We start from the raw sequence: 56,283 nt of genomic DNA, 5'->3' as shown, positions 1-56,283 counted from the left end.
GGTGGTGCCGCTCTCGCGGCCCGGACGCAGCACGGGCACCACGCGCCGGTCGGCGCTGCGGTTCACTTCGAGCAACTGGGCCTGCAGGCGCGGCAGGTTGGGCACGCCGCCTTCGGCCGCCTCGCTCACGCGCTCCAGGATGTAGCCCTGCGCGTAGTAGCGCGCGCCGTTGACGCGGGCGCGCGCCACGCGGCCTTCGCTGACCACGAGCCTGATCACGCCCGTGTCGGCGCGCTGCTCGGGAATGTCGACGCTGGCCAGCGTGTAGCCGGCGCTGCGGTAGGCCTCCTGCAGGGCCTTGCGCGCCGCTTCCACGTCGTCGAAGCGGCGCTGCGGGCCCAGGTGCGGGTAGACGGCCTGCTCCACCACCGTGACGGGTAACACCGTGTTGCCCTCGATCACGAACTCCAGCACCGGGAAGCTGGGCTCGGCACTGGCGTGCGCGGCGCTCGCTGCGCCCAGGGTGGCGGCCAGCACACCGATGGCCTGCCAACGGCCACCCAGGCGGGCCGGTAGATTCGAGAGCTTGGCGAACAGGGTCTGCACAGCGCTTCCTGGTGGGGCCCCGCGCTGGGCTGCGGGTCTGAGGCGGAAGCTGCGGATTCTGGAAAGGGGTGATGACAGTACGCCGGCCGACCGGGTCCGTAGGAACCATGCGCAGGGCCTGGTCCCGCTGTCACGAGATTGACCCGGACGGGGTCTACAAGCAGGGTCCCAGCACTGCGGCGTCCTCGACATGAGCACCTTGGCCACCCCCTTGCCCACCGCCCTGGCCCTTGCGCGCAGCCTCGTGGCGCAGCAGCGCCATGCCGAAGCCGCAGACGCCTACCTGCGGGCGCTGCAGCTGGCGCCCGGCGCGGCGGCTCTGCACGTGGAGCTGGCGCAGTGCCTGCGCTCGGCCGGGCGCGGCGAAGAGGCCACGCAGCACTTCGAGCGCGCCGTGGCCCTGGAGCCCGAGCGGCCCCAGTGGCAACTGCTGGCGCTGCTGCACGTGGGCACCTTGCTCGACGAGAAGGGGCAGACCCACGAGGCCCTGGCCACCTTCGAGGAGGCCACCCGACGTTTCCCGGCCTCGGCCGACGCCTGGGCGGTGCTGGGCGTGGTGCAGTCGCACCTGCGCAGCCCGGCCGAGGCTCAGGTGAGCCTGGGGCGGGCGCTGCAGCTCGACCCCAGCCGCATCGACCTGATGGAGCGCCTGGCCCGCGTGCTGGTGGATCAGAAGCAGTTCGAGGATGCGGCCATCGTCTACGAGCACATGCTGCGCCAGGAGCCCGGCCGGCCTCTGCTGGCCAGCTGGCTGCTGCACCTGAAGTACCTCATGGGCGACTGGCTCAACATCGAGGCGCTGCAGGCCCGCGTGCAGGCGCGCCTGCAGGCCGGCGTGGCTGATGCCGAGCCTTTCGGCCTGCAGGGCTGGTGTGCCGACCCCGCACTGCTGCGCGCGGCGGCCCGGGCGCAGAACGCCCGCGCCCACCCGCCCCGCGGGCACCTGCTGCCACCACCGGCCCTGGGCCGCGGCACCAAGCTCAGGATCGGCTACCTGGCCGGCGAGTTCCGCGAGCAGGCGACCTCGGTGCTGCTGACCGAGGTGCTGGAGCGCCACGACGCCAAGCGCTTCGAGGTGCACGCCTTCGACAACGGCTGGGACGACGGCAGCGCGCGGCGCCGCCGCATCGAGGCGGCCTGCCGCGTGCACACCGTGCGCGGCCTCAGCGACCTGGAGGCGGCCCGCCTGGTGCGGGCGCAGGGCATCGACATCCTCGTCAACCTCAACGGCTTCTTCGGGCTGGCGCGCACCGGCGTCTTCTCGATGCGGGCGGCCCCCTTGCAGGTGAACTACCTCGGTTTCCCCGGCACGCTGGGGGCGCCGTACATCGACTACCTGATCGCCGACAGCACGGTGATCCCGGCCGCCGAGCGCGCGCACTACGACGAAGCCGTGGTCACGCTGCCCTACAGTTACCAGCCCAACGACAGCACCCGGCCGATCGCTGCCGAACCGGCAAGGCGGGCCGACGCCGGCCTGCCGGAGCAAGCCTTCGTCTTCTGCTGCCTGAACAACGCCTACAAGATCCTGCCGCCGGTCTTCGACGTTTGGATGCGTCTGCTGCTGCAGGTGCCAGGCAGCGTGCTGCTGCTCTATGGCGACAAGCCCGAGCTGCAAGCCAACCTGCGCCATGAGGCCGCGCAGCGAGGCGTGGCCCCCGAGCGGCTGTTCTTCGCACCGCCCTGGCGCAACGACCGGCATCTGCGTCGCCTGCAACTGTGCGATCTGTTCCTCGACACCTGGCCCTACAACGCCCACACCACCGGCAGCGATGCCCTGTGGGCCGGCCTGCCCGTGCTCACCTGCACGGGGCGCAGTTTTCCCAGCCGCGTGGGTGCCAGCCTTCTGCAGGCCGTGGGCCTGCCCGAACTCGTGACGCACGACCTGGAAAGCTACGAGGCCCAGGCCCTGCGCTTGGCCACCCAGCCCGCCCTGCTGCAAGCCCTGCGCACGAGTCTGCAGGCCCGTGTGCGCAGCAGCCCGCTGTACGACACGGCGCGCTACACGCGCGAACTGGAGGCCGCCTACAACACCATGGCGGCGCTGGCACGCTCAGGCCTGCCGCCCCAGGGCTTTGCGGTGCCCGCCAGCGTCTGAAAGGCACGTCACCCCAAAAAAGAAGGGCCCCGAACGGGGCCCTTCGCAATCCCGGCACCCGCAGCTGCGGGCGCCAAGGCGGGTCCAATCAGAAGTCGGCGCGGGCCGGACGGCAGTTGTCAATGACACCCGCGTCGTCGGTGCGGTTCCAGGGGTTGCCCGTGGTCTGGCCGGTGACCTTGTTCAGGCCGATCACACCCGCCTTGCCGGCGTCGGTGGTGGTATCGCCGAACGCCGGGTGCAGGGTCGGCACGGCAGCGAACAGCGCCTTGAAGGCGGCCTTGTAGGCGGCGTGGTCGCCGTCGATGGCGGGCGTGCGGCGCGTGTTCAGCGCGGCATCGCCGTACTGGCCGTAGGCGCCGCTCTTGACGTTGGCGTAGTTGCCCAGCAGACCGTTGATGCGCACGTGCTTCCAACCGGCGGCGCTGACGGCCTCGGTCGTCAGCGTGCCGATGGCGCCCTTGCCAAAGCTGTTGAAGCGGTTCAGGCAAGCCGCAACCTGACCCGAGCCGCTGTTGTTGACGATGAGGTTGTCGCCATTGCACAGGTTGTTGGCGGCGTTGTTGTCGACGGCTTCAGGACCGGCCAGGAAGGTCGGCAGACCGGCGTTGCAGCTCTTGCCCGCCGCGATGCCGTTGATGGTGCGCGCGATCACGGCCTCATACGTCTTCTGCGTGCCGGAGCTGTCAGCACGCCGAGCCACGTAGACGGTGTCATCACCCGCAACAGTGGCACCCGTCACCGCCGTCCACGTCTGGCCTTCTTGCGTGAACAGCGACGTGACCTGCGCCGAGCTCAGGCTCGGAATGTTGGCGGCATCGGTGGCGCCAACCGTCAGGCCTTGCGCGGCCTGCAGGGCCGTGTAGGCGGCGGTGGTGACCGGCAGGCCGAAGATCACGGTGGCCAGCGGCTCGATGATCAGGTTGTTGTAGGTGCCGGTGGCGGCACCGAAGAACTGCGGCTCCACGTCGCTGATGCCCAGCGGGGCGACCTGGGTGGTGGTCAGGGTGGTCGAGGCCTCGGTGCAGGCGATGGTGGTGGCCGCACCCGTGGCAGCGGCGCAGCTGGAGGCGATCTTCACCAGGTCCAGAAAGGGCAGCGGGGTGCTGTTGTTCACCGGGGCAACGCCGTTGCCGGAGCCGCCCACCGAGTGCTTGTGCACGGCCAACTGGGTGCGGCCGGCCAGGTTGCCGATGGCGTTGGCGCCGGTGGTGCGCGGCGTGCACAGCCACACGGCCTGGTTGCTGACGGTGTACTTGTGGATGGTGCCGGACTGGCACATGGCCAGCGTGGCGTTCTCCAGGCCCACGTCCATGGCGGTGGCGCCAGAGACGTAGATTTCCATGGCGTTGGCCGGGTTGTAGGTGCTGGCCGTCAGCGCGAACGCCGGGCTGGCGATGGCGGAGAGGGCGGCAACGCCCAGGGCGATCTTGTGCAGTTTCATGGTTCGGTCTCTCTCAGAGGGGTTGAGGTCGGAACAAGGCAGCGCTCCGCCAGGGGCAGCGGTGTTGACCGCTGCCCCGTGTGAGCGAGGGAGGTTCAGGTCAGGCCTGCAGAGCCGCAGCGCGGCGGCGGCGCACCATGCCGCCGATGGCGACCAGGCCAGCGCCCATCATCCACAGTGCCGGGGGCAGCGGGACGGGCGGCGCCGTGGTGGCAGCAGCCAGCGAGTAGATCAGGTCGCCGTTGGCCTGCAGGGTGATCGTTGCGAACTCACTGCTGTTGCCGAAGCGGGTGGTGGTGGCGAGGTTGCTGCTGCTACCGGTGAAGGCACTGCGCACCGTATAGAACAGCGACTGGCTGTCACCGACGGTGCCCAACGTATTCAGGTTCAAGCCACCGTTGGCGCCAGTGTCGGCCTGGGCAAAGATGTTCGTGCCGGTCTTGGACAGGCCACCTGGGTTGAAGAACGAAGCCAAGCCGCCCCAGTTGCCCGAAGCGACGAAGCTGTCCAGGTTGGCGTTCGTCCAGGTTTGCGCGTCGTTCTTCGACGACATGATCACGCGGCGCTGGCTCGTGGTGCTCGAGCTGGAGATCTGGTCGTAGGAGCCGACCATCCAACGCACGTCGCTGGCGGTCTGCGCCGAGAACCAGGTTGCGAAAGCGGCATCCGAGAAGTTCGACTGCACGCTGCCGTTGATCAGCAGGCCGGCGTCAGGCGTCTTGTCGCCCGTCACGCCGCCGTCGCCAGCCGTCGTGGTGATCGACGAGGGCAGGAAAGAATTGAGCAGGTAGCCCAGGTCGCGGATGTACCAGTCGCGGCTGACGGTGTTGAAGGCCAGCAGCGAGAAGCTGCCGTTGTTGACGGTCGAACCGCTGGTCAGGTCGGCGTGCGCAACGCCGGCCAGCGAGGCCAGGGCAGCGGCCACGGCCACCAGTTTCATTTTCAGTTTCATGGGATCTCTCTCCGTTGGGTTGAATCAGACCTTGTGCATGCCAGCCGGCCGCTTGCAGCACGCTGCAACGCGTCCGGCACCATCGGCCGCCCGGCAGACACCGGATCACGCTCGACTGCCGGTAGGCTAGGCAGGCCGTGTGTCGCGCAACCTCGCGCGAAACCTGCCTTCCGTAGCCCCAAACGGCCAGTTGCCTGAGCCGCTCGGGGCCGCCGTCGCCGGCGCCTCCGTCCACTGCAGCACCTTAGGTCCGCTCCGTGACATCGTTCCGGGTGCGAGGGCCCGGCGGATGAGGAGATCAGACTACGCAGCCCCCCAGCTTCGACTGCTCCCCCACGCTCGTGGGGGCAGCGGCGCGCACTCAACGCGGCAGCGCCTGCGCCTGCTCGGCCCAGGCCTGCTCCAGCGCCAACTGGAAGGCTGCGACGAAGCCTGCTTCATCCAACAACTCGCTGGCCTGCAGCTGCGCCCGCGCCTGCGCACGCCACGCGGCACGCGCAGCACCGTCGGCGGCCAGGGCTACCGCCCTGGAGACGAACGCGGCTTCGGTCTGGCAGACCCACTCACCTTGCCCGGCGGCGCGCAGCAGCGAGGCCCCCATGCGCGAAGGGTGCGTGCGCCCGCACAGGCTGATCACCGGCACGCCCATCCACAGGGCTTCACAGGTGGTGGTGGCCCCGTTGTACGGAAAGCTGTCCAGCGCGATGTCGACCTCGCCATACAACGCCAGGTGCTCGTCTCGCCGCGCGGTGCGGGGCCGCATCTGCAGCCGCTCGGCGCCGATGCCGCGCGCGGCGAAGAAGGCCTCGATGTCGGCGCGTGTGGCGGCATCGGCGGCCGAGGCGCCCTTGAGCAGCAGGGTCGATGCGGGCACCGCCTGCAGCACCTGCGCCCACAAGGCCAGGCTGCGGTCGCTGAGCTTGGCCACGTTGTTGAAGGAACCGAAGCGCACCCCCCGGCCCGAGGCGCCCGAGTCTGGCAGCACAGGCGGCGAAGCCGGCGGCCGGTAGCAGAACATCGAGCGCGGCAGCACCAGGGGCCGGTCGCTGCCGATGTCGGGTTGGTCGCCGGGGTCGATGACCGCGTCGCTCACGCGGCGGTGCATGCCCCTCACCCCGGAGACGGTGGGGTAGCCCAGGTAGCTCATCTGCAAAGGCGCTGCACCGGCGGCAAACACCGGCAGGCGCCCGCCCAGGGTGTGGCCCGAGAGGTCGATGAGCACGTCGATGCCGTCGTCGCGGATGCGCTGCACGAGCGCCGCATCGCCCAGGTGTTCGCACGCCACCCAGCGCCCCGCCCAGCCGCGCAGGGTCTCGGTGGTGTCGTCGCCCCAGCCGCGGTTGTAGTAGACGACGAGCTCGAAGCGGCTGCGGTCGTGGTGCTGCAGCAGCGGTGCCATGAAGAAGGCCACCGAGTGGTCGAAGAAATCGGCCGTGACCAGGCCCACGCGCAGGCGCGGCGCGGCCCCTGGGGCGGCGGCCTGCGGCCGGCGCGCCACCCGCGCGCCCGCGCGGGCCGGCCCCGACGCCAGTTCGGCCTGCAAGGCCGCGCCGGCGGCGGCATGCAGGGCCGCAAGCTCGTGCGGGTCTTCCAGCAGGTAGTTGGCCACCATCAGCGGCACCGAGTGCATGGCCCAGCGGCCGCCCGACAACGCAATGGCCTGCCGCCCCGCCGCCAGCGCCGCTTCGAGCCGGCGGCCCTGCTGGTGGCTGTGGCACAGCTGCAGCCAGCCGCTGGGCTCGGGTTCCTGCGCCAGCGCCTGCTCGGCCAGCGCAACGGCCTCGCCGGCCCGCCCCTCGCGCGTGAGCTGGTGCGCCAACGCCCGCAGCACGGCCGGCGGGCTGGGCCGCGGGCCCTGCGCCAGCCAGCGTTCATAGAGCTGCACGGCGGCCACGCCGAAGCCGGCCGCCGCGAGCTCGTGGCCCAGGTGCAGGCAGATGTCCACGCGTGCAGGGGCTGCGCCGAGCGCGCGGTTGAAGGCCTCGATGGCCTCGTCACGCCGGCGCGCGCGGCGCAGCAGGAGGCCGAGGTTGAAGTGCAGCTGGGCATCGCCCGGGGCCAGGGCCGCGGCCGCGCGTGCTTCCTCGATGTGCGCCGGGTCCGGGCCGATCTCGTCGCGCGCCACGGCATCGCCGCTGCGCTGCAGCGCCTGCTCGGCCTGCGCCGCCCTGGCATAGGCCAGGTTGGCCCGCGCAGCGGCCAGGCCGGGCTTCAGGGCCAGGGCGGCTTCGTGGCACGCGATGGCACCTTCGATGTCGCCCCCGTGCCGCAAGGCCACGCCCAGGCTGACGTGGGCCTCGGCCAGCGCGGGCTGCAGGCGCAGCGCCTGGCGGTAGGCGGCCACGGCCTCGGGCAGGTCGTGCAACAGCTTGTGCGCCCGCCCCAGCACCCACCAGGCCTGCGCGTCGCCCATGCGCAGCCGCGTGGCGCGCTGGGCGTGGGCCAGGGCCGGGGCCGCCTGGCCCAGCTGCACATGCGCCATGGCCAGCAGCAGGTGGGCCTCGAAGATCTCGGGCCCGTGCTGCAGCAGCGCATTGGCCAGCTCGCAGCCGCCAATCAGGTCGCCCAGTTCCATGCGCTGGCGCGCCGCGGCCAGCGCATGCCGCTGGGCGTGCACGGCGTCGTGCACCGGCCCCTGGCCTGCTGCCACGGCGTCCATCGCGGCCCTCAGCCCTGGGCCAGCAGCGCCCGCGCTTCCTCCACGCGGGGCAGCTTGGGCTCGCGGGCCAGCGCCTGGCGGATGAGTGCCCGGCCACGCTCGGTGTCGCCCGTCTTCACCAGGGCCTTGCCCAGGTGCAGCTGCATCAGCGGCGAAGGCGGCGAGGCCAGCGACACGGCCTTCTCCAGCAAGGGCCGCGCCTTGTCGTACTGGCCGAGCTGGTAGTGGATCCAGCCCAGGCTGTCCAGGTGCCCGGCATTGCGCGAGCCGGCAAAGCGCGAGGCCAGTTGCAGCGCCCGCTCGGTGCTCGCGCGGTCGCCCTTGAACTCGGCCAGCAGGTAGGCCAGGTTGTTGGCGATGCCGTCGTCTTCGGGGTGGCGTCGCGCCAGCACCTCGTAAGCCGCGATGGCCTCGTCGTGCCGCCCCGCCTGCGCCAGCGTTTCGGCCCGCAGCGTGGGCAGCACCCGTTCCTGCGGCAGCGCGCGCTCGCCGTCGGCCAGCACCTTCAAGGCCTCGTCAGTGCGGCCCTGTGCGCGCTGCACGCGCGCCAGGCCGAGATAGGCGTTGAGCTGGCCCGGCGTGGCGGCGAGCGCCTCGCGGTACACCCGCTCGGCGCCGGCCAGGTCGCCACGCAGGGCCAGCACTTCGCCACGCACCTGCAGATGAACGGCCCGGTTGTTGGGCTGTTGCTGGTCGCGCGCGGCGATGCGAGCCAGGGCTTCGTCGTAACGCTTCAGACCACCCAGCAGCGCCACGCCGGCCAGGAAGGGCGCTGGGTCGGCAGGCGCCACGGCCACGCCAGCGTCGTAGGCCTGCAGCGCGGCCGCGGTGCGGCCCTGCTGCGTCAGCAGGCGCCCCAGGCGCACGTGCGGATCGGCCTCCTGCGGAAAGGCCGCGCGGTAGCGCTCCAGCGTGGCCTGAGCGCCGGCGTAGTCGCGCCGGGCGGAGGCAAGCTGGGCCTGCAGCTGGTACAGAGAGGCGGCCTGCGGCATCAGGCGCAAGGCCTGCTCGAGCTCGTTGTGCGCCGCGTCGAGTTCACCGGCCTCGGCCATGGCGGTGGCCAGCAGGGCGCGCAGGGCGGGCTCGCGCGGGCGCTGCTTCACGCCCTCGGCCAGCGCATCGCGCGCCAGCGCCGGCTCGCCGGCGGCCTGGTGGGCCTGGGCCAGCAGTTGCACCACCTCCACCGCACCGGGCTGGTCGCGCAGGGCACCGCGCAGGTCGGCCACGGCGTCGCGCGCCCGGCCCTCGGCCAGGTGCATGCGGCCGCGCATGAGCAGCGCGGCGGCATCGCGCGGGTTGCTCTTGAGCACTTCTTCCAGCAGCCTGCGCGCCTCCGCCGGCTGCCCTTCGGCCAGGTGCAGGGCCGCGAGCTGGTTGCGCGCGGCCAGCAGGCTGGGGGTGTCGTCGGCCTTGTCCAGCACGGACTGCAGGGTTTGCTTGGCCTGGGCCAAGCGGCCGGTGCTGCGGTAGAGCTGGGCCAGGCCGAAGCGCACCGCCATGTCACGCGGCTTTTCGTCGATGGCGGCCAGGTAGGCCTTCTCCGCGGCCTCGTCGCCACGCACGGCGCGCACGAACTCCAGCAGCGCGAGGCGCCGCTTGCCATCGTCGGGCTGGGCCTGCACGGCTGCGCGCATGACGGACTCGGCCTTGTCGACCTCTTTGGCGACCAGGTGGTAACGGGCCCAGCTCAGCCACAGCTCATGATTGCGCGGCGCCGCTTCGGTAGCGCGGCGAAAGTAGGCCTCGGCCTTGCCAGCCAGCGCCGGGTTGCCCGGGCTGGCGGCCGCGGTCACCTGCACAGCAGCCTGGATCAGGTCCATGTCACGCGGGTGCTTCTGCAGCGCTGCATCCAGCACCTGCAAGGCTTCGGGCCAGCGCTGGGCGTTGGTGTGCAGGGCGGCCAGTGTCAGGCTGGCGTCGACGGGCGCCTGCGGGTCCTTCAGCACCTCTTCGGCCACCTTCTGCGCCTGGGCAGCCTGCCCGTGCGCCGCCAGCAGGGCAGCCTGCAGCGTGCGCGCGCGCGCATGCTGCGGCGCGGCAGCCAGCACCTCGTCAACGAGGGTCTGCGCGCGCGCGCGGTCGCCGGTAACCAGCAGCAGCCGCGCCATGCCGGCCTTGGCATCCACCATGCCGGGTTGCAGCTCCAGCGCCTTGGCGTACTGGCCATAGGCGCGCTGCACCTCGCGCTGGCCTTCGCTGATCTGCGCGGCCAGCAGGTGGGCGGGGGCGTTCTTGGGGTCGATCTGCAGCACGTTGCGCACCTCGACACCGGCCTTGTCCCAATCGGCCTGCTGCTGCAGTTCCGCCGCCTTGCGCAGGCCCGAGGCAATGCGGTCTTCGCGGCTGCTGCAGGCCCCCAGCACCAAGCAGACGGCCAGGGCCGTGATCAGGGGCTGGAGGCGGGGTCGGGCAAGGTCGCGCTTCATGGGGTCTCTCAATCGGGAACGTAGGTGCCAAGGCGGCCGTGGATCTCGGCCACGAATCCGAGCAGCCGCCGGTCGGCGACGGCGGGGTCTTCGCCGGGAGGCAGCGGGGTGACGACACGCACCAGCGCGCCATCGGAGCGATCGCGCGTGATGGCATCGGCCAGGATGTGCCACTTCACGGCGAACTCGCCGGTGAGGTGGCGCCCGCGCTGGCGGAACCAGTAGTAGACGAGCTGGCGCTGGTCGCCCTTCTGGATGAGCGTGCGGTTCACCACCAGCGTGCCGCCGGGCAATGCCAGCGCGTGCTCCCGAAGCTCAGACAGCGACCAGCCATCGCCAGGGATGCAGGTGCGCGGCGAATGGCTTGATTCGCCACCGCTCTGGCTGGCGTAGTAGGCGACATAGAAGTTCACCCAGGGTTCACCAGGGCGGGCGTAGTTCGCGAGGTGGTAGTCGGTGAGGGCCAGGGCAGCCAGCACGTCGGGCGCGATGCGGTCACTGCGCCCTTCCCAGCCCCCGGGCAGTTGCAGCGGGAAGTTGGCAAAGGTCTCGCGCGGGGGCACCTGCTGCGCGCGCTGGGGCTGCATCCAGGCGGCCGCAGCGCACAGCGACAGCAGCAGGAGGGCCGCCGCCAGGGAACGCGGAAAGCGCCGCGGCTGCAGCGTGCTGCCGGCGGGCATCGGGGCCGGCGCGTCGAGCAGCAGCAACTCGTTCAGCCGGGTCTTGCGCCCGCTCCAGCGCGCCAGCAAGCGCATCTCCACCACCAGAAGCGCGAGGCAGATGAGGAACATGAACCAGCCTTCGAGGTCATGCACCAGCCCCTCAGCCATCTCGCTGCCCCAGTTCTCCACCGTCACGCCGATAAGCCCGATGCGCAGGCTGTTGATCGCGATGGTGAGCGGCACGGTGGACACCACCAGCAGCACACGCTGCCACATCGGCGCCTGGAAGAAGCACGCGGCCAAGGTGCCCAGCACCAGCAAGGGGAAGAGGTAGCGCAGGCCGTTGCAGGCTTCCACCACCTGCAGCTTGTAGGCGCCCAGGTCGATGACGTTGCCCGCCAGGTGCACGCTGATGCCGAAGGCGCGGATCAGGGCCACGCCCAGTTCCGACGACAGCAACTGCAGCACGTGCGAGACCTCGCGCAGCACGAACTGCGGCAAGGGCACCATGAACAGCAGCATGGCCAGCGGCAGGGCCAGCAGGCGCAGCCCGCGCAGGCCCAGCGCGGCCAGCACCAAGCCGCAGAGCCCGACCACGAAACCGTACTGGCCGATCACGCGGATGGCACTCAGTTCGCCCACCGCCCCCATCGCCAGCCCGAGCACCAGCACGGCCAGGCCCCACCATGAGCCGTTCAGCGCATGGCCCCTCAACTGGTCGCTGCGCTGCCAGACCAGGAAGGCGCTGATGCAGGGCACGAACCAGCCATAGCTGTACTCCTCCACCTGCTGCCAGGTGGCCACCATGAACTCCAGCGCCCCGTGGTGCCACACCACCAGCAGTGCCAGGGCCAGCGCCCAGGCAAGCCAGTGCGGCGCCCCCCATTTCCAGGCAGATGCAGGCGGCGGGGCAGACAGGGTGGAGGACATGCGGGGCGAGGCCGGGCCGCGCAGCGGCCGAACAGGAGACGCGGCAAGCCGCTGGAACCCGCCACCTTAGGCAGGGCCTGTGACAAGGCCATGGCGCCACAGGCCCGTGCGGCGCAGCGCCGCGGAGCACGCGGCGCCGCGGCCGCCTGTCAAGCACCGGACACAGGCCGCCTTCAAGATCCGCATTCCGCTGCGCGACACCCACCGCCGCCCGGCCCCATGCCGCGTTCCCGTTACCGATGCACCGCCCCGCGCCCCCCTTGCCTGCCACCGACCCCTACCTCGTGCCGAGCACGAGCCTGCGCAGCCGCGCCGGGCGGGCGCTGTGGAGCGTGGTGTGGCTGATGCTCTTCAGAACCTCGCCGCGGCCCGCCTTCGCGTGGCGCGCCGCCTTGTTGCGGCTCTTCGGCGCGCAGCTCGGGCCGAACTGCCACATCTACCCGGCCGCTCGCGTCTGGGCGCCCTGGCTGCTGGTGTGCGAAGACGCGGTGTGCATCGCCGACGAAGCGGTGGTCTACAACCCGGCTGGAGTGCACCTGGGCTCGCACTGCGTGATCTCGCAGCAGGCCTACCTGTGCGGTGCGGGGCACGATGTCGATGACCCGGCCTTTCCGATGGTGAGCCGCCACATCGAGGTGGGCGCCTACGCCTGGGTGGCGGCGCGCGCCACCGTCTGCCCGGGCGTGCAGTTGGGCGAGGGCGCGGTGCTGGCGCTGGGGGCCGTGGCCACCCGGGCGCTGCAACCCTGGGGCGTGTATGCCGGGGTGCCGGCGCGCTGGCACAGACAACGCAAGCGGCCCCATGCAAGCTGAGCCGCTGGTCGCGAGGTCGGAGTACCTCTGGGTGGAAGGTGGCCCTGCCGCCATCCACGCGCACATGGCCCGGCCGGTGGTGATGGCGCTGGACCGCCATGGTGCCCACCGCGTGCTGGACCTGGGCTGTGGCAACGGCTGGCTGACGGCAGCGCTGGCGCGATGCGGCTTCGAGGCCACCGGTCTTGACCTCAGCCACAGTGGCATCCAGATCGCGCGCGCTGCGCACCCGGAAGTGCCGTTCCACCAGGGCGATGCGCTGCTGCCGCCGCCGGCGGCCTGGCAAGGCCGCTTCGATGCCGTGGTGGCGGTGGAGACCGTGGACCACGTGGCGCGGCCCGAGCAGTTGCTGGCCCACGCACTCCAGGTGCTGCGCCCGGGCGGGCTGCTGCTGCTGAGCGTGCCCTACCACGGCTACCTGAAGAACCTGGGCATCGCGCTGCTGGGCCGCACCGACCTGCGCCTGCAGGCCCTGCTGCACCACGGCCGGCTGAAGTTCTTCTCGCGCCAGACGCTCACCGCCCTGGCGGTACAGGCCGGTTTCACGCCGCTGGACCTGCAGCGGCTGGGCCGTGTGCCGCCGCTGGCGCGCTCGATGCTGCTGGTGGCGCGCCGCTGAGGGCGGTGCCGTCGGCTTCATGGCTGCGGCGACGCGTGTGCGTCCCGGGCCCCGGACGCGCTCAGCGCGGAGGCCCGCTGCGCGCCTCGTGCAACTTGGCGTCCACCAGCAGCCGGAACCACAGGCCCTGCAGGAAGGCAAAGTAGAGGCCTTCGCGGCCGTCGAGGAAGCCGAGCCGGAAGACGTAGCGGTAGACGAAGTAGGCCGCTGCGCGCAGCCCGCCGGGCATGCGGTAGTAGGCCGCCTTGAGCCAGCGTGTTCGCTGCCGAGCGTCCCCCAGCAGGCGCGGCTGCAGGCTGCCGCCGACGGCAGCGCTGGCGTGGCCCCCGAGCAGTTCGGCGGCCTCCAGGTCGCTCCACCGGTTGTGGCGCGCGGTCCAGTCGGTGAGGGTCAGCGCGTTCTTGTCGTGCATGCAGCCGGCCAGGCGCCGCGTGGGGTGCGGGCTGACGAAGTGCTGGTCGTAAAGGCGCTGTTCGCAAGCCCCCTGCCCGCTGCGGAAGAGGCGCAGGTGCCAGGGGTTCAACCCGCTGTGGCGCAGGCGCTTGCCCATGAAGTAGTCCACCCTGCGCAGCAGATAGGCCTGGTGGGTGGCCGCATCACCGGCCTGCAGCACCTGCAGGATGGCGGCCACGGCTTCGTCGTCCAGCACCTCGTCGGCATCCAGGTGCAGCTGCCAGCTGGAACTGGCGGCCACCTGCGCGATGGCCCAGTTGCGCTGCTCGGCATAGTTGCTGAAGGGGCGCTGCACCACCTCGGCCTCGGCGCCTACCTGCGCCAGCGTGGCGTCTTTCGAGTAGGAGTCGACGACGAAGGGCCGGGGGTCGATGCGGCGCGCCTGCGCCAGGGTCTCGGCGATGATGCCTTCGCAGTTGAAGGTGAGCACCACCACGCGGCAGCGCACGCGCGCCAGGTTCCTGTCTTCCGGCACCGTCATGCCTGCACCCCGCAATGCATGTGCCTCAGCACGCCGTGGCTGTAGGCCTCCCAGCTGAAGTCCTGCGCGCGTTGCGCGGCCTGGCGGCCCATGGCTGCGCACAGGGCAGGGTCGCGGTAGAGCAGTTCCAGCTTCTCCTGCACGGCAGCGGCGTCACGCTGCGGCACGATGAAGCCGTCGATGCCGTCGCGCACGATGCCGCCGGGCCCGTTGGCGGTGACGATGACCGGCAAGCCGCAGGCCATGGCTTCCAGCACCACGAGCGGCATGCCTTCCACCAGCGTGGGCAGCACGAAGACCTGCGCGCGGCGGTAACGCGCGGCCAGCGCCGGCCGCGTCTGGTGCGGCACATGCTCGAAGAGGTGGGCATAGGGCCGCAGCGGGGCCTCGCTGCCCACCGGGGCGCCCACCAGCGTGAGCGCGGTGTTCGCCCGCGCGAAGGCCGCGTAAGCCCGCAGCAGGTAGCTCAGCCCCTTGCGTTGGGTGAGTTGCCCGGCGTAGATGACTTCGAAACGATCCCCGGCCCCGCGCGAGGCTTCGGGCCCCGGGCCGGGGCAAAAGGTCTGCAGGTCGACGCCGTAGGGCACCACGCAGAGCTTGTGGGCCGGCACGCCCTGCGCCAGGAAGCTGCGGGCCGCGTACTCGGAGCCCAGCAGCACGCCATCGGCCAGCGCGATCTCCTCGTCCAGGCGCTCTTCGTGTCCGGGCCCCCAGTCGGCAAAGCCCGGCCAGGTGGCGGCGAAGTCGGGCTCCAGCGCCAGTTCCTCTTCGCGCACGCGGCGGCGCTCGCGGTGGTGGGCGACGGGGTAGTTGAGCAGGCGCCGTGCCGAACCCGGCCTCACGGCCTGGAAAGCTTCCAGCGCGAATCCCTCGTAGGCCACGATGCAGCCCGCCTCGCGCGCCAGCCGCCCGCCAGCACGCGAGACCGCGGCCCGCACCTGCATGTTCAGGCCGTTGGTCCAGGCGTGCCGCCAGCCCCCGGGCAGCCAGGTCTGGCGCCCGACCAGCGCGGCCGACCAGTCGCAGGCCACGCCAGCCTCGCGCGTGAGCGGCACCAGTGCCGGCTCTCCCAGGCGGCGCCGGCCCAGCGTGCCGGCATAGATCGAACGGCCCATGGGCAGGCGGCCGAGGGCCCGCTCCCAGGCGCGCTCCTTGTTCACGTAGGGCCGCACGAAGTGCCGCAGCAGCCCGCGGCGGGCCAGTGCACCAGCCAGCTGGTTGAGCTCGGGCGCGTTGAAGTTGACGACGACGGCGTCTGGAGGGCTGGAAGACATCAGGCGCCGCAGGCTAACGGCGGTTTGTGACGATGCCCCGACGGCGCGCCGCCGCCCGGCACGGCCGGCACTGACTCACGCCGGAAACATTGCCTGCCTACGCTTGAGGGCTTCCAGTGCCGCGGCGAGCGGTGTGCGCCGGCGCCAGACGCCGGCCGGGTGTGTGGCGATGAACATCTTGATGTGCTCGGTGCCTTTCAGGCCTTCGGTGGGTGGCATCGAGACCGTGACCGAACTGCTGGCCCGGGGCTTCCACGAGGCCGGCCACGGCCTGACCGTCGTGACGCAGACGGCTGCCGGCGCCGAGGCCGACGACTCGCCCTACGCCGTGCTGCGCCAGCCCGGCGCACGCGCCCTGTGGAGCGCCGTGGAGCGCAGCGACGTGGTGCTGCACAACAACGTCAGCCTGCGGCTCGCCTGGCCGCTGCTGGCGCTGCGGCGCCCCTGGGTGGTGGCCCACCACACCTGGTTGCCGCGCCAGGGGCCCGCTGCGCGGGCCGCCGGCTGGAAGCGCCTGGCGCTGCGCCATGCGCGCAACGTGGCCGTCAGCGGGGCGCTGGCCGCCGATCTCGGCCTGCCTTGCAACGTGCTGCCCAACCCCTATGACAGCACGCTGTTCCGCAGCGTGCCGGGCATCGCGCGCAACCGCGACATCGTCTGCGTCGGCCGCCTCGTCAGCGACAAGGGCTTCTCGGTGATGCTGCACGCCCTGGCGCTGATGCACGCCCACGGCCACCGCCACACGCTCACCATCGTCGGTGAAGGACCCGAAGGCGCTGCGCTGCAGGGCCTGGTGGCCGTGCTCGGGCTGCAGGGCCTGGTGCGCTTCACGGGGGCCCTGCGCGGCGAGGCGCTCGTGCAGGCGCTGCACCAGCACCGCGTGGCCGTGGTGCCTTCGGTGTGGGAAGAGCCCTTCGGCCTGGTCGCCCTGGAAGCCCAGGCCTGCGGCTGCGTGCCGGTGGTGGCGGCCAGCGGCGGCCTGCCCCAGGCCGCCGGCCCGGCGGGCGTGGTGTTCGCCAAGGGCGACCCCCTGGCGCTCGCCGCGCGCCTGGTGCCGGTGCTGCGCTCGGCGCCCGAGAGCGGCATCGCCCACGACCCGCGCGTGCGGCGCCACCTGCAGCAGCACCAACCCGCCGCGGTCGCGCAGGCCTACCTTCAGTTGCTGGAACAGCATGCGCAGCACCGCTCCGTGGCCCTGGCGCGCCAGGCCTGAGCCCGCACCGCGCGCGCTGGCGCGCGCCCGCCATGGCGCCCTGCAGCGGGTGGCCGTGGGCGCTGCCGAGCGCGGCCGGCGCCAGGTGGTCGCGCTGGTCTTCGCGATCTACCTGCTGGCCATCTTCGAAGGCGCGCTGCGCAAGTGGGCGCTGCCGCAATTCAGCCAGTACCTCTTCTTCGTACGCGACCCGCTGCTGCTGCTGGCCTACGCGCTGGCCTGGCAGCACGGCCTGTGGCCGCGCCGGCAGCCCCTGCTCACCGCGGCACTGTGGATGGCGGTGCTGGGGGTCGCGCTGGGGGCGGCGCAGGCCGCCAGCGGCCCACCCAGCGAGCTGCGCCTGCTGCTGGGTGTCTACGGCTGGCGCGCCTACTTCCTCTACCTGCCGCTCGCCTTCCTGGTGGGCCAGACCTTCCAGGCCCGGGACCTGCAGCGCTTCTATGCCCTGACGCTGTTTCTCGCCGTGCCCATCGGCCTGCTGGTGGCGGCACAGTTCTTCTCGCCGCCGGGCGCGGCCATCAACGTCGGCACCGCTGCCGACGAAGACCTGCAGTTCCGGGGCCTCACGGCCACGGCCGAGCGCACGCGGCCCATGGGTCCCTTCGCCTCCGGCGCCGGACAGCAGCAGTTCGCGGCCACCGCCTGCGCCATCGCATTGCTGGCCTTCCTCACCCCGCGCCGCCTGCCGCAGCCCCCCGTGTGGCTGCTGGCCGGCGGCGCCGCCGGCGTGCTCACGGCCCTGGCGCTCAGCGGCAGCCGGGGCACGGTGCTGCAGGCCGGGCTGTGCCTGGCTTTCGCGGTGCTGCTGGGCCTGCTGGGCCGCGGCGCGGCCCTCAAGACACGCGCACTGGTGTGGCCCCTGACACTGAGCCTGCTGTCGCTGGTGCTGTACCCGCTGGTCTTCCCTGAGGGCTTCGCCGCCTTCGTCGAACGCTGGACGGTGGCCGATGCCGCCGAGAGCCGCCACTTCGAGTGGGGCGTGTTCGGGCGCGCTGCCTACGGGCTTGTCGACTTCCTGCGCCTGCTCGGCGAGGTGCCGCTGCTCGGCTGGGGCCTGGGCTATGGCGGCAACGCCAGCATCACGCTGGACGCCGTGATCGATGGCGTGCGCCCGGGCCAGCTGGCCGAGACCGATTTCGCGCGCCACATGGTCGACATCGGCCCGCTGGCCGGCCTGGGCTACATCGCCTTCCGCCTGCTGCTGGCCGGCTGGCTGGCCGCGCAGGTGCTGCGCACGCTGAAGCTCAGCGACGACCCGGCGCCGATGCTGCTGTTCTCCTACGTCGGCTATGTGCTAGTGCTCGGGCAGATCACCGGGCAGGGCGCCATCAACGTCTACGGCTGGCTCTTCGCGGGCCTGCTGATGGCCGCCTGCCGGCAGGCCCCGCCCCGACATCCGCGGCCGGGCACGGGCCCCGGTCGGCTCACTCTCCAACGCGGGCCCAGACCCCCCAGAAAGCTGCATCGATGAACGACACCATCATGGTCACCGGCGGCGCCGGTTTCGTGGGCTCGCACCTGTGCGAACGCCTCGTGCAGGCGCAGCACGACGTGCTCTGCGTCGACAACCTCTACACCGGCAGCCGGCACAACGTGCAAGGCCTGATCGGCAGCCGCCACTTCGAGTTCATGCGCCACGACGTGACCTTTCCGCTGTACGTCGAAGTCGGGCAGATCTACAACCTGGCCTGCCCAGCCAGCCCGGTGCACTACCAGCACGACCCCGTGCAGACCACCAAGACCAGCGTGCACGGCGCCATCAACATGCTGGGCCTGGCCAAGCGCGTGAAGGCGCGCATCCTGCAAGCCAGCACGAGCGAGGTATACGGCGACCCGGCCGTGCACCCGCAGACCGAGGGCTACTGGGGCAACGTCAACCCCATCGGCCTGCGCGCCTGCTACGACGAAGGCAAGCGCTGCGCCGAGACCTTGTTCTTCGACTACCACCGCCAGCACGGCCTGGACATCAAGGTCGTGCGCATCTTCAACACCTACGGCCCGCGCATGCACCCCAACGACGGGCGCGTGGTCAGCAACTTCATCGTGCAGGCGCTGCGCGGCGAGCCCATCACCATCTTTGGCGACGGGCAGCAGACGCGCAGCTTCTGCTACGTCGACGACCTCGTCGAAGCCCTGATGCGCATGATGACGACCGAACGCGGCTTCACCGGCCCGGTGAACGTGGGCAACCCGGGTGAATACACGATGCTGGAGCTGGCCGAGAACGTGCTGGCGCTGACCCGCAGCCGCTCTGCGCTGGTGTTCAAGCCCCTGCCCCCTGACGATCCGCGCCAGCGCCGCCCCGACATCGAGCTGGCGCGCCAGGCGCTGGGCTGGCAGCCCACGGTCACGCTGCGCGACGGCCTGGTGCCGACCATCGAGCACTTCAGGCGGGTGCTGGCCGCATGAGCATCCGGCCGCAGCCGCCAGCGACCGTGTCGGCCAGCCCGGGCCTGGCCATGGGGCCGGGCCCCGCGCCGGCGGCCCTGCTGCGGGGCTTGCTGAACCAGCGCCGGCTGCGGCAGTTGCTGGGCTTTGCAGCGGCCCAGGGCGGCGTGCAGTTGCTGGGCTTCGTCGCGGGCCTGCTGCTGGTGCGCTGGATGGCGCCGGCCGACTACGGGCACTACACCGCCGCGGTGGCACTGCTGAGCCTGGTGTCGGTGATGCTGGACCTGGGCCTGTCCTCGGCCATGTTGTCGCTGGGCGGCCCCCACCATGCCGACCGTGCCGCGCTGGCGCGCCTGCAGCAAGCGGCGAGGCGCCTGCAGTGGCGCCTGTTCGGCCTGCTGCTGCTGCCCCTGGCCGCGCTGGGCGCGCTGCTGCTCGGCGACCCCGCGCTGTCCCTGCCCGCCACCGCCGCGCTGGTGGGCCTGTGCCTGCTGCTGGGGCTGGTCAACGCACGCAACGCGCTGGCCATCGCGCTGATGCGGCTGCAGGGGCAGGCCGCCCTGCAGCAGAAGCTGGAGTTCGCGGTGCACGCCGCGCGGGTGTGCTCGGTGGCCGGCGCCGGCGTGGGGGTCATCGACATCGGCATCGGCGCGCTGCTGATGGCGCTGCCCACGCTGCTGCTGGCAGCCGCGCTGCGCTGGGCGGCGCCGGCCTGGCGGCCGGACGCTGGCCCGGCCACTGCACACGCAGAGGCCGAAGCAGCCGAAGGTGCCGCAGCGGCCCAGGCCGAGGGCCATGCAGCCCGCCTGCAGGCACTGGTGGCAAGGCAGGCCCCCAACTCGGTGTACTACTGCCTCAGCGCCCAGCTGCCGGTGGCCCTGGTGGCCTGGCTGGGCCAGGCGCAGCAGGTGGCCGAGGTGGGCGCGCTCTCGCGCCTGGCCATGCTGTTCACGGTGCTGAGCAACGTGCTGGCGGCCCTGGTGGCCCCCTACTTCGCGCGCCCCCGCCTGGCCGGTGAACTGCGCACCGGCTTCGGGCTCGTGAATGCAGGCTTCGCGCTGCTGTGCGCTGCCCTGGGGACACTCGCGCTGCTGCTGCCGGGCCCGCTGCTGTGGGTGCTGGGCCCGCAGTACCTGCACCTGAAGGCCGAGACCCCGTGGATGGTGCTGTCGACCACGCTCTCGGTGTGGGCTGGCGCGGTCTACGCCATCGGCGCGGCGCGCGGCTGGATCGTGCCGGCGCTGCTGAACATCCCCCTCGGGCTGCTGGCCTTGCTGGCTGCGCTGCTGCTTTTCGACGCCGGCACCGCGGCCGGCGCCTTCCAGATCAACACGGCCGTGGCCGCGGCCTCGGTGCTGCTGCTGGTGGGCTACACCGCTTGGCGCCTGCTGGGCAACACGCGCCTGTGGGCGCCGGGAGTGCGGCAGTGAACGCAGCCGCGGACCCGGCCTGCCCCGCCTGCGGACAGCTGGGGGCGGCCGCCCTGGGCTCGGTGTCGGTGCCGACGCAGCATGCGGCCTACGCGCAGCGCGCGGCGCAAGAGCGCGTGGGTACCCGTGCCGACGCGGCAGGCCTGGCTTCGGACACGCTGGCCGCGCTGGCGCAGGCGCACCCCGCGCCGCTGGGGCGCTACACCATGCACCGCTGCCCGCACTGCGCGCTGGAATTCGCCGACCCGATGCTGGCGCCACCGCCAGCCTGGTACGGCACGCTCTACGAGGCGCTGCCGCTGTACCCGGCCGAGCGCTGGGAGTACGGCCAGGTGCTGCGGGCCTTGGGTCCGCCCGACACGGTGCTCGACCACGGCTGCGGCAGCGGGCACTTCCTGGGGCTGGCGGCCGGGCGCGTGCGCAGGGCCATCGGCATCGACTTCTCGCCCGCCGGCGTGGCGGCCGTGCAGCAGCGCGGCCTGGAGGCGCATGTCGCCACCGGGGGTGCGGCCGAGGGCGTCGCGCTGTCCGAGCCCGCCAGCCACATCACCGCCTTCCACGTGCTTGAACACCTGCCCCGGCCGGCCGCGCTCTTCGAGCTTGCACGGGCGCTGGGCACGCCCGCGGTGCAGCTGTGGGTGGCCGTGCCCAGCGACCGCCGGCCCGACCGCCTCTGCGGTGAGAGCGACGATCTGGACGCGCCACCGCACCACCTGACGCGCTGGACGCCGCGCGCGCTGCAGGCGCTGGGCGAGCGGCAAGGCTGGCAACTTCGCAGCCTGCACCACGAGCCGCTGCCCTGGCGCCAATGCGTGTGGGAGGTGGGGCGCCGCAACCGCGCCGTCGCCGCGCTGCTGGCGGCCAGCCCTTGGCCGCGGCCCTTGCGGCGCGGCCTGGCACGCCTGGCGGCGCTGGGCCTGTGGGCCTGGGGCCGCCATCCCATGGACCAGGCCAGCGGCTTTTCGATGCTGGCCCGCTACACCCTGAACCGCTGAGGACACCCCATGCGCAGCCTGGTCTGCACCCTGTTCGAAGGCAACTACCACCACGGCGTGGCGGCCCTGGCCAATTCGCTGCATCACGCCGGCTTCGAAGGCGACCTGATCGCGGGCTACCGCGGTGCGCTGCCGCGCTGGGCCGAGGCCGGCACGGCCAGGCCCTGGCCCGGCCCCTGGGGCGAGGCCCGCGTGCTGGAGGTGACGCCCCGTCTGCGGCTGGTGTTCGTGGCGCTGACGACCGAGCACCACCTCACCAACCACAAGCCCGCGTTCATGCTGCAGCTGCTGGACAGCGCGGCCGGGGCCGAGACCGATGCCCTGTTCTACCTCGACCCCGACATCGTGCTCGTGCGGCCCTGGTCCTTCTTCGAGCAATGGGTCAGCTGTGGCGTGGCGCTGTGCGAAGACCTGAATTCCCCGCTGCCCGAGAACCACCCGCGCCGCGTCGGCTGGCGGCGCTACTACGCATCGCACGGGCTGGCGCTGCGCTTCCGCGGGGCCGAGTATGTCAATGGCGGCTTCATCGGGCTGCGCCGCGAACAGCGCGAGTTCCTGCTGCACTGGGAAAGCGCGATGCAGCTGATGGCCCACGAGATCGGCTCGCTGGGGCTGGCGCTCACCGCCGACGCCAACTACCGCTCCACGGGCTTTGCCGGCTGCTTCGACCGCACCGACCAGGACGGGCTGAACGTGGCCATCGAGGCCTGCAGCCTGGCGGTCAGCGTCATCGGCCAGGAGGCCATGGCCCTGAAGCCCGGGCCCTGGCTGCTGCCCCACGCGCTGGGCGCCGCCAAACCCTGGCAGCGCGCCTACCTGCGGCAGGCACTGGGCGGTGTGCCGCCCCGGCCCGCCGACAAGGCCTTCTGGCAACACGCGGGGGGCCCGCTCGTCACCTTGCCGGCCTGGGTGCGCTGGACCAAGCCGGCCGAGCTGGCCCTGGCCGCCCTGCTCGGCCGCTGCTACCGCCGCGCGTGACTCGGACCTCAAGGGCACCACGATGATGACGACCGAACCTCACGAGCCCGCCGCAGAAGCCCTGCACCCCTCGGCGGCCCCAAGGACCTTTGCGCCCGGCATGGCGCCGGGCAGCACGGCAGCCGAAGCGCCCACGCCTTCGGCAGCGGCCTACGGCTGGCAATCCAGCCAGGCACCGCACGCCTGCCATTACGTCACCCCCAAGGTCTTGCAGCTGCTGCAAAGGCTGCGTGCGCGGCGTGTCGTCGATATCGGTGCCGGTAACGGCGCGCTGTGTGCCGCGCTGGTGCGTGCCGGCCACGAGGTGCTGGGTCTCGAACCCGACGCGCAGGGCGCGGCCTGGGCGCGGCGCACGGCACCTGGCGCCCAGATCGAAACCCTGGGCGTGGAGGCCGACGCCGCCCTGCTGCGCGAAAGCCACGGCAGCTTCGACGCCGTGGTGTCCACCGAGGTGATCGAGCACCTGCACGCGCCACACCGGCTGCCTGCGCTGGCCGCCGGCCTCTTGCCGCCGGGGGGCTGGCTGATCGTCTCCACGCCCTACCACGGCTACCTGAAGAACCTCGCTCTCTCTTTGGCCGGCCGCTGGGACCACCACCACACCGCGCTCTGGTATGGCGGGCACGTCAAGTTCTGGAGCCGCCACACCCTGGGGCTGCTGCTGCAGGACAACGGCTTCGAAGTGGTGGGCTTCCATGGCGTGGGCCGCCTGCCCTGGCTCTGGAAGAGCATGGTGCTGGTGGCACGCCGCACCAGTGCCGAGGTCGGCGCCGGGCACGCACGCGGCGCCTGAACGGCCATGCGCCTGGTCTTCCTGGCCCACCCTGCCTTCCTCGGCCTGCGCAGCCAGGATGCCTATGCGCGCATGCTGATGGACGGATGCGCCGCGCGCGGCCACCAGGTCGAGCTGCGCAGCGCCCAGCCGCGCTGCTGGCAGTGGCTGCGGCACACCGCCTGGGCCAAATGGGGCGGCTATGTGGACCAGTACCTGCTCTTTCCGCGGCAGTTGAAGCGGCAGCTGAAGGCCGACCCGCCCGACACGCTGTACGTCGTCTGCGACCAGGCCCTGGGGCCCTGGGTGCCCAGCGTGGCGCAGCGGCCGCACGTGGTGCATTGCCACGACCTGCTGGCCCTGGCCTCGGCGCTGGGCGAGGTGCCCGAGAACCCCACGCGGGCCAGCGGCCGGCTGTACCAGCGCTGCATCCGCCGCGGCTTTGCGCAGGCACGCCACTTCATCAGCATCTCGGCCCACACCCGCAGCGAACTGCACCGCCTCGGTCTGCGCGGGCGCGCCGCGAAGACCTCGGTCGTGGTGCTGAACGGCCTGAACCACCCTTACACGCCCCTGCCGCCGGCCGCGGCCGACGCGGTGCTGCAGGCCGCCGGCCTGGAGACGCCTGCCGCCGGGTGGCTGCTGCATGTGGGCGGTGGGCAGTGGTACAAGAACACGGCCGGCGTCGTGGCCTTGTATGGCCAGCTGGTGCGTCGCCTGGAGGCAGCGGGCGCGCCGGTTCCCCTGCTGCTGATGGTGAGCCCCACGCCCGGGGCCGCAGTGCGTCTGCAACTGCAGCAGTTGCCCGCGGCGGGGCAGGTGCGCTGGCTCCACCCGGTGGCGCCAGCGCTGCTGCACGCGCTGTACGCCCGTGCGCGGGCGCTGCTCTTTCCCAGCCTGGCCGAGGGCTACGGCTGGCCCGTGGCCGAAGCCCTGGCCTGCGGCTGCCCGGTCGTCTGCACGGGCGTCGCACCGCTGACGGAAGTGGGCGGCGACGCGCCGCTCTACCTGCCCCGCCTGCCCGGCCCGCAGGCCTTGGCGGCATGGGCAGCCGATGCGGCCACTGCAGTGGCGGGCCTGCTCAATGAAGCACCCGAAGCCGCAGCCCACCGGCGCGCACGCGGCCTGGCACGGGCCGCAGCGCTGCAAGCCGACAACGCCATCGACCGCTGCCTCGCGGTGTACGAAGAAGTGCTGCGGCTGGAGCAGCCGAAGTGCAGCCCGGGCGCCACCGTGGCGCCAGGGTCTCGCCTGCCAGTCTGATCCGCCCCGACGAGCACCGCATGATCCAAGACGACTCCCACCCTGCGCCCGCCCCCGGCCCTGCGCTGGCCCCGCACACGGCTGCACGCCGCGCGGCGCTGCTGCGCCTGGCCGCCTGGAGCAGCCTGGGGCTGGCCGGGCCCTTGTCTGCCTGCGGCGGGGGTGGCGGAAGTGGTGGCGCCTCGCCCGCGCCGGCGCCCGTGGCCCCGGCCCCACCGCCGCCCACACCGCCCGTGCCCCCGCCGGTGCAGCCACCGCCGCCCACCGTGCAGCGCCTGAAGGCCGCGCTGCTGCGGCCAGCCCTGCAGGCGGCCGCCAGCGGCTACACCGTGACCCAGGGGCCGGGCAACGATGCCAGCTCGGGATTCGGCAGCAACGCGCGTTTCCTGCCGGCCTTCAGCAACGGCAACACCGCCAGCCTGGCCGAGGTGGCCGAGGTCTGGGGGCACCGCCGCGACACCTGGACGGCGCCGGCACCGGGCGTGGCGCGCATCTCGGGCGTCAACGTCTTCCCGGTGCAGCGGCGCCACCCCGCCGCCACGCTGGCCAGCGAAGGGGTCTGCGCCCTGCACTTCCGGCTGCAGGGGCGCGCCTTCGAGGTGCTGATGGCCGGCATCGCGGTCAACCTGACAGTGGTGGTCGACGGCGCCCTGCTGACCGGCGGCTGGTTCGACCGCAGCTGGGGCCCCGCCGGCAGCGGCGCCAGCCTGAGTGCACCCAACGCCATGCTGCGCTTCGACTTTGGCAGCCGGGCGGCGCGCGAGGTCTCGGTGTACGCCCGCAGTTCGCAGGGGCCGTGCGCGCTCATCGTCGATGCGCAGGACAGCCTTCAGCCCTGGGACCGCAGCGCCGAAGCCGCCATGGGCGCCATGGCCGATTCCTACGGTGGCGCGCCCGGCCAGGTGTTCAGCACAGGCGGCCCGCTCTGGGAAGCCGCCGCGCGCCTGGGCATCGCGCACATCGACATCAACGCCATTGGCGGCACCGGCTACGCACCGAATTCGGTGCCGGGCCGCGGCAACCCGGGGGATGCCTTCGAGGCCCGCCTGGCCAGCTGCGTCCGCTCGGCGCCCGACCTGTTCATCACCGCGGGCGGCATCAACGACAACAACTCGCAGGCCCTCTTTCCCTACGCCACGGCCCAGGCCGCGCGCGACGGCTTCGAGGCTGCGGTGCGCAGCTACCACCGCGCGCTGCGCACGGCCTTGCCGCAGGCCGTGCTGGTGGGCATCGGACCCTGGGCGCCGCGCGAGTCGGTGCCGCCCGAAGCCACGGCGCTGGCCAAGGCCGAAGCCGTGCGCAACGCCCTGGCCGAGGTGGGCGGGCCCTGGATCTTCCTGGACAACCTGCGCGGCGGCTGGACCAGCAGCGCCGGAGCCGGCAGCGCAGGCAGCGGCCCCTGGCAGACGGGCACGGGCACCGTGGCGGCACCCACGGGCCGCGGCAACGGCGACCTCTACGTCAGTGCCGACGGTACCCATCCCACGGTGGCTGGTGTGGTGCACCTGGGCACGCAGATCGCCGAGGGCATCCGGGCGGGGCTGGCCTCGCTCTAGCGCGCGGGCGGCAGCAGCCGGACTGGCGGCATCAGGGCGCAGCGGCGCCCAGCAACAATGCGGCCAGCCGTTGCGCCTGGTGCTCAGCCTCGTGCGGGCGGTACCAGGCCAGGGCCTGAGCCGCCACCGATTGCCAATCAGCCGCCGTGGCCAGGCAGGGCGGACGCGGCGCTGGCGCCCTGTGCGCCCGCTGCTCGGACGCGTCCTGCAGCTTGACGTAATGGCGGCCGGCCTGCAGGCCATCGGCGTCATGGTCGTGACCCCGGGTGTTGAGCACGGGCACGCCGTGGGCCGCCAGGGCGGCGAAGACGCTGCTCTTGGCCAGCAGCGAGGCGGGGTAGTCGATCAGGCCCGCGTGCACACGCCGCAGCAGGTCGTGGAGTTCGGTGGCTTCCAGCCTGCCCAGGTAGGCCACCGGCAGCCCCGCCGGTGCCACGGCCGGCCCCCCCGGACCCACCTCGACCAAGCGTTCAACGCCATGGCGGCGCAAGGCGGCGCCCAGATCGGCCGTTGCACGCAGGGCGCGGGCGCGCGTGAGCGCGGCGCCGAAGACGACAGCCACGGGCTCGCGCGCCGGCACCGGGTCCAGTGCCGGCGGCGTTGCAGGCTCGCCGATGGCCGAGAACACCGGCAGCACATGCACCTGGCCGGCCAGGCGCTCGTGAGCCTGCAGCAGCCAGGCGGCATGGGTCTGCGCATTCGTGCAGACACCGTCGGACATGCGCGCCAGCTGCAGGCCCAGGCGGCTCTGCAGGCCCGACAGCCAGAAGGCCGAACTCCAGGGCGGCCCGTTGGCGTAGCTCTCGTGGAAGTAGCTGACCAGGCGCAAGCCGGCTTGCCAATGCTCGCGCAGGTCGCGCAGCTGCCGCAGCAGCGTCAGGGGCAGGCCACGGCGCTGGTAGCCGTAGCCGGAGTAGTGCAGCAGCACGGCGACCGGCGCACGTGCCAGACCCGCGGGCCGCAGGCTGGGTGGCAGGCCCTGCGCCGGGTCGAGAGCGTGGATGTCGCAGGCCAGGCCCCGGCGGCGCCAGCAGGCCTGCAGCACCTCGGCAAAGTCACGCACGCCACCCGGGCCCGCGGGCACCAGTTGCATCAACACGGGCGGGATCACGGCTGCCGCGAGGTGTAGCGCAGGCTGTTGGCCACCGCCGGGTCGAAGCTGAAGATGCGCGCGTTGCTGGCCTGCACCACGCCGCTGATCGAGCGCGCCGCGAAGCCGCCGGCCGCCGCCGTGGGCCCGGCCAGGGCGTTGGCGAACACCAGGTCCACCCCGAACTCGGCATTGCCCGGCAACTGCCCCACCCGCGTGGCCGACCGCATGGCGCTGTCGTAGACCACGAGCGTGGCGTCGCCGAACAGGCGGCTGCCGTAGTTCTCGGCGAAGAGGAAGCGGCTGCGCGATTCGCTGCGCCTGAAGTCGACACGCCCGGCGTCGGCCAGGCCCAGCGAGAAGCCGCCCGTGCCGGTGTAGAGCGCGGTGCCGCTCTCGTTGACCATCTGCACCGTGTAGACCGGGCTGCCGGTGTTCAGGCCCGTCACGCGCCACAGCAGGTGCACGTCGGCGCCGCCCGTGATGACGGTGGTGAACTGTGCAGACGGGTTGCCGCTGTCCAGCGTGGTGAAGGCATTGGGCACCGCCTTGGGCAGGCGCAGGGTCTGCACGGTGCTGCTGCCCAGCACCGTGGCGTAGAGCACGTCCTGCCCCATCGAAGCCAGCGTCACCTGGCCGCTGGCGGTGGCCAGCGTGGTGGCCGAGGGCGCAGAGCGCGAGACGCGCTGCAACGTCCAGTTAGGGCTGGCTTCGGTGCCCCCGTTGCGGAAGGCGAAGAAGTGGGTGGCGTCGTGCCCCACCCCCTGCCAGCCCGTGCTGGCCATCGACGGGATGGCGGTTTCCGTCACGCGCAGGTCGGCCCCGACCTCGACGACGCTGACCCCGTTGGCCGATTCCACCAGCAAGGTGCGGGGCGCGGCCTGCAGCACCCGCTGCACCGGCTGGTTGGCGCTGCGGAAGCTGACCGCGCCTGCCGCTGCCGCCCAGGGCTGCACCTGGGTCGGCAGCAGCCACGCGGCAGGCGCCAGCGTCGCGCCGTCGCGCAGCACGGCCAGGGGGGCATCGGTGCCCAAGGGCGCGAAGACCAGGCCGAGCGTCGCGTCCAGGCGCAGCTCGCCGCGGCCGTCGTCGGCGGTGCCGCATTGGCCGTCGGCCCCGGCGGTGGCCACGATGAAGCGCGAGCGTTCCGGGTTGGCGTGGTCCACCGCGTCGATGACGAAGCGGCAGGCCGAGCTGGTGCCTGCCCGGCTCACGCGCGACAGGGGCGGCTGGCCGTTGGCGCGCAAGGGCACGCGGCGCACATCACCGCCGACGATGTAGACCAGTGCATGGGGCTCCAGCGCGCCCGACTGCTGGGTTGCGCCATCGACCGTGCCCGTGGCCACCAGCCGCGCATCGGTGACCGAGGCACTGGCGGCTTCGATGGGCACCTCGGTCGCGCTGTCCTGGGGGTGGACGAGAGACAGGGCGTAGCGCAGCGCGTCGGTGCGGCCTTCGGCCCGCAGCACCCAGGCGTAGGTGCCGCTGCTGGGCGTGACCAGGGGCTGCGTGCTGCCACCGCTGCCGCCCCCGTCACCACCGCCGCCCCCGCACGCCGCCAGCAGCAGCCCGGCCGCGACCGCGCCGAGACCCGCACTGCGAAGACCCAGCCGGGGGCACTTCACGCTGCCACTCCTGCCGGGGCCAGCGCTGGCGTCAGCGGGCGCCTGAGGCGCAGGCCGGCGCTGCCGGCCAACCCCATCAGGCCCGCCAGCATCAGCCAGGCGGCAGCTGGCAGCGGCACCGGGGCCACCGGCCCTTCGGCCAGTTGCAGCAGCGAAGTGTTGGCTTCGAGGATGACGAAGCGCTCGCCGCTTTGCTGCGCCCGCACCGTGGTGATGAAGGCCCAGAGGCTCAGCGTGGAGGCCGTGGGCCGCGTGCGCGAGCCGATCGCCAGGGCCGTGGCATCCAGGCGCGCAGTGACCGGGGTGGGCGTCACAGCCAGACGGTAGGCGCGCTCGCCGGCGGAGGTCTGTGCTTCGTCCAGCACGGCCAGGGCTGCGTTCAGACGGTTGCTGGCGGACGTGGAGGGCCCGGACGCCGATTCGAGCGCGAAGGGCGCCAGCGGGGTCGTCGACAGCGCCGCCAGTGCAGCGCCCGGCAGCAGGCACAGCGCAGCGCAGGACGCGGCAGCGCCCAGCAAGGAGGTGGGGATCGGGTTCATGAGGAGAAGCCTTTTCGGTAGGGGGCGTCAGCCGTTGCTGCTGGGCACCAGCGGCGGTGCGGCCGCCAGCGCCGAAGCCTGGGCCGCATAGCCACTCAATGTGGCCAGGACATTGCGGCGCTGCGGGCTCTGGGTCTCCATGCGGTGGAGCAGCGCCTCTTCCAGCAAGGCGATGGCCTCCTGGTTGACCGAGCGATGGTTCAGTGCCGCCTCGCGAGCGATGAGCTCCTTGATGACCAAGGGCATGCGCTTGATGAACAGGTCGTCGTTCAAACCTCACTCCATGGTTGATGTTCTGGTGCCATTGAAGCGCCGTCTCGTGAACGCCGTGCAGGCCTTCCGTAGCTACTTAGGTCTAGAACCCCCACACCACCGCATCCGGCGCGCCCGGGATGGAAGGACGGGCGTGTTTTCGCTGATGACGGATTGATGAAAAGCTGGCGGCGTCTTGACAAAAATTTCCCTGAAGCCCATCTCAGGCAAGGCCGATACCCAGCCCATCAACCCGCCTACAGTGGGTTCGCCCACAGCGCGCCTGCCCATCCGAAGACCCACGGCTGCAGCCCATGACCGATCTCCTGGCTTACAACATTGGCGACCGCAGCGGCCCGCTCTCGCGCCTGCTCACTGAAGGCGCGCTGTCGATGGCGTACCAGCCCATCGTTTCGCTCACCGGCGGGTCCATCCACGCGCACGAGGCTCTGGTGCGCGGGCCGCAGGGCATGCCGCTGCAGGCGCCCGATGCGCTGTTCTCCGCCGCGCGCCGGGAAGGCCTGGTGCAGGACTTCGAAGTGGCCTGCGTTGCGCTGGCCCTGCGGCAGTGGTCGCAGATGCAACGTGCGGGCCGCCTCTTCGTGAACATCAGCGCCTCGGCCCTTGTGCGCTGCTTCGACGGCAAGGACGCCGCCGAACTTCGCGCGGCCTTGCTGCATCACGGCATCGATCCAGACCGCCTGGTCTTCGAAATCACAGAACACGAGCACGTCAGCGACATCCCGCGGCTGGCACGCGTGGCCGAACAGGTGCACGCCACGGGCGCGCGCTTCGCGCTCGACGACTTCGGCGACGGGCGCTCTAGCCTGCGCCTGTGGTCAGAGCTGGCACCCGACTACGTGAAGATCGACAAGTACTTCACCGCCGACATCGCGCGCCACGCGCAGCGCCTGAAGACCCTGCAGGCCCTGCTGCACATCGCCGAGACCTTCGGCTCTGCGCTGGTGGCCGAGGGCATCGAGACGGCCGACGACCTGCGCGTGCTGCGCGACCTGGGCCTGAGCTTCGGTCAGGGCTACTTCCTGGGCCGGCCGGCCCGCCAACCCGCCGATGCCGTGGATGCCCCCGCCCTGGCGGTGGTGGGCAGCAGCCGCGTGGCCGTGTTGCCTTCGCTGCGCGTGGCCGCTTCGCCAGGCCGGGTCACCCAGGTGCACGTGCTGCGCGCGCAGGGCATTGCAGCGCAGACCACCTGCGACGAACTGGCGCGCCTCTTCGATGCCAACCCCGCCTGGCATGCCGCAGCCTTCGTCGACGAAGCGGGCCGCCCCCTGGGCCTGCTGGGGCGGCAGGACTTCCTGGACCGCCATGCCAAGCCTTTCTTCAAGGAAATCTACGGCCGCAAGCCCAGCCTGACCTTTGCCAACCTCCGGCCCACGGTGGTCGACATCGAAGCCGACTTCGATGCCCTGGTGGGCGTGCTGATGAGCCCCGACCAGCGTTACCTCACCGAGGGCTTCATCTACGTGCAGAACGGCGTGTACGAGGGCCTGGGCACCGGCCACCAACTGGTCCGCCAGGTCACGGAGAGCCGCCTGGAGGCCGCACGCCATGCCAACCCGCTGACGCTGCTGCCCGGCAACATCCCGATCAGCGAACACATCGACCGCCTCTGCGCCGCCGGGGCCGAGTTCGTGGCCTGCTACGCCGACCTGGCCAACTTCAAGCCCTTCAACGACTACTACGGCTACTGGCGCGGCGACGAGGCGATCAAGCTGCTGTCGATGAAGATACAGAGCCACTGCGACCCGCGGCGCGACTTCGTCGGGCACGTGGGGGGTGACGACTTCGTCATGCTGTTCCAGAGCCACGACTGGGAGACGCGCTGCGAAAGCATCGTCGACGAGTTTGACGAAGCCGTGCGCCTGCTCTACGACGACGAGGCCCGCGGCCGCGGCGGCATCGAAGCCGAAGACCGGCACGGCACCCACCGATTCTTCGGCTTCATCAGCCTCTACATGGGCGCCGTGCCCATCAGGCGCGGCACCGGGTTGCAGAAGGCGTCGGAAGTCGCCAACGCCGCTGCCCTGGCCAAGCAAAGGGCCAAGCTGAGCGGGCTGGCGGTGTACGTGGAGGCCGGCGCGGCCGAGGCACGTCAGCCCATGCCGCTCTGAGCGCCCAGGCCACGCGCCTGGCGGCCTGATCCGGTTCCCCAGCCGGCGTGGGGCTTGCCGCCGCATGAGCCGCTCGGCCCTGCGGGCCCGACACGCCGCAGTCACTGCGCTGCACAAGCATGCGAGGCACAGAGCCCGGGCGCGTGCGCGCCCGCCATGTCCCGCTGCGGGCGGCTCGACGTCCACCCTCACGACCCCAGGAGCCGAGCTTGAAACCCTACCCATTCCTGTGCGCTGCGCCCTTGCTGCTGGCAGCGATGTCGCCAGTGCATGCGCAGAGCGCTGCCACCGCGTCCTTGTCGTTTTCGGTGCTCGCCGGCAGCGGCTTCAGTTGGCTGGCCGACCCGCTCTTGCCCTCCAGCAGCGTCAGCGAGGCCTCGGCGGCCGGCTTCGTGGCCTGGGTGGCCGACGGCGTCGGCGGCTTCGTGCCCCAGTTCGCCACGCTCAGCGAGGCCGGCATGACCGAGACCGGCGTGGCCGTGCCAGCCAGCCAGGCCCTGAGCTTCAGCGGCAGCACCTTCAGCAGCGCCTCGGTGATGGCCCAGGCCGGCAACCAGGCCGCCGCGTTGCAAGCGTCGGGCCTGGCGCCCGTGGCGGGCTACACCGCCGCCGGCGCCTCCGCACGCTCCTTCTTCAGCTTGCAGCCCGGCAGCTCCGTCACCTTCCTCGGCGCTCTGAACCTGGGCGTCAGCGGCAACCAGCCCGGCTTGCCCGACTCCTACCTCACGACCGAACTCTTCGGCTATGCGACAGGCCTGCTCTCGGCAGGAGGCATGAGCGACAGCCGCGAGATAGGCAATGCCACGGCGGCCTACACGCCTGGGGCCTACAGCTTCGGCGAAACAGCCTTGCTGAGCGTCACCGTCATCAATGACAGCAACACGGTCTACACGGGCTACCTCGACAGCGCCGTCGGCATCTACGCCGTGAGTGCCGTGCCCGAGCCCGGCACCTATGCCCTCTTGCTGGCCGGCGTGCTGGTGGTGGGCTTCGTGGCCCGCCGTCGCGCCTGAACCCCTCCACCCTTCACCACACCACGCGGCCTGCGCAGCCCAAGCCTGCGCGGCCCACCACGGGACACCCTCCAATGAACGCACCTCACCTGCCCCAGCCGCTGACGATCGAGCCGGACGACATCGACAAGAACCCCAGCGACGCGCCCCACCTGCGCGACCTCGTCGCCGACCGTCTGAACCGCCGCGACGTGCTGACCGGCGGCGTGTCGGCCATGGCCATGGCCGGCTTCGGCGCTGCCGGGCTGTTGGGCACTGACACCGCCGAGGCCTCGATCCGCAGCCTGCCGCCGGGCGCCACCCCTGCACGCTCGCTCGACTTCCAGGCCGTGGAGCGCTTCCGCGACGACGCCGTGCACGTGCCCGCCGGCTACCGGGCCACGGTGGTCTACGCCACTGGTGACGCCCTGGACGCGAGCATTCCCGAGTACAGCGGCGATGGCAGCGAGAGCCGTTACGACCTGCGTGCCGGCGACCACCACGACGGCATGAACTGGTTCGGCCTGCACACGCGCGCCGACCTGCGCGACGACCGCAACAGCACGCGCGGCCTGCTGTGCGTGAACCACGAGAACATCTCCGGCACCGCGCAGTTCCTGCACGCCACGGGCGGCACCAATCTCGCCGCCAACTCGCCGAACCGGCCCGAGGAAGAGGTGATCAAGGAGATCGACGCCCACGGTGTCTCCGTCGTCGAGATGCGGCGCCAGGCTGGGGCGCTCAGGACCCACAAGCCCTCGCGCTACAACCGGCGCATCACTGCACGCACCACCGTCGACCTGAGCGGGCCCGTGCTGGGCACCGCCTATGTGCGCACGAAGTTTTCGCCCAGCGGCCAGCAGGCGCGCGGCACGCTGAACAACTGCGGTCATGGCGTCACGCCCTGGGGCACATACCTGACCTGCGAGGAGAACTGGGCCAGCTACTTCTTCCGCAACGCCGGCGACGACGCGCTGCGCACAGAGCGTGAGAACGCGCAGTTGCGCCGCAACGGCATCACCTCGGGGGCCGGTGGTTTCTCGTACCGCCGCTGGGACCGCGTCAGCGCCAACCAGTACCCCGCCAGCGAGTTCGAGCGCTGGAACTGCAGCGTCACCGGGCCGACCGCCAGCGACGACTACCGCAACGAACCCAACACCTTCGGCTACGTGGTCGAGATCGACCCGTATGCGCCGCTGTCGCGCCCGAAGAAGCGCACCGCCATGGGCCGCCGCGCCACCGAAGGCGCGTGGTGTTCCGTGCCCAAGCCGGGCCGCCCGCTGGCCTTCTACATCGGCTGCGACTCGCGCAACGAGTACGTCTACAAGTACGTGACCACGGAGCGCTGGAACCCCAGCGATGCCCAGCGCGGCGGGCTGGCCACGGGCGACAAGTACCTCGACCGCGGCACCATCTACGCAGCAGTCTTCAACGCCGACGGCACGGGCCGCTGGGAAGCGCTGGCGATGAGCAACCCGAAGATCGCCGCGGGCCTAGCCCCGAGCGCGCGTTTCCCGGAGGGCTATCGCTTCGAAGACCTCGCCGACATCTGCGTGAACACCCGCCTGGCCGGCAGCGCCGTGGGCGCCACGCGCATGGACCGCCCCGAGTGGACGGCCGTGAACCCCTTCAACGGCGAGATCTACATCACGATGACGGAGAACCCCGACCGCGGCAACGTCGGCTTCTCGGGCAACAGCGTGCCCAACCCCGGCCTGGATGCCGCCAACCCGCGCTACTGGTTCGACACCAAGGGTGCCACCTCGCAGGGCGCAGCCTCGTCGGCCCAACGCGGCAACGTCAACGGGCACATCGTGCGCATCCGCGAAGACCGCGACGACCCGGGCGCGATGAGCTTCCGCTGGGACATCTTTCTCTTCGGTGCCCAGGCGCAGGCCGACGCAGGGCAGGACGACGTGAACTACCAGGCCAACGTGAACCTCTCCGGGCTGACGGCGGCCAACGAGATCTCCAAGCCCGACGGCTGCTGGTTCAGCCCCACCACGGGCATCCTGTACATCCAGTCGGACGACAACACCATGACCGACCGCAGCAACGCCATGCTGCTGGCGGCGCTGCCGGGCCGGCTCGGCGACGGCGGTGCGGTGGACGTCGTCAACAAGGCCGCGGGCGCGCCCGACCCGGCTGTGAGGGCCCTGGGTGCCGACGTGGTGCAGCGCACCTACGCGGGCCGGAAGATGAGCGAGCTCACGCTCAAGCGGCTCTTCGTCGGGCCCATGGGCGCCGAGATCACGGGCCTGACGGAAACGCCAGACGGCCGTGCGCTGTTCATCAACGTGCAGCACCCGGGCGAGAACACCGGCCGCGCAGGCGCAGTGCCTCCCTCGGTGGCCATCACGCCGGCAACGCCCTCGGGCCCGTTCGAGAGCAACTGGCCGGGCAATGCCGGCTACGGCCCGGGTGGCACTGTCGCGCGCCCCCGTTCCGCCACCGTGATCATCACGCGCATCGACGGCGGCATCATCGGCCACGATCCCGCGCTGCCGATGTCCTGAGCCGCTGGCCGGATTCAGCCGGCCCGTCTCCTCGGGTTTTAAGGTATAAATGATTTACCTTATTTCCCGAGGAGATCCTCATGCTTACCACGAACGACCCGGTTGCAGCCACCGAGAAGGCTGTGGAGGCACCGGCACAGGTAGAGGCACCGGCTCCGGCACCCGCACCGGCCGCTGCAGCCGCGGCGCCCTCGCCGCGCACGCGCCGCTCCAAGCCCGCTGCAAAGGCTGCTCCAAAGGCCGCTGCAAAGGCGGCCGTCAAGCCCGCTGCCAAACCCGCCTCCAAGGCAGCCCGCAACGCTGCGCCTCGCCAGGCGGAGACCAAGGCAGCACCCGCTGCCAAGCCCACGAAGAGCAAGGTCGCGCCCAAGGCCGCGAAGCCGATGCTGCCGCCCGAAGGCCTGGCCGACGCGCAAGCGCCCGAGGCCACGCGCAAGCGGGCGAAGCTCGTGCGCGACAGCTTCACGATGCCGCAGCACGACTTCGACCTGATCGACGCGATGAAAGACCGGGCCCTGGGCTTGAAGCGCCCGACCAAGAAGAGCGAGTTGCTGCGCGCGGGCCTGCATGTGCTTTCGGCCCTGAAAGACCGCCAGCTGCTGGCGGCCCTGGACAGCCTGCAGGCCCTGAAGCCAGGGCGGCCGAAGAAGCTGGCCTGAACGGGCGCCCGGGCGCGGCGCCGGGGCCGGCCCGGTGCGCGCCCGCCGGCGTCTCAGCGCTGCGTGCGCGCCCTGCGCCGGGTCTTGCAAGCCAGCGCGCCCACACCCATCAGGAACAGGCTGGCCGCGGCCGGTTCGGGCACGGGCGAGATGGCCAGCGCCACGAACTGGGTGAACTGGGCCGCGCCGAAGTTGTTGTCGGAGACCAGCACCAGCGTCTGGCGGCCATCGGGCAGTACGGGGCCGAAGGTGATGCCTTCGATGTTGTCCAGGGCCACCACGCTGCCGTCGTCGTGGCGCAGGTCTGACATGTCCAGCAGCAGGGTCTTGGTTGCAGCGGCGTAGCTGGCGCCGACGAGGGTTTCGAGCGCAGACACGTCGGTGGCGCCGCGGATGTCGACGTGGTAAAGCCGGATGGTGTTGCCCGTGGTCTGCCCGGCCGGGCCCACACCCGGCGTGGCCGCTCCGACCGCGAACGAACGCTCCACCGCGATGAACTCACCAGGCGCCAGGGCGAGCAGTTCCACCAGGCCGTTGGTGGCAAAGAGACCGGGCGCGGCGGGTGGCAGCGCCACCGGCGAGACCGGGTAGACGTACTCCGCGGTCGCCGTGCCGGTGCTCAGGTCGAAGGCCAGGATGCGCGAGGCCGAGGGCTGCCCCACCGCAGCCGCCGGGCCGTCCTGCACGAGCGCGTTTTCGGTGGCGGTGTAGAGCGTGCGCCCGTCCGTGCTGAAACTCAGGCTCTCGAAGGCGAGGTTGTTGGCCACGCCACGGTCACCCGCCTGGTTGCCGGCCACGCTGCCCGACGGCTGGAAGCGGACGGGCACCGGCAGGTCGCGCACGTAGGCGCCCGAGGGCGTCATCTCGCGCACTGTCGGATTCTGGAAACCCGCCGCAGCGCGCTGGCCTTCGTTGCTCCACCACAGATTGCCGTTCGCAGGGTTCAGGCGCAGGCCCTCGGGGTCCACCTGGTTCAGCCCGAAGTTGCCACCGCCGGGCTGCTGCAATGCCGTGACCGCCAGGAACCCGACCCCGGCCGAACCGGGGTTGGCGCTGCGCTGGAACAGACCGAGGTCGAGCGAGAGGGTGTAGAAGCGCGCCGGCCCCGCGGCGCTGCGGTCATCGCTGATGGCCACGTAGCGCTGCGTGTTGCGATCGAAGTCGATCCCAGACAAGCCGCCGACCGGGACCGGGGCGCCTCCCAGGCTGCCGGCGGCACCGGCCGGCACGAAGCCGGTGGGCAGGATCTGCTGCCCCAGGTAGCTCAGGCTCAGTTGCTGGGCCTGCGCCGCGGGCAGGCCGGTGAGGGCTGCCAAGGCCAGGGCGGCAGGCAGGGCCAGGCGTCTTGCAAGGTTCATGCATCTCTCCGGAATGCCGCATAGCCGGCGGTTCAGGCCAGTGTGCAGAACCTGTGTGACGCGGGCGCGAAATCTCCCGGCCCCGAGGCCTGGACCTGGGCTTGCGCTGTTGCACCCGCCCCGTGACGCGCCAGCCGCGGCTCAGCGGCAGGCGGTCTCGGGCGCGGCAGTGTCCGTCACCGCCGCCGCGGCGTCGATCTGCCGGAGCGCAGCCCCGCAGACCGGCTTGCTGCGGTCCTCCAGGCGCTTCATCAGGTCTTCGGCGCGCCACTGGCGCAGCGCCGTGGCGCCCGGCACGGGGCTGGGGCTGGGCGTGCCCAGCACCAGCGCCGCGGTGCCCGCGGCGAGCGGCGCGGCCATCGAGGTGCCCGACCACGTGCCGTAGCCCCCGCCGGGCACCGCGCTGACGATCAGCTCGCCCGGCGCGGCCAGCTGGATCCAGCCGCCCGAGTTGGAGAAGGCCGCCAGGCGCTGCGCCTGCGTGGTGCCCGCCACCGCGCGCGTGCCCGGCACGTTCTCGGCGGCCGGGTAGATGCGCTCGTCGGCGCTGCCCGCGTTGCCCGCCGCGGAGATCACGGCCGCGCTGCGGCCCTGCGCGCAGCGCGCGCGGTCGTCGTCGAAGCCGGCGTCGTCGTACTCGTCGTCGTCTTCGCCGAACTCGCAATTGGCCAGCGCCACGGCCACGGCCAGCAGGCGCGTGGGGCGGGTGCTGCCCAGGCTCATGTTGATGACGTGGGCGCCGTCGTCGGTGGCGGGGTTGGCGTCGGGGTCCACTGCCCAGGCCAGGGCCTCGGCCAGCACCCAGGCGTTGCCGCGGCCACCGCGGTCGAGCACACGCAGCGGCATGAGCATCGCGCCCGGCGCGGCCAGCGCCACCAGGCCCGCCACGTGCGTGCCGTGGCCGTAGCCGGTGTCGCTGCGGCTGCCTTCTTCGGCCGGGTTGTCGTCGTCGTCGACGAAGTCGCGCCCGAGCAGGCTGCCATCGGCGCGGCGCGCCAGGCGGCCGGCGAAGGCGGGGTGGGCGGCGTCGATGCCGGTGTCGAGCACGGCCACGCGCACGCCGGCGCCGGTGCTGCGGGTGTGGGCGTCGGCCAGGCGCAGGGTCTGCGGGGCCCACTGCGTGGCGTAGGTGCCGCTGTCGCCGCCGATCACCCAGACGGTGTTGCGCGTGGTCTCCGGCGTCTCGTTGGGGATGTCAGGTTCGGCGAAGACCACGCCCGGGGTGGTGGCCAGCGCAGCGGCCACGGTGTCGGCGTTGGCGCCGGTGGGCAGTTGCAGGCGGTAGATGGGGCGGCGGCCGAACTGCTCGGCCACGGTGGCACCCCAGGCGCCGGCCAGGGCGACGATGTCGGCGCCGGTGCTCACCTGCACCAGCACCGCGGGGCCCGGGGCGCGCACGGCAGCCGACGCCGCCTTGGCGATCTGGCTGCCCGCGGCTGCACTCCCAGCATCAGCACCGGCACCGGCACCGCCACCACCACCGCAAGCCGTCAGCAGCGCGGCCAGCGCCAGCGCGGCAAGGCGCGCGCGATGTCGCGGTGCTGTGGGGGCGGCCTTCACGGGCCGGCCGAGCTCGGCGTTGCGCAGACGGGTGTTCATGGAGCAAGGCGGCCGCACGGCCGGGTGGATGCAAGGACGGACAGCGGACGACCCGAAGGCAAGAGGGGACAAACGACCGGCCGGATGCTGCCAGAGGGGCGCATGACCTGAGATTTCCTGGGGTGCTGCAGTCCGGGTCAGGGCTGCGGGCGCATCAAGGACAAGGGCAAATGCACCGTCCAGGCGCTGCCGCTGAGGCTGAGCAGGTAATCACCGGGCGGCAGGGGATCGAATTCGAACTCAGCGAACTCGTTCCAGGCCACCGCCTGCACAGGTGGGATGGCAGGCTGGGCGTCGCCAGCCGACGCCGCCGCCTGGCGCAGTTCGGCCCGGCCCACCAGTTCGGGCCCCAGCACCTGTCCGCTCACCAGCCAGCGCTGGCCCCCATCCAGCGGAGCCAGGCGAAGGTCGACGTCGTGGCCCTCGGCCGCAAAAAGCAACTGGCGCGCGGCCCCCGTGCCCATGGGCGGCGCACTGCGGCGGCCCGTGGCCAGGGCGCCCTGCCCGGCGCTGTCGAAGAGCAGGCAGGCCACCAGTTGGCGCACTGCACCCGCCAGCGCCTGGGCCACGGGCCGCCGCAACGGCAGCGCCGCAGGTGCGCCCTGAGCGACAACCCGGCAGATTAGCGTTTCCGGGGCGTCCACCAGCACGCGGCTGGCGCGCAGGGCGGCGCCCAGGGCTTCATCGTCCTCGGGCACGGCACAGAGGGGCAGGGGCTGGTTCATGGCGGAGCAGCGGTCGGGAAAAGGGGGGGAGGGGCGGGCGCTGCGCCCACAGAGCGCGCAGGGCGAAGCCAAATACATGCGGAAACAAACTTTCGCGCCACCCCGGGGCCCAAGCCCCCGGGGCCCTCAGAGTTCCAGCTTGCCGTAGAACACCACCGGCCCCGTCGGCTGCCCCGTGGGCGAGCCGCCGGGCGGCTCGACGCTGACCGCCATGTGGTCGATGCCGCTGCCCTTCAGCCCGCCGGGCAGGCGGCTGCGGTCGAGCACGGTGGCACCATCGGCCCGGATCAGCCCCAGGCTCTGCGGCTTGCCGGTTTCGGTGGCCCACCACAGCTGCATCACGCGGTCTTCGCTCAGGGCCACCTTGGTCAGGGGCCGCGCCACGGCGACGCGGCCATCGCCGCTGAAGCTGGCGACGACGTTGCCCCCGACCGCCGGGTCTTTGCCCGTGGCTTGCAGGACCACCACCACGGGCGCCAGCGCCGGCGGCGGTGTGGCCACCATCACGCCCAGGCCCACCACCGCGGCCAAGGCGGTGCCCGACAGCGCCCGCCAGACACCCAGCTTCTGCCACCAGCGCGACGGCGCTGGCGCGGTGGCCGCCGGCCACAGGGCCTGCTCGATGCCCTGCCACACACGCGCAGGGGGCACCTCGGCAGGCATGCCCGTGGTCAGCGGGATCAGGCGTTCCTGCCATTCACGCACGGCCCGCTGCAGCGCCGGGTGGCCGGGCAGCAGGGCCTCGAAGCGCGCGCGGGCGCGGCCGCGCAGGGTGCCGGCCACGTACTCGGCCGCCAGCGCATCGGCCAAAGAAGGTCTTCCGTAGTCCATGTCAGACGGCTCCCTTGGTGTCGTTGGAAGCGGCCCGGTCCAAGCAGCTCTTCAAGGTGTTCAGGGCGCGGCGCACCCAGCTCTTCACGGTGCCCAGCGGCTCGCGCAGGTGCGCGGCCACCTCGGCGTGCGAGAGGCCGTCGTAGAAGGCCAGGGCCACGCTCTGGCGCTGCGTGGGCGTCAGGCGCTCCATGCACTGCACGAGTTCACGCTTCTCGCTGGCCTGGTTCAGCAGTTCCAGCGGGCCGGGCTCGTCGCTGGCCAGCGCCTCCGCCGGGTCGGGCTGGCCCTCGTCCTCGTTCACGCTCAGGCTTTCGGTGCGGGGTTGGCTCTGCGCCCGTCGCAGGCTGTCGATGGCGCGGTTGCGGGCGATGTGCGTCAGCCAGGTCAAGGGCTGGCTGCGCGCCGCGTCGAAGCTGGATGCGGCCTTCCAGACCGCGACGTAGACCTCCTGCAGCAGGTCTTCGGCCATCGCACGGTCGCGCTGGATGCGCAGCACCACGGCGAACAGGTGCCCGCTGGTGCGCTCGTACAGCCGTGAGAAGGCCTGCCGGTCGCCCAGGCCGGTGCGGGCCAGCAGTTGCGCCAGCTCGCGGCTCTTCTCGGGCCAGTCTCTCTCGTCCAAAGGTTTCATTCACGCTTCCTGCAGTGGCGCGCCTGCTGCCCCAAGACCGGGGGCGTCCCACGCGGGCCCCAGTGCCCGGATCGGCAAGGATGCCACGGGCCGGCTCCCTTCACCGACACCGGCTGCCCGGGGCCGATCACTTGTGGGCCCGCTTGACGCGGGAGCAGCAGGCGCCTCAGATGTGCCGGCCCGACGCGCCGGGGCCGGGATGCGCAGGTGGCAAGAATTGGCGGCACGGTGCACTGTCACAGACCGTGGCTTGAAGGCGGCGCCCACGCTGGGGTACAAGCGGCGTTGACCCGCCCCGCCTGCCGAACCCGCCGCGTGCCCGATTCCACCCACCAGCTCCAGCTGCGCACCCGCTTCGGCACCCACACCCGGGCGCTCATCGTCGACGGCCACGCCACGGCCCGGCAGATGCTGGCCGCGCAGCTGCGCAACATGGGGGCCAGCCAGGTGGTGCAGTGCGCCAAGGCCCATGAGGCGCGGCAGCACGCGGCCACGCGGCCCTTCGAGATCGTGCTGTGCGAGCAGCGCCTGGGCGACGGCACGCTTGGGCAGGACCTGATCGACGACTTGCGCCAGCGCAAGCTGATCACGCTGTCCACCATCGTCATGGTGCTGTCGGCCAACAGCACCTACCCGGTGGTGGCCGAGGCGGCCGAACTGGCCATCGACGGTTTCCTCATCAAGCCCTACAGCCTGGGCGACCTTGAAGACCGGTTGCTCGCGGCCTTCGTGCGCAAGGATTCGATGAAGGAGATCGCCACGCTCATCGAAAGCGGCGACCACGCCGGTGCGCTGGCGCAGTGCGAACAGCGCTTCCAGGCCCGCGGCGCCTACTGGACGCACGCCGCGCGCCTGGGCGCCGAGCTGGCCATCCGGCTGGAGAAGCTGCCGGTGGCCACGGCCATGTTCAACGCCGTCATCGACGACAAGGCCGTGCCCTGGGCGCGCCTGGGCATCGCCCGGGTGATGGACGCCTCGGGCAAGCCGGCGGCGGCCGAATCCACCATCAAGAACCTGCTGGGCGCCCACCCGACGTATGTCGACGCGTACGACGTGCTGGGCCGCATCTACACCGACCGCGGCGATTACGCGGCCGCCGCCGAAACCTTCCGCCGCGCGGTGGAGGTGACGCCGCACTCGGTGGCGCGCAACCAGAAGTACGGCATCCTGGTCTTCTACACCGGCGACCAGGCCGAGTCGATGAAGATCCTGGGCCAGGTGGTCGACCGCGGCGGGCTTCTTTCGCCCGACTTCGACCACCATGTGCTGCTGCTGCTGGCCGTGGATGCCTTCAAGCAGCGCCAGCCCGAGGCCCTGGGCGAACTGCGCACGCAACTGCAGAAGGCCCTGGAAGAGCAGCAACTGTCCAGCCAGGCCCCAAGAGCCGAGCCCGGTGCCGCGGTGGCCGACCCGCAGGCGCTGCTGCGCCGCCTGCAGCGCTATGCGGGCCTGCTCGACGCCCTGCTGGCAACGCTGCGCGGCGACAACGCGCAGGCGCTGGCGCTGCTGGAAACCGCGCAGAAGAGCCTGTCCGAGAACGAGACTGCCGTGGACGCGGCCATCGCGCTGCTGCTGGTGCTGTCCACGCTGTGCCAGGCCAACGTCTTCATCCCGCAGGCCCCGGCCTGGGTGCGCCAGGCTGGCCTGCGCTATTGCACCAACAAGCAGGTCACCGAGATGCTGGCGCGGGCCTGCGAAGGCTTCGATTCCCTGGCCGAGCCCGTGCGCGCTGCGCACGCGCACATCAACAGCGTCACGCGCGACGCGCTGGGCGCGGCCGTGGCGGGCCAGCCGCGGCAGGCGGTGCTGCAGTTGATCGAAGCCGTGGAGGCCACACGCAACATCAAGCTGCACGAGGTGGCCGTGGCCACGCTCGAACGCCACAAGGGCCGCATCGACAACCCCGAGGTGCTGCAGGACCGGCTGGACGCACTGCGCGTGCACTGCGGCGCCCACACCGGCGCCCTGCTGCACACCACTTTGCAGGGCCTGTAGCGGCCCGTGCACGGGGCCTCAGTCGGCCTGCGCTTCGCCGCGCGTGCGGTACTCGCGCTTCAGCAGGCGCAGCAGGTGGGCGCGGTCGGGCAGGGGCGCGCCGCAAGAGGTGCGGGCCTTCAGCGCCTTGTCGAGCGCGCCTTCCAGGCCGTTGCGCTCCACCGAATACGAGGTGTGGCGCGGGCGGCCGCGTTTGTCGACCCAGCTGGCCACCACGCGCAGCGCCGGGCCGTCGAGGTTCTGGCTCCACGCGAAACGCACGCCGGCCACGCCGGTGGGGCTGGTGCACAGCACACGCCCCTGCTTGCTGCCGCCGCGCGGCCGCGGCTTGGGCAGACCCAATGCCCGGGCCTCGAGTTCGGCGGCGCGCCGGGCTTTCTCGGGGCTGCCATAACGACCACTGCTGAAGAACTTGGATTCACCGATGCCACCGCCATTGATGCGCAGCTGGTGGCCGGTGATGACTTCTCCTCGCCGGATGACGACGATGTGGGCGTTGTTGGCGTTCATGGGCGGCGGTCGTACTCCAGTTGTTGACCCCCCTATTCTAGGGTGTCCACCCCCGGCCCACCCCGTCAGGCCGCTGGCGGCAGCCCCTGCACCATGAGCCGCTCGACATAGGCGGCACGCGCCTGCCGCTGCGCCGCCGTGCCCTGGCGGTGCAGCAGCGATTCGGCCACCTCGTAGCCGTAGAGGAGGAAGGCACGGTGCTCGGCGTCGGCTTCGGCAAAGCCCAGCGCAGCGAAGATCTCGCGGTGGTAGCCGATGCGCGCGGCGTCGGCGGCGTCCACGGCCTGGCGGGCCAGTTCGTCGCGACGCGCCCACGCTCGGAGGGCCAGCTCGATGCGCGCCGCCTTGGCGGCCGCGCGGCCGCGGAAAGGCAGCGAGATCACGTCGCGCAGTTGCTCCTGGGGCAGCGTGCGGGCGGTGGCCAGCCGGCGCGTGAGCTGCTCGGTGGTCTGCTCGCTCCAGGCCTGCAGCACCCGGCGCAGCAGGTCTTCGCGGTCGCGAAAGTGCCAGTAGAAGCTGCCACGGGTGACGCCGAGTTGCCCCGCCAGCACGTCCACGCGCACGTGGTCGATGCCCTGGTCGACCAGCACCGCCGTGGCGGCCTCAACCCACGATTCGGGCGTCAGCGGGGCGCGCGCGCCCTCGGCATCGGGGGCGCTGGCACGCGCGCGGCGGCGCAGCGGCAGGGGGCGGGCGGGCGGCAGGTTCATCACGGTCCATGATGCCACGCCATGCAGCACTGTATGGAGCCCCGGGCATACCCGGATGCCCCCGAGCGCGCCTGCCCCTAGCATCACGCCAAACACATACAGATGTGTATGGAGACAGCGCATGACCCCGGCCCTGCACCCCGCCCCGACCGCCGAGCCTGCCCCCCCGCTGCTGCGCAGCGGCAGGGCCCGCGCCGGCGTCTGCGACGACCCGCTCCTGATGGCGCCGCGTGCCGTGCAACGTGAAGATCTGGGCGGCGGCGCTTTCGTGCTGCGCCACCCCGAGCCCTTGCAGCCCCACGCGCGCTGCGTGGGTGAGTGGCTGGAACGGTGGGCCACCGAGACCCCCGAGGCCCCGGCCTTCGCCGAGCCTGCCGACGCGGCCACGCAACCCGGAGGCTGGCGTGTGTTGAGCTGGCGCGCGCTGCGCCAGCAGGTGGGCGCGGTGGCGCAAGCCCTGCTGGACCTCAACCTGCCCCCAGACGGCCCCGTGGTGGTGCTCAGCGACAACGCGCTCGACCACCTCGTGCTGCTGCTGGCCGGCATGCACGTGGGCCGGGCGGTGTGCACGGTCTCCAGCGGCTACTGCCGGCTGGCCGGCGGCGACTTCGGCCGCATCCACGGCATCCTGCAGGCGCTGCAGCCGGCGCTGGTGTATGCCAGTGACGCAGCAATCTATGCGCCTGCCCTGGTGGGCAGCGGGGTGCAGCCCGTGCAGGTGTACAGCCAGGGCGCCGAATACGTGCCCGGCGCCCTGCCCTTCACGCAGCTGCTGGCCGCGCAGGAAACCCCGGCAGTGATGGCGGCCTTTGCGCGCATCACGCCCGACACCCACGCCAAGTACCTGCTGACCAGCGGCAGCACCGGGCACCCCAAGGTGGTGATCAACACCCACCGCATGCTCTGCGCCAACCAGCAGATGCTGGCGCAGACGCTGCGCTTCCTGGATGCCGAGAAGCCCGTGCTGCTCGACTGGCTGCCCTGGAGCCACACCTTCGGCGGCAACCACAACACCAACATCGTGCTGCGCGCCGGCGGCACGATGTACATCGACGACGGCCGGCCGCTGCCCGGCGCCATCGACAAGACGCTGAAGCACCTGCAGAGCGTGCAGCCCACCATCTACTTCAACGTGCCGCGCGGCTTCGAGATGATGCTGCCCGCGCTGGAGGCCGACGAGGCCCTGGCGCGCCGCTTCTTCGGCCGCCTGCGCATGGCCTTCTACGCCGGCGCCGGCATGCCCGTGACCACCTGGAACCGCCTGGTGGCCGTGTGCGCGAAGGTGCGCGAAGAACCGCTGTGGCTCACCACCAGCTGGGGCAGCACCGAAACCGCCCCGGCCGCGGCCTTCGTGAGCTGGCAGCTGGAGCAGCCCGGCGTCATCGGCCTGCCGCTGCCGGGTGTGGAGCTGAAGTTCACGCCCAACGGCAGCAAGCTGGAGATGCGCGTGCGCGGCGCCAACGTCTTCCCCGGCTACCGCCACAACGCCGAGGCCACGGCCGCCGCCTTTGATGACGAGGGCTACTACAAGATCGGCGACGCGGGCTATCTCGCCGACGAGGCCCAACCGCTGCAAGGCATCGTCTTCAACGGCCGCGTGGCCGAGGACTTCAAGCTCACCAGCGGCACCTGGGTCAGCGTGGGCACCTTGCGGCTGAAGGTGGTGGCCGCGATGGCGCCGCACGTGCAGGACGCCGTGATCACCGGCCACGACCGCAGCGAGATCGGCGTGCTGCTCTTCCTGAGCGAAGCCGGCCGCGCCTTGGGCGCGGAGGCTGCGGCCGCGCGGGTGCGCGAGGGCCTGCGCCAGCTGAAGGCCGAACACGCCGGCTCGTCGCAGACGCCGGTGCGCGCGCTCATCCTCGAAGGCCCGCCCAGCATGGCCGCCGGCGAGATCACCGACAAGGGCTACGTCAACCAGCGCCTCGTGCTGCAGCGCCGCGCGGCCGACGTGGAAGCCCTGTATGCCGCCAGCGGCAGCCCGCGCATCATCACGCCCTGAATCCGATTTCCTGAAGCTGCGAGAACTGCTCCCATGACCCTGCCCTTCGAACCCCTGGCCGACGACGCCCCGGCCGCGCTGCGCGGGCTGGACCTGCTGCGCATCGAGCGTGCCGGCCCGGTGCTGCACGTGCGCCTGAACCGCCCGGCCAAGCGCAACAGCGTCAGCGACGAGCTGCTCGCGCAATTGCACACCGTGTGGCTGCACATCGCCGCGATCCAGCCCGAGATCAAGGCAGCGCTGATCAGCGGCGAAGGCGCGCACTTCTGCGCCGGCCTCGACCTCAGCGAGGTCAGCGAGCGCAACGTGACGCAGGCGGTGCACCACTCGCGCAGCTGGCACGCGTGTTTCGACGCCATCCAGTACGGCCCCGTGCCCGTGATCGCCGTGCTGCACGGCGCGGTGGTGGGCGGCGGCCTGGAACTGGCCAGCAGCGCACACATCCGCGTGGCCGAGGCCAGCAGCTTCTACGGCCTGCCCGAGGGCACGCGCGGCATCTTCGTGGGCGGCGGCGGCTCGGTGCGCATCAGCCGCCTGATCGGCGTGGCGCGCATGACCGACATGATGCTCACCGGCCGCGTCTTCGACGCCGCCGAAGGCCAGCAGCACGCCATCAGCAACTACCTGGTGGGCGACGGCGAAGGCCTGGCCAAGGGCCTGGAACTCGCCAACAAGATCGCCGGCAACGCACCGCTGTCGAACTACGCCATCACGCAGGCGCTTCCGCGCATTGCCGATCTTTCCGCCAGCGACGGCCTGTTCATGGAAGCGCTGATCGCCTCCATCGCGCAGGGCGACGATGCCGCCAAGGAGCGCGTGCGCGCCTTCCTCGAAAAGCGTTCGCACAAGGTCGCCAAGAGCTAGCCGACCGGGCACTCGCCCGCACCGATTTCTTCCCCCACGAACCCCAACGGAGACTCGACGATGAACATCACCCGACGCCAGAGCCTGGTGCTCGCCGCCAGCGCCGCCCTGCCCCTGCACCTGCGTGCGCAGGCCTTCGAGCAGCCGAAGTTCCTGTACGGTTTCCCGGCCGGCAGTTCGGGCGACATCGCCTGCCGCCGCGTGGCCGAGCGCGTGGGCAACACGCCCTACGCGAAGAACGCCGCCATCGTGGAAAACAAGCCGGGAGCCGGCGGCCGCATCGCACTCGACACGCTGAAGGCCTCGGCCAGCGACGGCTCGGTGCTGGCGCTCTCGCCCTTCTCGTGCACCTCGATCTACCCGCACGTCTACAAGAAGCTGAGCTACGACCCGGTGGCCGACTTCACGCCCGTCAGCATCGCGGCGATCATGCACCACGGTCTTTCGGTGGGCCCCATGGTGCCCGACACCGTGAAGGACGTGAAAGGCTTCCTCGCCTGGGCCAAGGCCAACCCCGACAAGGCCAACTACGGCTCGCCGGCCGCCGGCAGCACGCCGCACTTCCTGGCCGCGCTGCTGGGCCTGACGCAGAACGTCGACCTCAAGCACGTGCCTTACCGCGGCAGCGTGCCGGGCCTGGTGGACGTGATGGGCGGCCAGATCGCCAGCATGTTCTGCCCCGCCGGCGACCCGCTGCCGCACCACCGCGCCGGCAAGCTGCGCCTGCTGGCCACCAGCGGCAAGACGCGCCTGCCCTTCGCGCAAGACGTGCCCACCTTCGCCGAGCAGGGCTTCGGCGATCTCACCACCGAGGAGTGGTTCGGCTTCTACGCCCCGGCCAAGACGCCGGCGGCCGTGGTGGCCGCGGCCAACGCCGCCATCAACAACGCGCTGAAGGACAAGGCGCTGGTGGACGGCCTGGGCGTGGTGGGCCTGCTGGCCCAGGGCAGCACGCCCGACCAGATGGTCCGCAGCCAGCGCGCCGAGTTCGAGCGCTGGGCGCCGCTGGTCAAGCGCATCGGCTTCACGGCCGATTCCTGATCGGCAGCACGGCGGCTGCGGTGTTCAGGCCGTGCGCTTGAACACCGACAGCAGCGCCCCGGCGGCCACGAAGAGGCCGCCAAAGGTGCGGTTCATCCACTTCATCGCGCGGGCCGATTTCAAGGTGCCCAGCACCTTGGCGGCCAGCGCGGTGTAGCCGGCCATCACCGTGAGATCGGTGAAGCCCAGCGTGGCCGCTATCACCAGGTATTGCGGTGTGAGCGGCTGCGAGAGCGTCAGGAACTGCGGCACCACGGCCAGCAGGAAGACGGTGCCCTTCGGGTTGACGATGTTGATCAGCAGCCCGCGCAGCACCAGGTCACGTCGCCGCACACTGGCGGCACCGGCCTGCAGTTCGGCCAGCGGCCGCACCGGCGCGCGCCACTGCTGCACGCCCAGGTACACGAGGTAGGCCACGCCGGCCCACTTCACCACCACGAAGGCCGTGGCGCTGGCGGCCAGCAGCGCCCCGAGGCCCACGCCCACCACCACCAGTTGCACCCAGATGCCCAGCACCAGGCCCAGCGTGGTGAAGTAGCCCTTGCGGAAGCCATGGTTGAGGCCGGCGCTCATGGCCGCCAGCGCACCCGGGCCGGGTGAGAGGCTGATGGCCCAGGCGGCGGCGAAGAAGGCGAGCCAGGTCGAGAGTTCCATGCGGCGAGCTTAACGGCCGGCCGCCGACACCGCCGAGGCACGGTCTAGCGACCGACGGCGAACACGCGTCGGGCACACAAGGCGCCCGTGCCGGCCAGCAGCGCCGCCAACACCATGACCCAGGTGCTGCCCTGCGCCTGCTGCACCAGCAACCCGGCGGCCGCCAGGGCCGCGGTGGTGGTCAGCGCGTCGGCCAGCTGCAGCGCCGACGAATTGCGTCCCTGCTCGGCAGGCGCAGAGATCTTCAGCAGTTGCACCGACAGGATGGGGAAGGCCAGTCCCACGCCCAGCCCCGAAAGCGCCCAACTGGCGATGGTGAGCACGGCGAACAGCACGCCGGGCAGCGGCCAGGTGAAGGCCAAGGCCACGCAGGCGATGCCCGTGCTCACCAGGGCCAGGCCCGCCCGCAGCGCACGCTCACGGGCAGCCGCTTCAGACAACCGAGCCTGCAAGCCGCTGCCCACGCTCCAGAACAGCGCCCCGGTGCTCAGCGCCCAGCCGGCCTGCATCAGCGACCAGCCGTGGTCGCGCGTCAGGGCCAGCGGCATGAAGACTTCGGCCGTGGCAAAGGCAGCGGCCACCAGGCCGCGCAGGGCGATGACCGAAGGCAGGCCCGGCGCGGCGCGCAGGCTGCCGGCCGGCAGCAGGCGCCAGGCGGCTGCACACGCCACGACGAAGCCCGCCAGCAACAGCGGCCAACGCTTGCCGGCGGCACCATGCAGCAGCAAGGCGCCTGCGGCGCCCGCCAGGGCCCAGACCAGCCGCGCGCCAGCGCCGGGCTGGCGGCTTGAGGGCGCTTGCGGCTTGGGCAGCTTCGCGAACGCCGGCATCAGCAAGGCCGCGGCCACCGGCAGCACCGCCAGGGCCACCAGAAAAACCCAGCGCCAGTTCGTGTAGACCACCAGCCACGCCGCCAGCGAGGGCCCGAGCAGGCCCGGCACCACCCAGGCGGTGGCGAACAGGCTGAACAAGCGGGGGTGCAGCGCTGCGGGCACCACCTGGCCCATGCCCACATAGAGGGTGACACCGAGCATGCCGCCGCCCAGGCCCTGCAGCACGCGCCCGGCCACCAGCACCGGCATGCTCTGCGCCAGCCCCGCCGCCAGCAGGCCCGCGGCGAAGAGGCCCAAGCCCCACGCGGCAGCGCGCACCACACCGTGGCGGTCGCACCACCGGCCGGCCAGCATCATGCCCGGAATCGACGCCGCCAGCGGGCCGCCAAAGGCCAGCGCGTAGTAGGGCATGCCGTCCAGCGCTGCGGCCACCGCCGGCATGGCCGCCGCCACGGCCAAGGCCTCGAAGGCGAGCATGGTGATCAGGGCCACCGCACCGACGCAGGCCGCTGCGCGCCCGCTGCCGAACAAGGCGGGGGACCGTGGCGGGGTGTCGGCGGTGGTGGCAGCAGTCATGGGGCTTGTGGTCCATTCAGTGGCTGGCGAGAATAAAAGCTCAAGTCAACTTGAGGTCAAGCGCTTCTTTCGATGAACGCCTGCGGGAGGTGGAGATGGCTGGGGCATCCGAGCTGTTGACGGTGGGGGAACTGGCCGCCCGGGGCGGGGTGGCCGTGTCTGCGCTGCACTACTACGAGGCCCGCGGGCTGATCCAGTCGCAACGCAGCAGTGGCAACCAGCGCCGCTACAGCAAGGCCAGCTTGCGCCGGGTGGCCTTCATCCGCGCAGCGCAGCAACTGGGCGTGGGCCTCGCGGAGATTGGTGACGCCCTGGCGTGCCTGCCCGCGCAGCGCACGCCCACCAAGGCCGACTGGGCACGCCTGTCCACCAGGTGGCGTGCGCAGCTCGATACGCGCATCGTGGCGCTGCAGGCGCTGCGCGACCGCCTGGACGGCTGCATCGGCTGCGGGTGCCTGTCGCTGAAAGCTTGCGCGCTGTACAACCCGCAGGACGCCTGCGCGCAACAGGGCAGCGGCGCGCAGCGATTGCTGCCGCCGGCGCCCGTCGCCGGAGGGCGCGGGCGTCGTCAGGCTTGACGCTCTTCACTGCGCCGCGCCCGTATCGGCGCCTTGGCGGGCACACCTTTCGAGCGATGAAACTGCCCTGGCGCAGAGGGGATTCGTGGCCGCTCAAGACCGGTTGCCGTTGCTCACCGGCTGCGTTTCGGCGGGCAGTCGTTGACCCCGAGCAGCGGGATCGCCAGCCCTGGAACTGCCTGTCAGGCGACATGAAAAGCTGACCCCCAGGAGGTCAGTTCTGGATGTCGGTTGACACTGCCCGACGGCTCAACCAGGCCGGGGCACCCTGTGCATCCCCACAGCGGCCCGTGGCGGGCTCGACATGCCAAAAGCGGCCGCCTGTCACCGACAGGTTCATGACGGATCCCTCCAGGGGTCGCCGGGGTACACAGGTCCGGCGATCCCCCGCCGCCGTGGATCAGCTGCCGCAGATCCCCTTGGGACCCATGTCACACACGCCGCGCCGAACCAGGCGATGCAAGAAAACTTGCCGCCGTTGTCGAAATCAGCGTTCCTTCCGTGTCATCCCCATGAGCAGCAAGCAGAGGAACCATGCCGGTGCCCCTTCGCTGTCTCAACCAAGGAGCAAGACATGACAGCATTGACACTGGACGCGCGTGGCAGCCGCGCCCCCACCTGGTTCTGGGCCATGGCGGGCTTCGGCGTGCTGTGGAACCTTTACGGCCTCTACCAGTTCATCGGCACCCTCACGCCGGCGGGGCGCTCAGCGATGGCAGCCGGCATGACGGCGGCGCAGGCGCAGATCTATTTCTCGCTGCCGGCCTGGATGACGGCCGTCTTCGCCATCGGCGTCTTCGGCGGGCTCTTGGGCTCGCTGGTTCTGGCCGCGCGGCGCGCTGCCGCCTTGCCGATCTTCGCTGTTTCGCTGGCGGGCTACATCGCGCTCTTTGCCGGCGACGTGTACTTCGGCGTCTTTGATGCCATGCCAGGCCAGCTGGCGATTCTTGCCTTCGTCGTGCTCGTGGCCGTGGCCCTGCCCGTGACCGCCTGGGCGGCCCGCTCGCGCGCCCTGCTGCGCTGAAGATCCCACTCGATCCGCTACGCTTTATCCATTCCGAGGAACACGACCATGCAATACATGCTGCTTCTGAACGAACCCGAGAGCGAGTTTGCCAAGCGCAACGACCCGCAGCAGGCCGAGAGCTACTGGGGCGGCTGGAACGCCTTCATCGGTGCCATGGCCCAGGCCGGCGTCATCGTCAAGGGCGACGGGTTGCAAGGGCCGAACACCGCCACGACGGTGCGCATCCGCGACGGCAAACGCATCGTGCAGGACGGACCCTTCGCCGATACCAAGGAGCAGCTGGGCGGCTACTTCGTGATCGACGTGCCCGATCTCGACGCGGCACTGGAGTGGGCCGCACGGGCGCCCTCGGCGGCCTGCGCTTCGGTCGAGGTGCGGCCGGTGCTGCCCCCGATGGCCCCTCCGGGCGCGTGAGCGCCGTCCACGCCGCCGAGCTGGCGGCACGCGATGCCTACGGCCGGCTGCTGGCACTGCTGGTGGCCCGGTCGCGTGACATCGCCGCCTCCGAGGACGCGCTGTCCGAGGCTTTCGTCGCGGCACTGCGCACCTGGCCCGTCGACGGCGTGCCGGCCAACCCGCAGGCCTGGCTGCTGACAGCGGCGCGCAACAGCCTGCACAACGCGCGAAGGCACCAAGGTGTGGTCGACGCATCGGCGGCGGACCTGGCACTGCTGCAGGACGAGACAGCCCCCGAGGCCCTGTCTGTCCCGGATGACCGTCTGAAGCTGTTGTTCGTGTGCGCCCACCCGGCCATCGATGCCGCCGTGCGCACACCGCTGATGCTGCAGACCGTGCTCGGCCTGAACGCGGCACAGATCGGCGCAGCCTTCCTTGTTGCGCCTGCCACGATGGGGCAGCGGCTGGTGCGGGCCAAGGCGAAGATCCGCGATGCCGCGCTGCGCTTCGAGCTGCCCTCAGCCGAAGACATGCCCGAACGCCTTGAAGACGTGCTCGCCGCCGTCTATGCCGCCTACGGCACGAGTTGGGATGCCGTGCCCGGCGCCGACACCGGGCAGCACGATCTGGTCGACGAGGCGCTGTTCCTGGGCCGCTTGATCGTCGCGTTGTTGCCGGACGAGCCCGAGCCGCGGGGTCTGCTGGCGCTGATGCTGCACTGCGAGGCGCGCCGACCCGCACGTCGGGCGGCCGACGGCAGTTTCGTGCCCTTGGACCGCCAGGACGTGCGCCTGTGGCGGCGCGACCTGATCGTCGAGGCCGAGGGGCTTCTGATCGCCGCCGCGCAGCGCGGCATCTTCGGCCGCTACCAGTGTGAAGCGGCGATCCAGTCGGTGCATGCCCAGCGCCCCATCACCGGCCGGACGAACCATGAGGCGCTGACGACCTTGTATGGCCTGCTGGCTCGCCACAGCCCCTCGGTCGGCGTGCTCGTGGCACAGGCGGCGGCCATGGTGGAGGCTGGAGACCCGGCACATGCGCTGGCGGTGCTCTCGCGCCTGTCGCCAGCTGACGTCACGGGCTACCAGCCCTACTGGGTCACCTTGGCTCATGCGGAGACCGCCGCGGGTCATCGCGGATCGGCGCTGCAATCGCTCGAACGTGCCATCGGCTTGACCGAGGATCCCGCCGTGCGAGCCTATCTGAGGACCTTCTCGAGCCACGTGTCTCAGGTCGACAAGCAGCGTTGATGAGAGCCACCGCCAACGGTTTGCAGTTGGGGCTGACTCGACCTGGCAGTGCCGGGTTTGCTGCCGTCGGGTCGCCTGCAGCGACGTCGCGGCTCGGGCGGCTTGCGCCATGCGGCCGCTCGATCTCAACGCCAGAAGGCTGAGCTCCCGCTTGGGCCACCGGCAAGCCGACGTCCACAGCCGTCGGTGGTGGCCCAGAACAGGCAGAGCCCACCGTCACATCGCCGCCTTCAAGCGGTCGGTTGATCGCGAAATGCATCCAGCCGCCGGGTGTGAATGTCAGCCCGTGAGCCCGGTGCGTGACGAAGGTCAACCCACGCTGGCGGGGTCTTGTCACACAGGCGCTGTCGCCCGTGTCTAAGCAACTGTGCCCCCCAACCGCCCGCACAGGAGTCATCACATGTCGCGAAGCTGGCGCCTTCTTTTCGGCGCACTCATTGCAGTCAACCTCATACCGGCCCACGCCCAAGGAACCGCCATGGACAAGTCCACGCTCATCACCCGCCAGCCCTTCGACGTCAAGATCCTGGCCAACGGTCGTGATGTCACGGCGACGTCGCCCGTGGCCTTCGTCAAGTACAACGCCGACGGCACCGGCACGCGTACGCTGAACAACGGGCAGGTCGTGAGCGGCAGCTGGCGCTTCATCAACCCGCAACAGACCCAGATCGAGGTCCATGGCCCCGAGGGGACCTCGCGCTGGGTCATCATCGAGCTCAGCGAAGCCGTCTACCGGAAAGCGAACATGGACACCGGTGTCGAATTCATTCACCTGCCGCGCCCGCGATGAAGATCGCCGTCGAACCCGGCCTGGTCGACCGGGCGCGTGGGGGCGAACTGGTGGCGCTGGAGGCGCTGTTGCGCGCGGTGCAGGGCCCGCTCTACAACCTGGCCGTGCGCATGCTGGGCCGGCGAGAGGACGCACAGGACGCCACCCAGGAGATCCTGCTGAAGATCACGACCCACCTTGGCAGTTGGCGTGGTGATGCCGCATTCGGCACCTGGGCCTGGAGTGTGGCCAGCCACCACTTGCTGAACCTGGTGACGCGCAGTCCGCGACAGGCCGAGGTGTCGTTCGAGACACTGGCCGAGCGGCTCGACGCCGGCTCGGCTTATGCCGAGAAGCTGCTTCAAGGTGATCGTGGCGTAGCAGCCTCGCCCGAGGACCATCTGGACGCCCGGCGCACGGCCTTGGCATGCACGCAGGCGATGCTGATGTGCCTGGACCGGCCCCAGCGCCTGGCCTATGTGCTGGACGTGATCTTCGGGCTGGAATCGCCTGAAGCGGCCGCAGTGCAGGGCATCACGCCCGCCGCACACAGGCAGCGCCTGGCGCGTGCCCGCAGCGCGGTGCATGGCTTCATGTCGCAGCGCTGCGGGCTTGTCACCGATGGCGCGCCATGTCGCTGCGCCAGGCAAGTGCCTGCCAAGCGGTTGGCACAGTCGCGCGGGCAGATGCCACCTGGCCTTGAGGTGAGCAGCGCAGAGCTTGAAGATGCCGAGCAGGGTTTGCGCGAACTGGTCGCGATGGGCGATGCGGCTGCCGTGATGCGCGGTGCACCGGCCTACGCAGCCCCGCAAGCCATGCTCCAGGGCATCCGGCTCGTCGTCGAACACAGTGGGGTGTTGCGCCAATGAGCCGCACCGCTTCGCCTCACCTCAGGATGGTGCCGTTTCGGCTGCCGCCAGAGCGTCTCTGCGCACGTCTGCAGGACTTCAACCGCCGCCGCGAGATCACCTGGTTCGGGTTGCATGGCAGCTTCGATGGCGATGAAGATGCGGTCGTCCGGTTCCGGGCGGTGGACGCCGGGGTCCTGGGCGGCGGCGGCATTGCAGCCCTCAATGGCGGCGTGGTTGCCGCTGGCTTCGATGCGGTCTGTGTCCTCGCCGCCCAGGCGCAGTTCGATGTCGATGTCGTCGTGACCTTGACCTTGAGTGTGCAGTTTCTCCGCCTTGCACGTGTGAGCCCCGGGCTGGAGTTCCGCGCTCAAGTCAGCAAGTCGGCGAAACAGGTCTGCTTCGTTCAAGCGCAGCTCATGGACAGCCAGGATGCCGAGGCGATGCCTTTGGCGATTGCGGTGGCTACGCTGTCACCGCGCTAGATGAAGCAGCTTGGCAAGCTGCACCGAACCAGCGATGCCGCCGGCCCGTTCACGCAAAAAGCGGCAAGGCTGTCGAGCCCCGCTGCACAGATGCCAGTTCTTGGCCGGTCGCGAGCGACCGCTGTCGTTCACAGCCCGCAACGACTGATTCCGGCCCGTGGCGTGCCTTCGTGGCTGTCGGTCATCAGGTCAGTCAGAGGCGATGTCGCCGAACGCTGTGAAACCTGCTGACGCACACACGGTCTTGAAGGCATCACAGCACATGGGACTGTCAAGCGCCCGATGGCCTGCCCAGGGCGCTCCAGACTCGGCCCCCGCCGCGTGCGTGACGGTCTCTGAAGGCGGCCCAAGCGCGTTGGGTCGATAGCACCGCCGCGCCGACCGCCACCGGCCCCGCTTTCGGCAGGCGACGGTGGGTGGGCGCACAGACCGCGATCGCGGACCGCAGCAGCATGGCTTTTGCCGAGCACCCGCCGGCGCCGCGTGAAGGAAGCCCGATGCCCTGCCCCCGCCCCCGCCTTGCCAACGCCCGCGCAGTGCTGTGCTGCGCGCTGGCCGGCGCCACACCCGCCGCCTGGGCCGACGCGCGCGTCGCCATCACCTTCAGCGACCCTTCAGGCACCCATGCGCCCTACTACGCTGACCTGGAACGCGTGGCCACTGCAGCCGGGGCGGACTGGCTGGCGCGCTTTCTCACGCCCTCGTCAACGCTCACTTTGAGCGTCAGCATCGGCTTCGCACCCATCGCCACCTCCACCGGACGCAGCTTCACATCGGCCCTGGTAGGCACCGACAACGGCGGCTTGAGCCTGTACGCCGAGGGCGCGGCGTACGAGGTCCGC

49 protein-coding genes (2 of these 49 running past the window's edge) are annotated in these 56,283 nt (G+C 71.5%); 28 read left to right on the top strand and 21 right to left on the bottom strand.

Annotation, left to right across the window (positions count from 1 at the left end; translation table 11 throughout):
- Positions 1 to 546 carry the 5' end (the start) of a ShlB/FhaC/HecB family hemolysin secretion/activation protein gene (locus tag EOE66_RS13140; protein WP_164885098.1) on the bottom strand. 1,092 nt of this gene lie to the left of the window's left edge, so the window shows 546 of its 1,638 coding nt (coding positions 1–546); the start codon lies at positions 544 to 546; its stop codon lies off the left edge, out of view.
- A 190-nt stretch (positions 547 to 736) separates the two neighbouring features.
- On the opposite strand from EOE66_RS13140, the gene EOE66_RS13135 reads away from it, so the two are divergent.
- Entirely contained in the window at positions 737 to 2,644 is a 1,908-nt protein-coding gene (locus tag EOE66_RS13135; protein ID WP_128229166.1) for an O-linked N-acetylglucosamine transferase, SPINDLY family protein, read from the top strand.
- Between the two features lie 88 nt (positions 2,645 to 2,732).
- Here the strand turns inward: EOE66_RS13135 and EOE66_RS13130 are convergent, their stop codons facing one another.
- From EOE66_RS13130 to xrtD, 5 genes are all read right to left on the bottom strand, one after another.
- The gene (locus EOE66_RS13130) at positions 2,733 to 4,088 is read right to left on the bottom strand and encodes a hypothetical protein (RefSeq protein WP_128229165.1); all 1,356 of its coding nucleotides are present in this window, start codon (positions 4,086 to 4,088) and stop codon (positions 2,733 to 2,735) included.
- A gap of 100 nt (positions 4,089 to 4,188) precedes the next feature.
- Entirely contained in the window at positions 4,189 to 5,040 is an 852-nt protein-coding gene (locus tag EOE66_RS13125) for a hypothetical protein (protein WP_128229163.1), read from the bottom strand.
- Positions 5,041 to 5,401: 361 nt separating this feature from the next.
- Positions 5,402 to 7,699 (bottom strand): O-linked N-acetylglucosamine transferase, SPINDLY family protein, encoded by a 2,298-nt coding sequence (locus tag EOE66_RS13120; RefSeq protein WP_128229162.1) that lies wholly within the window; start codon positions 7,697 to 7,699, stop codon positions 5,402 to 5,404.
- An 8-nt stretch (positions 7,700 to 7,707) separates the two neighbouring features.
- Positions 7,708 to 10,125, bottom strand: coding sequence for a tetratricopeptide repeat protein (locus tag EOE66_RS13115; RefSeq protein ID WP_128229161.1), 2,418 nt, complete (start codon positions 10,123 to 10,125; stop codon positions 7,708 to 7,710).
- 8 nt (positions 10,126 to 10,133) lie between these two features.
- The gene (xrtD, locus tag EOE66_RS13110) at positions 10,134 to 11,717 is read right to left on the bottom strand and encodes a VPLPA-CTERM-specific exosortase XrtD (protein WP_128229159.1); all 1,584 of its coding nucleotides are present in this window, start codon (positions 11,715 to 11,717) and stop codon (positions 10,134 to 10,136) included.
- A gap of 260 nt (positions 11,718 to 11,977) precedes the next feature.
- Between xrtD and EOE66_RS13105 the strand changes: the two genes are divergently transcribed.
- Positions 11,978 to 12,529: an LbetaH domain-containing protein gene (locus EOE66_RS13105; protein WP_245479027.1), complete on the top strand. Its 552-nt coding sequence runs from the start codon at positions 11,978 to 11,980 to the stop codon at positions 12,527 to 12,529.
- Positions 12,519 to 13,148 carry a class I SAM-dependent methyltransferase gene (locus EOE66_RS13100; protein ID WP_164885097.1) on the top strand — a complete coding sequence of 210 codons (630 nt, stop codon included), beginning with the start codon at positions 12,519 to 12,521 and terminating at the stop codon, positions 13,146 to 13,148. Before EOE66_RS13105 ends, EOE66_RS13100 begins: the two co-directional genes overlap by 11 nt.
- Positions 13,149 to 13,209: 61 nt before the next feature.
- Here the strand turns inward: EOE66_RS13100 and EOE66_RS13095 are convergent, their stop codons facing one another.
- Positions 13,210 to 14,082 (bottom strand): glycosyltransferase family 2 protein, encoded by an 873-nt coding sequence (locus EOE66_RS13095; protein ID WP_128229155.1) that lies wholly within the window; start codon positions 14,080 to 14,082, stop codon positions 13,210 to 13,212.
- On the bottom strand, positions 14,079 to 15,356 hold the full coding sequence (locus tag EOE66_RS13090; protein WP_128229154.1) for a glycosyltransferase family 4 protein: 1,278 nt from the start codon (positions 15,354 to 15,356) through the stop codon (positions 14,079 to 14,081). Before EOE66_RS13090 ends, EOE66_RS13095 begins: the two co-directional genes overlap by 4 nt.
- Positions 15,357 to 15,525: 169 nt before the next feature.
- Here EOE66_RS13090 and EOE66_RS13085 point away from each other — a divergent pair, with 169 nt between their 5' ends.
- From EOE66_RS13085 to EOE66_RS13045, 9 genes are read left to right on the top strand one after another with little or no spacing between them, the layout of a single operon-like run.
- Entirely contained in the window at positions 15,526 to 16,569 is a 1,044-nt protein-coding gene (locus EOE66_RS13085; protein WP_128229153.1) for a glycosyltransferase family 4 protein, read from the top strand.
- Positions 16,529 to 18,040 (top strand): hypothetical protein, encoded by a 1,512-nt coding sequence (locus EOE66_RS13080; RefSeq protein WP_128229152.1) that lies wholly within the window; start codon positions 16,529 to 16,531, stop codon positions 18,038 to 18,040. Before EOE66_RS13085 ends, EOE66_RS13080 begins: the two co-directional genes overlap by 41 nt.
- Positions 18,037 to 18,978, top strand: coding sequence for a UDP-glucuronic acid decarboxylase family protein (locus EOE66_RS13075; RefSeq protein WP_128229151.1), 942 nt, complete (start codon positions 18,037 to 18,039; stop codon positions 18,976 to 18,978). Before EOE66_RS13080 ends, EOE66_RS13075 begins: the two co-directional genes overlap by 4 nt.
- Positions 18,975 to 20,387 carry an oligosaccharide flippase family protein gene (locus EOE66_RS13070; RefSeq protein ID WP_128229150.1) on the top strand — a complete coding sequence of 471 codons (1,413 nt, stop codon included), beginning with the start codon at positions 18,975 to 18,977 and terminating at the stop codon, positions 20,385 to 20,387. The genes EOE66_RS13075 and EOE66_RS13070 overlap by 4 nt, the downstream gene beginning before the upstream one ends.
- On the top strand, positions 20,384 to 21,382 hold the full coding sequence (locus EOE66_RS13065; protein ID WP_128229149.1) for a class I SAM-dependent methyltransferase: 999 nt from the start codon (positions 20,384 to 20,386) through the stop codon (positions 21,380 to 21,382). The genes EOE66_RS13070 and EOE66_RS13065 overlap by 4 nt, the downstream gene beginning before the upstream one ends.
- Before the next feature lie 9 nt (positions 21,383 to 21,391).
- Positions 21,392 to 22,360 carry a hypothetical protein gene (locus EOE66_RS13060; RefSeq protein WP_128229148.1) on the top strand — a complete coding sequence of 323 codons (969 nt, stop codon included), beginning with the start codon at positions 21,392 to 21,394 and terminating at the stop codon, positions 22,358 to 22,360.
- Positions 22,361 to 22,385: 25 nt separating this feature from the next.
- Positions 22,386 to 23,153, top strand: coding sequence for a class I SAM-dependent methyltransferase (locus EOE66_RS13055; RefSeq protein WP_245479026.1), 768 nt, complete (start codon positions 22,386 to 22,388; stop codon positions 23,151 to 23,153).
- Between the two features lie 6 nt (positions 23,154 to 23,159).
- Positions 23,160 to 24,395 (top strand): glycosyltransferase, encoded by a 1,236-nt coding sequence (locus EOE66_RS13050; protein WP_128229147.1) that lies wholly within the window; start codon positions 23,160 to 23,162, stop codon positions 24,393 to 24,395.
- Between the two features lie 20 nt (positions 24,396 to 24,415).
- On the top strand, positions 24,416 to 25,951 hold the full coding sequence (locus EOE66_RS13045) for a GDSL-type esterase/lipase family protein (protein WP_128229146.1): 1,536 nt from the start codon (positions 24,416 to 24,418) through the stop codon (positions 25,949 to 25,951).
- Between the two features lie 31 nt (positions 25,952 to 25,982).
- Here the strand turns inward: EOE66_RS13045 and EOE66_RS13040 are convergent, their stop codons facing one another.
- The 4 genes from EOE66_RS13040 to EOE66_RS13025 are packed head-to-tail and all read right to left on the bottom strand — an operon-like array spanning position 25,983 to position 29,478.
- Positions 25,983 to 27,062: a hypothetical protein gene (locus tag EOE66_RS13040; RefSeq protein ID WP_205702696.1), complete on the bottom strand. Its 1,080-nt coding sequence runs from the start codon at positions 27,060 to 27,062 to the stop codon at positions 25,983 to 25,985.
- Positions 27,059 to 28,666: a hypothetical protein gene (locus EOE66_RS13035; protein WP_128229144.1), complete on the bottom strand. Its 1,608-nt coding sequence runs from the start codon at positions 28,664 to 28,666 to the stop codon at positions 27,059 to 27,061. Before EOE66_RS13035 ends, EOE66_RS13040 begins: the two co-directional genes overlap by 4 nt.
- Positions 28,663 to 29,205 carry a hypothetical protein gene (locus EOE66_RS13030; RefSeq protein WP_128229143.1) on the bottom strand — a complete coding sequence of 181 codons (543 nt, stop codon included), beginning with the start codon at positions 29,203 to 29,205 and terminating at the stop codon, positions 28,663 to 28,665. The genes EOE66_RS13035 and EOE66_RS13030 overlap by 4 nt, the downstream gene beginning before the upstream one ends.
- 27 nt (positions 29,206 to 29,232) lie before the next feature.
- Positions 29,233 to 29,478, bottom strand: coding sequence for an Arc family DNA-binding protein (locus EOE66_RS13025; protein WP_128229142.1), 246 nt, complete (start codon positions 29,476 to 29,478; stop codon positions 29,233 to 29,235).
- Positions 29,479 to 29,771: 293 nt separating this feature from the next.
- Here EOE66_RS13025 and EOE66_RS13020 point away from each other — a divergent pair, with 293 nt between their 5' ends.
- From EOE66_RS13020 to EOE66_RS21810, 4 genes are all read left to right on the top strand, one after another.
- Positions 29,772 to 31,589: a GGDEF domain-containing protein gene (locus tag EOE66_RS13020; protein WP_128229141.1), complete on the top strand. Its 1,818-nt coding sequence runs from the start codon at positions 29,772 to 29,774 to the stop codon at positions 31,587 to 31,589.
- A 209-nt stretch (positions 31,590 to 31,798) separates the two neighbouring features.
- Positions 31,799 to 32,602 carry a PEP-CTERM sorting domain-containing protein gene (locus EOE66_RS22150; protein ID WP_245479025.1) on the top strand — a complete coding sequence of 268 codons (804 nt, stop codon included), beginning with the start codon at positions 31,799 to 31,801 and terminating at the stop codon, positions 32,600 to 32,602.
- A 74-nt stretch (positions 32,603 to 32,676) separates the two neighbouring features.
- On the top strand, positions 32,677 to 35,097 hold the full coding sequence (locus tag EOE66_RS13010; protein ID WP_128229140.1) for a PhoX family protein: 2,421 nt from the start codon (positions 32,677 to 32,679) through the stop codon (positions 35,095 to 35,097).
- A gap of 80 nt (positions 35,098 to 35,177) precedes the next feature.
- Positions 35,178 to 35,756, top strand: coding sequence for a hypothetical protein (locus EOE66_RS21810; RefSeq protein WP_164885096.1), 579 nt, complete (start codon positions 35,178 to 35,180; stop codon positions 35,754 to 35,756).
- Positions 35,757 to 35,809: 53 nt separating this feature from the next.
- On the opposite strand, the gene EOE66_RS12995 is transcribed toward EOE66_RS21810, so the two are convergent.
- The 5 genes from EOE66_RS12995 to EOE66_RS12975 form a co-directional block, all read right to left on the bottom strand.
- Positions 35,810 to 37,114, bottom strand: coding sequence for an esterase-like activity of phytase family protein (locus EOE66_RS12995; protein WP_128229137.1), 1,305 nt, complete (start codon positions 37,112 to 37,114; stop codon positions 35,810 to 35,812).
- 141 nt (positions 37,115 to 37,255) lie between these two features.
- Positions 37,256 to 38,713 carry a S8 family serine peptidase gene (locus EOE66_RS12990; RefSeq protein ID WP_128229136.1) on the bottom strand — a complete coding sequence of 486 codons (1,458 nt, stop codon included), beginning with the start codon at positions 38,711 to 38,713 and terminating at the stop codon, positions 37,256 to 37,258.
- 137 nt (positions 38,714 to 38,850) lie between these two features.
- Positions 38,851 to 39,438 carry a hypothetical protein gene (locus EOE66_RS12985; protein WP_128229135.1) on the bottom strand — a complete coding sequence of 196 codons (588 nt, stop codon included), beginning with the start codon at positions 39,436 to 39,438 and terminating at the stop codon, positions 38,851 to 38,853.
- 126 nt (positions 39,439 to 39,564) lie between these two features.
- Positions 39,565 to 40,269, bottom strand: a complete 705-nt coding sequence (locus EOE66_RS12980) for an anti-sigma factor (RefSeq protein ID WP_128229134.1) — start codon at positions 40,267 to 40,269, stop codon at positions 39,565 to 39,567.
- Position 40,270: 1 nt separating this feature from the next.
- Positions 40,271 to 40,903: a sigma-70 family RNA polymerase sigma factor gene (locus tag EOE66_RS12975; RefSeq protein ID WP_128229133.1), complete on the bottom strand. Its 633-nt coding sequence runs from the start codon at positions 40,901 to 40,903 to the stop codon at positions 40,271 to 40,273.
- 315 nt (positions 40,904 to 41,218) lie between these two features.
- On the opposite strand from EOE66_RS12975, the gene EOE66_RS12970 reads away from it, so the two are divergent.
- Positions 41,219 to 42,898 (top strand): response regulator, encoded by a 1,680-nt coding sequence (locus tag EOE66_RS12970; RefSeq protein ID WP_128229132.1) that lies wholly within the window; start codon positions 41,219 to 41,221, stop codon positions 42,896 to 42,898.
- Between the two features lie 18 nt (positions 42,899 to 42,916).
- Here EOE66_RS12970 and EOE66_RS12965 read toward each other — a convergent pair whose 3' ends face one another.
- Positions 42,917 to 43,408, bottom strand: coding sequence for a hypothetical protein (locus EOE66_RS12965; protein WP_128229131.1), 492 nt, complete (start codon positions 43,406 to 43,408; stop codon positions 42,917 to 42,919).
- A gap of 65 nt (positions 43,409 to 43,473) precedes the next feature.
- Entirely contained in the window at positions 43,474 to 44,118 is a 645-nt protein-coding gene (locus tag EOE66_RS12960; RefSeq protein WP_128229130.1) for a TetR/AcrR family transcriptional regulator, read from the bottom strand.
- Between the two features lie 220 nt (positions 44,119 to 44,338).
- Between EOE66_RS12960 and EOE66_RS12955 the strand changes: the two genes are divergently transcribed.
- From EOE66_RS12955 to EOE66_RS12945, 3 genes are read left to right on the top strand one after another with little or no spacing between them, the layout of a single operon-like run.
- On the top strand, positions 44,339 to 46,120 hold the full coding sequence (locus tag EOE66_RS12955) for a feruloyl-CoA synthase (protein WP_128229705.1): 1,782 nt from the start codon (positions 44,339 to 44,341) through the stop codon (positions 46,118 to 46,120).
- 33 nt (positions 46,121 to 46,153) lie between these two features.
- On the top strand, positions 46,154 to 46,984 hold the full coding sequence (locus EOE66_RS12950; RefSeq protein ID WP_128229129.1) for a crotonase/enoyl-CoA hydratase family protein: 831 nt from the start codon (positions 46,154 to 46,156) through the stop codon (positions 46,982 to 46,984).
- A 60-nt stretch (positions 46,985 to 47,044) separates the two neighbouring features.
- On the top strand, positions 47,045 to 48,025 hold the full coding sequence (locus tag EOE66_RS12945; protein ID WP_128229128.1) for a Bug family tripartite tricarboxylate transporter substrate binding protein: 981 nt from the start codon (positions 47,045 to 47,047) through the stop codon (positions 48,023 to 48,025).
- A 24-nt stretch (positions 48,026 to 48,049) separates the two neighbouring features.
- On the opposite strand, the gene EOE66_RS12940 is transcribed toward EOE66_RS12945, so the two are convergent.
- Both EOE66_RS12940 and EOE66_RS12935 read right to left on the bottom strand, forming a co-directional pair.
- Positions 48,050 to 48,679 carry a LysE family transporter gene (locus EOE66_RS12940; protein ID WP_128229127.1) on the bottom strand — a complete coding sequence of 210 codons (630 nt, stop codon included), beginning with the start codon at positions 48,677 to 48,679 and terminating at the stop codon, positions 48,050 to 48,052.
- A gap of 44 nt (positions 48,680 to 48,723) precedes the next feature.
- The gene (locus tag EOE66_RS12935; RefSeq protein ID WP_128229126.1) at positions 48,724 to 50,088 is read right to left on the bottom strand and encodes an MFS transporter; all 1,365 of its coding nucleotides are present in this window, start codon (positions 50,086 to 50,088) and stop codon (positions 48,724 to 48,726) included.
- Between the two features lie 95 nt (positions 50,089 to 50,183).
- Here EOE66_RS12935 and soxR point away from each other — a divergent pair, with 95 nt between their 5' ends.
- The 8 genes from soxR to EOE66_RS12895 form a co-directional block, all read left to right on the top strand.
- Positions 50,184 to 50,666 carry a redox-sensitive transcriptional activator SoxR gene (gene soxR / locus EOE66_RS12930; protein ID WP_128229704.1) on the top strand — a complete coding sequence of 161 codons (483 nt, stop codon included), beginning with the start codon at positions 50,184 to 50,186 and terminating at the stop codon, positions 50,664 to 50,666.
- Positions 50,667 to 51,240: 574 nt separating this feature from the next.
- Entirely contained in the window at positions 51,241 to 51,690 is a 450-nt protein-coding gene (locus EOE66_RS12925; RefSeq protein WP_128229125.1) for a hypothetical protein, read from the top strand.
- A gap of 48 nt (positions 51,691 to 51,738) precedes the next feature.
- A complete protein-coding gene (locus tag EOE66_RS12920; protein ID WP_128229124.1) occupies positions 51,739 to 52,107 on the top strand; it encodes a YciI family protein in 369 nt (122 codons plus the stop codon).
- Complete coding sequence (locus EOE66_RS12915) at positions 52,104 to 53,339, top strand: RNA polymerase sigma factor (RefSeq protein WP_128229123.1); 1,236 nt, start codon at positions 52,104 to 52,106, stop codon at positions 53,337 to 53,339. The genes EOE66_RS12920 and EOE66_RS12915 overlap by 4 nt, the downstream gene beginning before the upstream one ends.
- A 478-nt stretch (positions 53,340 to 53,817) precedes the next feature.
- The gene (locus tag EOE66_RS12910) at positions 53,818 to 54,129 is read left to right on the top strand and encodes a hypothetical protein (RefSeq protein ID WP_128229122.1); all 312 of its coding nucleotides are present in this window, start codon (positions 53,818 to 53,820) and stop codon (positions 54,127 to 54,129) included.
- The gene (locus EOE66_RS12905; protein WP_128229121.1) at positions 54,126 to 54,977 is read left to right on the top strand and encodes an RNA polymerase sigma factor; all 852 of its coding nucleotides are present in this window, start codon (positions 54,126 to 54,128) and stop codon (positions 54,975 to 54,977) included. Before EOE66_RS12910 ends, EOE66_RS12905 begins: the two co-directional genes overlap by 4 nt.
- Positions 54,974 to 55,441 (top strand): PaaI family thioesterase, encoded by a 468-nt coding sequence (locus tag EOE66_RS12900; protein WP_128229120.1) that lies wholly within the window; start codon positions 54,974 to 54,976, stop codon positions 55,439 to 55,441. Before EOE66_RS12905 ends, EOE66_RS12900 begins: the two co-directional genes overlap by 4 nt.
- Before the next feature lie 497 nt (positions 55,442 to 55,938).
- A protein-coding gene (locus tag EOE66_RS12895) for a PEP-CTERM sorting domain-containing protein (RefSeq protein WP_128229119.1) crosses the window boundary here: on the top strand, positions 55,939 to 56,283 show its beginning. 609 nt of this gene lie beyond the right edge of the window; only the first 345 of its 954 coding nucleotides appear in the window; the start codon lies at positions 55,939 to 55,941; its stop codon lies off the right edge, out of view.

The sequence above is a fragment of the Rubrivivax rivuli genome (genome assembly GCF_004016505.1).
GTDB classification, from domain to species: Bacteria; Pseudomonadota; Gammaproteobacteria; order Burkholderiales; family Burkholderiaceae_C; genus Rubrivivax; species Rubrivivax rivuli.
This window is presented reverse-complemented; position numbering and strand designations above follow the sequence as displayed.

Coding starts and splice junctions, on each gene's coding strand:
- EOE66_RS13050 (WP_128229147.1), top strand. CDS start 23,160: ATGCGCCTGGTCTTCCTGGCCCACCCTGCCTTCCTCGGCCTGCGCAGC.
- EOE66_RS13125 (WP_128229163.1), bottom strand. CDS start 5,040: ATGAAACTGAAAATGAAACTGGTGGCCGTGGCCGCTGCCCTGGCCTCG.
- EOE66_RS13085 (WP_128229153.1), top strand. CDS start 15,526: ATGAACATCTTGATGTGCTCGGTGCCTTTCAGGCCTTCGGTGGGTGGC.
- EOE66_RS12960 (WP_128229130.1), bottom strand. CDS start 44,118: ATGAACCTGCCGCCCGCCCGCCCCCTGCCGCTGCGCCGCCGCGCGCGT.
- EOE66_RS13075 (WP_128229151.1), top strand. CDS start 18,037: ATGAACGACACCATCATGGTCACCGGCGGCGCCGGTTTCGTGGGCTCG.
- EOE66_RS13120 (WP_128229162.1), bottom strand. CDS start 7,699: ATGGACGCCGTGGCAGCAGGCCAGGGGCCGGTGCACGACGCCGTGCAC.
- EOE66_RS12965 (WP_128229131.1), bottom strand. CDS start 43,408: ATGAACGCCAACAACGCCCACATCGTCGTCATCCGGCGAGGAGAAGTC.
- EOE66_RS13090 (WP_128229154.1), bottom strand. CDS start 15,356: ATGTCTTCCAGCCCTCCAGACGCCGTCGTCGTCAACTTCAACGCGCCC.
- EOE66_RS12905 (WP_128229121.1), top strand. CDS start 54,126: ATGAAGATCGCCGTCGAACCCGGCCTGGTCGACCGGGCGCGTGGGGGC.
- EOE66_RS12940 (WP_128229127.1), bottom strand. CDS start 48,679: ATGGAACTCTCGACCTGGCTCGCCTTCTTCGCCGCCGCCTGGGCCATC.
- EOE66_RS12955 (WP_128229705.1), top strand. CDS start 44,339: ATGGCGCCGCGTGCCGTGCAACGTGAAGATCTGGGCGGCGGCGCTTTC.
- soxR (WP_128229704.1), top strand. CDS start 50,184: ATGGCTGGGGCATCCGAGCTGTTGACGGTGGGGGAACTGGCCGCCCGG.
- EOE66_RS12910 (WP_128229122.1), top strand. CDS start 53,818: ATGGACAAGTCCACGCTCATCACCCGCCAGCCCTTCGACGTCAAGATC.
- EOE66_RS12975 (WP_128229133.1), bottom strand. CDS start 40,903: ATGAAACCTTTGGACGAGAGAGACTGGCCCGAGAAGAGCCGCGAGCTG.
- EOE66_RS12990 (WP_128229136.1), bottom strand. CDS start 38,713: ATGAACACCCGTCTGCGCAACGCCGAGCTCGGCCGGCCCGTGAAGGCC.
- EOE66_RS12925 (WP_128229125.1), top strand. CDS start 51,241: ATGACAGCATTGACACTGGACGCGCGTGGCAGCCGCGCCCCCACCTGG.
- EOE66_RS12935 (WP_128229126.1), bottom strand. CDS start 50,088: ATGACTGCTGCCACCACCGCCGACACCCCGCCACGGTCCCCCGCCTTG.
- EOE66_RS13070 (WP_128229150.1), top strand. CDS start 18,975: ATGAGCATCCGGCCGCAGCCGCCAGCGACCGTGTCGGCCAGCCCGGGC.
- EOE66_RS12920 (WP_128229124.1), top strand. CDS start 51,739: ATGCAATACATGCTGCTTCTGAACGAACCCGAGAGCGAGTTTGCCAAG.
- EOE66_RS12950 (WP_128229129.1), top strand. CDS start 46,154: ATGACCCTGCCCTTCGAACCCCTGGCCGACGACGCCCCGGCCGCGCTG.
- EOE66_RS12945 (WP_128229128.1), top strand. CDS start 47,045: ATGAACATCACCCGACGCCAGAGCCTGGTGCTCGCCGCCAGCGCCGCC.
- EOE66_RS13080 (WP_128229152.1), top strand. CDS start 16,529: ATGCGCAGCACCGCTCCGTGGCCCTGGCGCGCCAGGCCTGAGCCCGCA.
- EOE66_RS13115 (WP_128229161.1), bottom strand. CDS start 10,125: ATGAAGCGCGACCTTGCCCGACCCCGCCTCCAGCCCCTGATCACGGCC.
- EOE66_RS21810 (WP_164885096.1), top strand. CDS start 35,178: ATGCTTACCACGAACGACCCGGTTGCAGCCACCGAGAAGGCTGTGGAG.
- EOE66_RS13010 (WP_128229140.1), top strand. CDS start 32,677: ATGAACGCACCTCACCTGCCCCAGCCGCTGACGATCGAGCCGGACGAC.
- EOE66_RS13095 (WP_128229155.1), bottom strand. CDS start 14,082: ATGACGGTGCCGGAAGACAGGAACCTGGCGCGCGTGCGCTGCCGCGTG.
- xrtD (WP_128229159.1), bottom strand. CDS start 11,717: ATGTCCTCCACCCTGTCTGCCCCGCCGCCTGCATCTGCCTGGAAATGG.
- EOE66_RS13055 (WP_245479026.1), top strand. CDS start 22,386: ATGACGACCGAACCTCACGAGCCCGCCGCAGAAGCCCTGCACCCCTCG.
- EOE66_RS12900 (WP_128229120.1), top strand. CDS start 54,974: ATGAGCCGCACCGCTTCGCCTCACCTCAGGATGGTGCCGTTTCGGCTG.
- EOE66_RS13130 (WP_128229165.1), bottom strand. CDS start 4,088: ATGAAACTGCACAAGATCGCCCTGGGCGTTGCCGCCCTCTCCGCCATC.
- EOE66_RS13030 (WP_128229143.1), bottom strand. CDS start 29,205: ATGAACCCGATCCCCACCTCCTTGCTGGGCGCTGCCGCGTCCTGCGCT.
- EOE66_RS13100 (WP_164885097.1), top strand. CDS start 12,519: ATGCAAGCTGAGCCGCTGGTCGCGAGGTCGGAGTACCTCTGGGTGGAA.
- EOE66_RS13020 (WP_128229141.1), top strand. CDS start 29,772: ATGACCGATCTCCTGGCTTACAACATTGGCGACCGCAGCGGCCCGCTC.
- EOE66_RS12985 (WP_128229135.1), bottom strand. CDS start 39,438: ATGAACCAGCCCCTGCCCCTCTGTGCCGTGCCCGAGGACGATGAAGCC.
- EOE66_RS12995 (WP_128229137.1), bottom strand. CDS start 37,114: ATGAACCTTGCAAGACGCCTGGCCCTGCCTGCCGCCCTGGCCTTGGCA.
- EOE66_RS13135 (WP_128229166.1), top strand. CDS start 737: ATGAGCACCTTGGCCACCCCCTTGCCCACCGCCCTGGCCCTTGCGCGC.
- EOE66_RS13060 (WP_128229148.1), top strand. CDS start 21,392: ATGCGCAGCCTGGTCTGCACCCTGTTCGAAGGCAACTACCACCACGGC.
- EOE66_RS12980 (WP_128229134.1), bottom strand. CDS start 40,269: ATGGACTACGGAAGACCTTCTTTGGCCGATGCGCTGGCGGCCGAGTAC.
- EOE66_RS13045 (WP_128229146.1), top strand. CDS start 24,416: ATGATCCAAGACGACTCCCACCCTGCGCCCGCCCCCGGCCCTGCGCTG.